The sequence below is a fragment of the Enterococcus raffinosus genome (genome assembly GCF_001886185.1).
Classification (GTDB): Bacteria; Bacillota; Bacilli; order Lactobacillales; family Enterococcaceae; genus Enterococcus_A; species Enterococcus_A raffinosus.
Genome location: NZ_JXLA01000002.1, coordinates 1 through 57,671, shown reverse-complemented (window position 1 = coordinate 57,671; position 57,671 = coordinate 1). Strand labels below are relative to the sequence as shown.

At 39.0% G+C, this 57,671-nt stretch carries 50 protein-coding genes and 3 pseudogenes (1 of these 53 running past the window's edge); 12 read left to right on the top strand and 41 right to left on the bottom strand.

Features of this window, described 5'->3' with window-relative positions; all coding sequences use genetic code 11:
* The 11 genes from RV13_RS01185 to RV13_RS01130 form a co-directional block, all read right to left on the bottom strand.
* On the bottom strand, positions 1–757 hold the 5' end (the start) of the coding sequence (locus RV13_RS01185) for a sensor histidine kinase (protein WP_060789063.1). 1,814 nt of this gene lie to the left of the window's left edge; 757 of the gene's 2,571 nt are visible here — the first part of the coding sequence; its start codon is at positions 755–757; its stop codon lies off the left edge, out of view.
* A gap of 68 nt (positions 758–825) precedes the next feature.
* Complete coding sequence (locus RV13_RS01180) at positions 826–1,356, bottom strand: potassium-transporting ATPase subunit C (RefSeq protein WP_010743419.1); 531 nt, start codon at positions 1,354–1,356, stop codon at positions 826–828.
* A gap of 34 nt (positions 1,357–1,390) precedes the next feature.
* On the bottom strand, positions 1,391–3,421 hold the full coding sequence (kdpB, locus tag RV13_RS01175; protein ID WP_010743418.1) for a potassium-transporting ATPase subunit KdpB: 2,031 nt from the start codon (positions 3,419–3,421) through the stop codon (positions 1,391–1,393).
* Between the two features lie 14 nt (positions 3,422–3,435).
* On the bottom strand, positions 3,436–5,112 hold the full coding sequence (gene kdpA, locus RV13_RS01170) for a potassium-transporting ATPase subunit KdpA (RefSeq protein ID WP_010743417.1): 1,677 nt from the start codon (positions 5,110–5,112) through the stop codon (positions 3,436–3,438).
* 216 nt (positions 5,113–5,328) lie between these two features.
* Positions 5,329–5,733: a pyridoxamine 5'-phosphate oxidase family protein gene (locus tag RV13_RS01165; protein ID WP_010743416.1), complete on the bottom strand. Its 405-nt coding sequence runs from the start codon at positions 5,731–5,733 to the stop codon at positions 5,329–5,331.
* Positions 5,734–5,779: 46 nt separating this feature from the next.
* Positions 5,780–7,024, bottom strand: a complete 1,245-nt coding sequence (locus RV13_RS01160) for an MFS transporter (protein WP_010743415.1) — start codon at positions 7,022–7,024, stop codon at positions 5,780–5,782.
* A gap of 102 nt (positions 7,025–7,126) precedes the next feature.
* Positions 7,127–7,897 carry a Cof-type HAD-IIB family hydrolase gene (locus RV13_RS01155; protein WP_010743414.1) on the bottom strand — a complete coding sequence of 257 codons (771 nt, stop codon included), beginning with the start codon at positions 7,895–7,897 and terminating at the stop codon, positions 7,127–7,129.
* A 288-nt stretch (positions 7,898–8,185) separates the two neighbouring features.
* On the bottom strand, positions 8,186–14,362 hold the full coding sequence (locus RV13_RS01150; protein WP_060789064.1) for a SpaA isopeptide-forming pilin-related protein: 6,177 nt from the start codon (positions 14,360–14,362) through the stop codon (positions 8,186–8,188).
* Positions 14,363–14,473: 111 nt separating this feature from the next.
* Entirely contained in the window at positions 14,474–16,006 is a 1,533-nt protein-coding gene (locus tag RV13_RS01145; protein ID WP_010743412.1) for an AcpB/EbpR/MafR family transcriptional regulator, read from the bottom strand.
* A 148-nt stretch (positions 16,007–16,154) separates the two neighbouring features.
* Positions 16,155–16,556, bottom strand: a complete 402-nt coding sequence (locus RV13_RS01140; RefSeq protein ID WP_010743411.1) for a VOC family protein — start codon at positions 16,554–16,556, stop codon at positions 16,155–16,157.
* 444 nt (positions 16,557–17,000) lie between these two features.
* On the bottom strand, positions 17,001–17,978 hold the full coding sequence (locus RV13_RS01130) for a helix-turn-helix transcriptional regulator (protein WP_010743410.1): 978 nt from the start codon (positions 17,976–17,978) through the stop codon (positions 17,001–17,003).
* A gap of 140 nt (positions 17,979–18,118) precedes the next feature.
* On the opposite strand from RV13_RS01130, the gene RV13_RS01125 reads away from it, so the two are divergent.
* Positions 18,119–20,155, top strand: a complete 2,037-nt coding sequence (locus RV13_RS01125) for an FAD-dependent oxidoreductase (protein WP_010743409.1) — start codon at positions 18,119–18,121, stop codon at positions 20,153–20,155.
* A 41-nt stretch (positions 20,156–20,196) separates the two neighbouring features.
* Here the strand turns inward: RV13_RS01125 and RV13_RS01120 are convergent, their stop codons facing one another.
* The 5 genes from RV13_RS01120 to RV13_RS01100 form a co-directional block, all read right to left on the bottom strand.
* A complete protein-coding gene (locus tag RV13_RS01120; protein ID WP_010743408.1) occupies positions 20,197–21,621 on the bottom strand; it encodes a glycoside hydrolase family 1 protein in 1,425 nt (474 codons plus the stop codon).
* Positions 21,622–21,809: 188 nt separating this feature from the next.
* Entirely contained in the window at positions 21,810–22,559 is a 750-nt protein-coding gene (locus RV13_RS01115) for a MerR family transcriptional regulator (protein WP_010743407.1), read from the bottom strand.
* Between the two features lie 10 nt (positions 22,560–22,569).
* On the bottom strand, positions 22,570–24,546 hold the full coding sequence (locus tag RV13_RS01110; protein WP_010743406.1) for a HelD family protein: 1,977 nt from the start codon (positions 24,544–24,546) through the stop codon (positions 22,570–22,572).
* 228 nt (positions 24,547–24,774) lie between these two features.
* Positions 24,775–25,746, bottom strand: a complete 972-nt coding sequence (locus RV13_RS01105) for a glycoside hydrolase family 43 protein (RefSeq protein ID WP_010743405.1) — start codon at positions 25,744–25,746, stop codon at positions 24,775–24,777.
* A 14-nt stretch (positions 25,747–25,760) separates the two neighbouring features.
* Positions 25,761–27,023 (bottom strand): oligosaccharide MFS transporter, encoded by a 1,263-nt coding sequence (locus RV13_RS01100; RefSeq protein ID WP_010743404.1) that lies wholly within the window; start codon positions 27,021–27,023, stop codon positions 25,761–25,763.
* A 221-nt stretch (positions 27,024–27,244) separates the two neighbouring features.
* Here RV13_RS01100 and RV13_RS01095 point away from each other — a divergent pair, with 221 nt between their 5' ends.
* Both RV13_RS01095 and RV13_RS01090 read left to right on the top strand, forming a co-directional pair.
* A complete protein-coding gene (locus tag RV13_RS01095) occupies positions 27,245–28,138 on the top strand; it encodes an ArsR/SmtB family transcription factor (RefSeq protein ID WP_010743403.1) in 894 nt (297 codons plus the stop codon).
* 314 nt (positions 28,139–28,452) lie between these two features.
* Positions 28,453–30,417 carry a VWA domain-containing protein gene (locus tag RV13_RS01090; RefSeq protein ID WP_010743402.1) on the top strand — a complete coding sequence of 655 codons (1,965 nt, stop codon included), beginning with the start codon at positions 28,453–28,455 and terminating at the stop codon, positions 30,415–30,417.
* A 76-nt stretch (positions 30,418–30,493) separates the two neighbouring features.
* Here RV13_RS01090 and RV13_RS01085 read toward each other — a convergent pair whose 3' ends face one another.
* The 3 genes from RV13_RS01085 to RV13_RS01075 all read right to left on the bottom strand — a co-directional run bounded on the left by RV13_RS01085 (position 30,494) and on the right by RV13_RS01075 (position 32,253).
* Positions 30,494–31,477 (bottom strand): choloylglycine hydrolase family protein, encoded by a 984-nt coding sequence (locus RV13_RS01085; RefSeq protein WP_010743401.1) that lies wholly within the window; start codon positions 31,475–31,477, stop codon positions 30,494–30,496.
* Positions 31,478–31,573: 96 nt separating this feature from the next.
* Positions 31,574–31,762 (bottom strand): hypothetical protein, encoded by a 189-nt coding sequence (locus RV13_RS01080; protein WP_010743400.1) that lies wholly within the window; start codon positions 31,760–31,762, stop codon positions 31,574–31,576.
* 11 nt (positions 31,763–31,773) lie between these two features.
* Complete coding sequence (locus RV13_RS01075; protein WP_174520498.1) at positions 31,774–32,253, bottom strand: Rrf2 family transcriptional regulator; 480 nt, start codon at positions 32,251–32,253, stop codon at positions 31,774–31,776.
* A gap of 474 nt (positions 32,254–32,727) precedes the next feature.
* On the opposite strand from RV13_RS01075, the gene RV13_RS01070 reads away from it, so the two are divergent.
* Positions 32,728–33,336: a histidine phosphatase family protein gene (locus RV13_RS01070; protein WP_010743398.1), complete on the top strand. Its 609-nt coding sequence runs from the start codon at positions 32,728–32,730 to the stop codon at positions 33,334–33,336.
* Between the two features lie 52 nt (positions 33,337–33,388).
* Here the strand turns inward: RV13_RS01070 and RV13_RS01065 are convergent, their stop codons facing one another.
* Together RV13_RS01065 and RV13_RS01060 are read right to left on the bottom strand one after the other, a co-directional pair.
* Complete coding sequence (locus RV13_RS01065; protein ID WP_010743397.1) at positions 33,389–33,859, bottom strand: cyclophilin-like fold protein; 471 nt, start codon at positions 33,857–33,859, stop codon at positions 33,389–33,391.
* A 61-nt stretch (positions 33,860–33,920) separates the two neighbouring features.
* Complete coding sequence (locus RV13_RS01060; protein WP_010743396.1) at positions 33,921–34,487, bottom strand: DapH/DapD/GlmU-related protein; 567 nt, start codon at positions 34,485–34,487, stop codon at positions 33,921–33,923.
* Positions 34,488–34,596: 109 nt separating this feature from the next.
* Here RV13_RS01060 and RV13_RS01055 point away from each other — a divergent pair, with 109 nt between their 5' ends.
* Together RV13_RS01055 and RV13_RS01050 are read left to right on the top strand one after the other, a co-directional pair.
* Complete coding sequence (locus RV13_RS01055) at positions 34,597–35,466, top strand: LysR family transcriptional regulator (RefSeq protein ID WP_010743395.1); 870 nt, start codon at positions 34,597–34,599, stop codon at positions 35,464–35,466.
* Between the two features lie 68 nt (positions 35,467–35,534).
* The gene (locus tag RV13_RS01050) at positions 35,535–36,152 is read left to right on the top strand and encodes a hydrolase (RefSeq protein ID WP_010743394.1); all 618 of its coding nucleotides are present in this window, start codon (positions 35,535–35,537) and stop codon (positions 36,150–36,152) included.
* A 58-nt stretch (positions 36,153–36,210) separates the two neighbouring features.
* Here RV13_RS01050 and RV13_RS01045 read toward each other — a convergent pair whose 3' ends face one another.
* The 8 genes from RV13_RS01045 to RV13_RS21225 all read right to left on the bottom strand — a co-directional run bounded on the left by RV13_RS01045 (position 36,211) and on the right by RV13_RS21225 (position 41,971).
* Positions 36,211–36,456, bottom strand: coding sequence for an LPXTG cell wall anchor domain-containing protein (locus RV13_RS01045; RefSeq protein ID WP_010743393.1), 246 nt, complete (start codon positions 36,454–36,456; stop codon positions 36,211–36,213).
* A 27-nt stretch (positions 36,457–36,483) separates the two neighbouring features.
* Positions 36,484–37,065 carry a PDDEXK family nuclease gene (locus tag RV13_RS01040; protein ID WP_010743392.1) on the bottom strand — a complete coding sequence of 194 codons (582 nt, stop codon included), beginning with the start codon at positions 37,063–37,065 and terminating at the stop codon, positions 36,484–36,486.
* A gap of 19 nt (positions 37,066–37,084) precedes the next feature.
* Entirely contained in the window at positions 37,085–37,618 is a 534-nt protein-coding gene (locus tag RV13_RS01035; protein ID WP_010743391.1) for a hypothetical protein, read from the bottom strand.
* 3 nt (positions 37,619–37,621) lie between these two features.
* Positions 37,622–39,844 carry a hypothetical protein gene (locus RV13_RS01030; protein WP_010743390.1) on the bottom strand — a complete coding sequence of 741 codons (2,223 nt, stop codon included), beginning with the start codon at positions 39,842–39,844 and terminating at the stop codon, positions 37,622–37,624.
* Positions 39,845–40,176: 332 nt separating this feature from the next.
* Positions 40,177–40,533, bottom strand: a complete 357-nt coding sequence (locus RV13_RS01025; protein WP_010743389.1) for a hypothetical protein — start codon at positions 40,531–40,533, stop codon at positions 40,177–40,179.
* 203 nt (positions 40,534–40,736) lie between these two features.
* Positions 40,737–41,252 (bottom strand): PASTA domain-containing protein, encoded by a 516-nt coding sequence (locus tag RV13_RS21235; protein ID WP_010743388.1) that lies wholly within the window; start codon positions 41,250–41,252, stop codon positions 40,737–40,739.
* A gap of 150 nt (positions 41,253–41,402) precedes the next feature.
* Positions 41,403–41,693 carry a hypothetical protein gene (locus tag RV13_RS21230; protein WP_010743386.1) on the bottom strand — a complete coding sequence of 97 codons (291 nt, stop codon included), beginning with the start codon at positions 41,691–41,693 and terminating at the stop codon, positions 41,403–41,405.
* Between the two features lie 50 nt (positions 41,694–41,743).
* The gene (locus RV13_RS21225) at positions 41,744–41,971 is read right to left on the bottom strand and encodes a hypothetical protein (RefSeq protein WP_010743385.1); all 228 of its coding nucleotides are present in this window, start codon (positions 41,969–41,971) and stop codon (positions 41,744–41,746) included.
* Positions 41,972–42,592: 621 nt separating this feature from the next.
* On the opposite strand from RV13_RS21225, the gene RV13_RS01010 reads away from it, so the two are divergent.
* From RV13_RS01010 to RV13_RS01000, 3 genes are all read left to right on the top strand, one after another.
* Positions 42,593–43,111, top strand: a complete 519-nt coding sequence (locus RV13_RS01010) for a hypothetical protein (RefSeq protein ID WP_231371753.1) — start codon at positions 42,593–42,595, stop codon at positions 43,109–43,111.
* A gap of 397 nt (positions 43,112–43,508) precedes the next feature.
* Positions 43,509–44,294 (top strand): glucose-1-dehydrogenase, encoded by a 786-nt coding sequence (locus RV13_RS01005; protein WP_010743383.1) that lies wholly within the window; start codon positions 43,509–43,511, stop codon positions 44,292–44,294.
* Between the two features lie 21 nt (positions 44,295–44,315).
* The gene (locus RV13_RS01000; protein WP_010743382.1) at positions 44,316–45,167 is read left to right on the top strand and encodes a GRP family sugar transporter; all 852 of its coding nucleotides are present in this window, start codon (positions 44,316–44,318) and stop codon (positions 45,165–45,167) included.
* A gap of 324 nt (positions 45,168–45,491) precedes the next feature.
* Here RV13_RS01000 and lacD read toward each other — a convergent pair whose 3' ends face one another.
* The 5 genes from lacD to RV13_RS00975 are packed head-to-tail and all read right to left on the bottom strand — an operon-like array spanning position 45,492 to position 49,223.
* The gene (gene lacD / locus RV13_RS00995) at positions 45,492–46,478 is read right to left on the bottom strand and encodes a tagatose-bisphosphate aldolase (protein ID WP_010743381.1); all 987 of its coding nucleotides are present in this window, start codon (positions 46,476–46,478) and stop codon (positions 45,492–45,494) included.
* Between the two features lie 12 nt (positions 46,479–46,490).
* On the bottom strand, positions 46,491–47,417 hold the full coding sequence (lacC, locus tag RV13_RS00990) for a tagatose-6-phosphate kinase (protein WP_010743380.1): 927 nt from the start codon (positions 47,415–47,417) through the stop codon (positions 46,491–46,493).
* Positions 47,418–47,429: 12 nt separating this feature from the next.
* Positions 47,430–47,945, bottom strand: a complete 516-nt coding sequence (lacB, locus tag RV13_RS00985) for a galactose-6-phosphate isomerase subunit LacB (protein WP_010743379.1) — start codon at positions 47,943–47,945, stop codon at positions 47,430–47,432.
* Between the two features lie 23 nt (positions 47,946–47,968).
* Positions 47,969–48,397, bottom strand: coding sequence for a galactose-6-phosphate isomerase subunit LacA (lacA, locus tag RV13_RS00980; protein ID WP_010743378.1), 429 nt, complete (start codon positions 48,395–48,397; stop codon positions 47,969–47,971).
* Between the two features lie 49 nt (positions 48,398–48,446).
* Entirely contained in the window at positions 48,447–49,223 is a 777-nt protein-coding gene (locus tag RV13_RS00975; RefSeq protein ID WP_010743377.1) for a DeoR/GlpR family DNA-binding transcription regulator, read from the bottom strand.
* Positions 49,224–49,378: 155 nt separating this feature from the next.
* Here RV13_RS00975 and RV13_RS00970 point away from each other — a divergent pair, with 155 nt between their 5' ends.
* From RV13_RS00970 to RV13_RS00960, 3 genes are read left to right on the top strand one after another with little or no spacing between them, the layout of a single operon-like run.
* Positions 49,379–49,870 (top strand): PTS sugar transporter subunit IIA, encoded by a 492-nt coding sequence (locus tag RV13_RS00970; RefSeq protein ID WP_010743376.1) that lies wholly within the window; start codon positions 49,379–49,381, stop codon positions 49,868–49,870.
* 44 nt (positions 49,871–49,914) lie between these two features.
* Positions 49,915–50,217, top strand: a complete 303-nt coding sequence (locus tag RV13_RS00965; RefSeq protein ID WP_010743375.1) for a PTS sugar transporter subunit IIB — start codon at positions 49,915–49,917, stop codon at positions 50,215–50,217.
* A 21-nt stretch (positions 50,218–50,238) separates the two neighbouring features.
* Positions 50,239–51,699 (top strand): PTS galactitol transporter subunit IIC, encoded by a 1,461-nt coding sequence (locus RV13_RS00960; protein ID WP_010743374.1) that lies wholly within the window; start codon positions 50,239–50,241, stop codon positions 51,697–51,699.
* Between the two features lie 50 nt (positions 51,700–51,749).
* Here RV13_RS00960 and RV13_RS00955 read toward each other — a convergent pair whose 3' ends face one another.
* From RV13_RS00955 to RV13_RS00930, 7 genes and pseudogenes are all read right to left on the bottom strand, one after another.
* The gene (locus tag RV13_RS00955; RefSeq protein ID WP_010743373.1) at positions 51,750–52,487 is read right to left on the bottom strand and encodes a DeoR/GlpR family DNA-binding transcription regulator; all 738 of its coding nucleotides are present in this window, start codon (positions 52,485–52,487) and stop codon (positions 51,750–51,752) included.
* A 41-nt stretch (positions 52,488–52,528) separates the two neighbouring features.
* A pseudogene (locus RV13_RS21635) lies at positions 52,529–52,831 on the bottom strand (lactose/cellobiose PTS transporter subunit IIB); the annotation flags it as partial.
* 104 nt (positions 52,832–52,935) lie between these two features.
* Positions 52,936–54,196 (bottom strand): annotated as a pseudogene (locus RV13_RS00950) (PTS transporter subunit EIIC); the annotation flags it as partial.
* A gap of 21 nt (positions 54,197–54,217) precedes the next feature.
* Positions 54,218–54,535 (bottom strand): PTS sugar transporter subunit IIA, encoded by a 318-nt coding sequence (locus RV13_RS00945; RefSeq protein ID WP_028020639.1) that lies wholly within the window; start codon positions 54,533–54,535, stop codon positions 54,218–54,220.
* Between the two features lie 90 nt (positions 54,536–54,625).
* Positions 54,626–56,026, bottom strand: a complete 1,401-nt coding sequence (gene lacG / locus RV13_RS00940; RefSeq protein ID WP_028020638.1) for a 6-phospho-beta-galactosidase — start codon at positions 56,024–56,026, stop codon at positions 54,626–54,628.
* Positions 56,027–56,041: 15 nt separating this feature from the next.
* Entirely contained in the window at positions 56,042–56,878 is an 837-nt protein-coding gene (locus tag RV13_RS00935) for a PRD domain-containing protein (protein ID WP_010743369.1), read from the bottom strand.
* 455 nt (positions 56,879–57,333) lie between these two features.
* Positions 57,334–57,671: pseudogene (locus RV13_RS00930) on the bottom strand (glycosyltransferase family 1 protein); the annotation flags it as partial.

The window sequence follows — 57,671 nt, the reverse complement described above, 5'->3', positions numbered from 1 at the left end:
AGCGTATGCACTTTTCAGTCATTTTAGGAAAGGTGTCATTCACGACTGCCAACAGTTTACTTTGAATCCCGATTGTTTTCCCACTTATTCGATTGATATGGTCCGAAGCTCGTTGAATCGCCAATCCCCGAAGTTGATCAAGCTTTTGTGGGATAAAGAAATTTTGTAACGCTCGTCTTGCATTCTCATTTGCGTATATTTTTCCCTGCTCCAATCGCTCAATCAGTTCATCTGGCTCAACGTCAATGACCTTAATCGTCGCTTGTTGTAAAAAGGTATCGGGAACCGTCTCTTTGACTTCGATACCTGTTACTTCTTCAACAATGTCATTCAAGCTTTCAAGATGTTGAACATTGACAGTGGTAAACACGTTGATTCCAGCCTTCAATAATTCATCTACATCCTGGTACCTTTTTCGATTTCGAGAACCTTCGGCATTAGTGTGGGCCAACTCATCGATCAAAACTATCTCTGGTCTTTGTTTGATGATTTGATCAATATCTGGCTCTGTTAAGATCATTTGTTTGTAGGCGATCTTCTTGGGAGGAATTTGAGGCAAGCCTTCTAACAAGCGATTGGTATCCGGACGATCATGCGGTTCAATGTAACCAATCACTACATTTTTTCCCATTAACTGCAATTCATGAGCTTCTGCCAGCATTCCGTATGTTTTTCCGACCCCCGCTGCAAAACCAAAAAACACTCGGAGTCTGCCACGACGACCATCACCTATTTGCTTCTCTTCTTTGTTTTCCATCACTACACCCCCTTTTTTATACATAATAATTCTCTAGCTGCTAAAAACAGCTAGAGAATTCTCACTGATTATGCTTCTAGTTTATCTAATGCAAGGTTCAACTGCAAAACATTCACATAACTTCGATCAGAAAACCAATCTTTTTGACGATGATCATCAATTAATTCATAAACTTTTTCTTGAGAAAGCCCACGCTCTTCAGAAATTCTAGCGACTTGAAATTTGGCCGCGGCTAAACTTATATCTGGATCAACACCGCTCGCAGAGGCAGTAACGAGGTCATTAGGCACTTCTTTTTCTGATGGATTCTTTGCCAATTCAACCTCAGTTCGCTGTTCAACCAATTGCTTTTGTTCGCTTGAAACAGGTGAAAGCTGGCTAATCTTTTCACTTCGTCCTGAGAAATATTTCTTCTGTTTGAATTCTTGACCAATCAATGATGAGCCGACGACATGGTTTTCTACCTTGACCTGACTCCCATTAGCTTGATTTGAAAAGAATAGCTGCCCTACACCAGTAACAGCTACAGTATAGACACCGCCAAAAATAATTAGACTTAAAATCAAAAAACGCAAACTACCAAATAGGCTTTTTTTCACGTTTATCTCCTCCTCATTTCTATACATTTAGATTCTACAAAATGATTAATGAAAGAACCATGTCGATCAATTTAATGAAAATAAAGGGAGCGATGATTCCTCCCAGACCATAAATCAACAAATTATGACGCAAAATTTGACTAGCAGGTTTTTCTTGATAGTTCACTCCTTTTAATGCTAGCGGAATCAAAGCAACGATAACTACCGCATTGTAAATAACAGCCGATAAGATTGCTGTAAGCGGGCTGCCCAATCCCATGAGATTCAGACGATCTAGTTGTGGATAGATACTATAGAATAAAACAGGTATTACCGCGAAATATTTAGCGATGTCATTGGCGATACTGAAGGTAGTTAATGCTCCTCTAGTCATTAATAACTGTTTACCGATTTGGACAACCTGCAGCAATTTAGTAGGACTCGAATCTAAATCAATCATGTTCCCAGCTTCTTTTGCGGCTTGTGTACCAGTATTCATTGCCATTGCCACATCTGCCTGTGCTAAAGCTGGTGCATCATTTGTACCGTCCCCTGTCATTGCGACGAGGTGCCCTTTTTCTTGATACTCACGAATCAAATCCATTTTGTTTTCAGGTGTAGCTTCCGCTAAAAAATCATCAACCCCCGCTTCAGCTGCGATGGCCGCTGCGGTTAAAGGATTGTCCCCAGTGATCATGATCGTTTTGATACCCATCTTTCGCATATCGGCAAACTTTTCTTTCACTCCGTTTTTCACGATATCCTTCAAATAGACAACCCCTAGAACACGATTGTTTTTTACTACTACTAAGGGTGTCCCACCTGCGCGGGCAATTTTGTCGACAAGGTCATCACATTCAGGAGGATAACTTTCTCCCTTTGATTGTACATATTTCTTCATCGTGTCTGCTGCGCCTTTACGAATTTCATCTCCACGATAATCAATTCCGCTCATTCGTGTCTTCGCACTAAAATCGATGAACTTCACTTCTGATTGTTGAAACGCTCTTTCGCGTAAATTGAAGCGTTCTTTTGCGAGAATGACAATACTTCTGCCTTCTGCCGTCTCATCAGCTAGTGAGGACAATTGAGCTGCATCAGCAAGCTGTTCTTCACTGACCCCATTCACCGGTAAAAATTCACTCGCTCGGCGATTCCCCAAAGTGATGGTTCCTGTTTTATCCAGTAGGAGAACATCGACATCTCCAGCCGCCTCAATCGCACGACCACTCATAGCGATCACATTTTCTTTCGTTAAACGACTCATACCAGCAATTCCGATTGATGAGATCAACGCACCAATCGTTGTTGGCGCCAAACAGATCAACAAAGCTATCACAATAATCATTGAGAGAGCTTCCCCTTTTCCTGAAAGCTGACTACTGAAATCTGTAAATGGAACTAGGGTTATTGAGACCGTTAAAAAGATGATCGTTAAGGTTATCAAGAAAATCTGCAACCCAATCTCGTTCGGTGTTTTTTTTCGTTGTGTTCCTTCAACCATTGCAATCATTTTGTCTAAGAAAGATTGGCCATTTTCCGAAGTTACACGAATCACTAAATAGTCTGATACAACTGTGGTACCGCCAGTGACGGCACTGCGGTCACCGCCAGACTCTCGAATAACCGGTGCAGATTCTCCAGTAATTGCACTCTCGTCAACGGAAGCAGCCCCCTCAATGACATCTCCGTCAGCAGGAATCTGTTCTCCTGATCGGACATAGACCAAGTCTCCGCGTTTCAAATCTGATGAACGCAATTCTATAAAGTTCTCTTCTCTGATATCCTCCAGACTGTTTATTTTATAGGTCATAACTTCTTTTTTTGCTTGCTTCAAGCTATCTGCCTGCGCTTTTCCTCGTCCTTCTGCAACAGCCTCTGCAAAATTCGCAAAGAGTAAGGTCAGCCAAAGAAAAATAGTGACAGCGATACTGAACCATATTGGAACTCCAGTTGGATAAAAACATAAGAGCGTTGTGAGAACTGCCCCCAAGTAAACAACAAACATAACTGGATTTTTGATCTGCTGGCGAGGATTTAATTTTTTAAAAGATTGTCCTGCTGCCCATTGATAGATTTTCTTCATTTTATTCACTCCATCTATTTCATCGTAAAGAATTCCGCGATTGGACCAAGTGCCAATACTGGCAGAAAACTTAGCGCTCCGATCACTAAAACAACAATAATTAGCATAGATACAAAAGTTGGACTAACTGTTGACAACGTTCCTGAACTTAATGCAGCTTTCTTCTTGCTTCCCATATTCTCAGCTAGAAGTAAGATAGCGATAATTGGTAAATATCTTGAAATAGCCATCATTAGACTGCCCAAAATATTTATGAACGAGTGATCTGCCAGTAAACCGGCAAAAGCACTTCCATTATTATTGGCTAAGGATGTTGCCCCATACAATAGTTCACTGAAGGCGTGGGGACCGCGATTAGTTAACCATGCCTCAACCTCTGGATGTAAAACCAAAGCCATTGCGCCAAAAAGAGTTAACATTAGCGGTGTTAGAATGACCAAGCTAGCCATCTTTATATCGAAAGCTTCAATTTTTTTACCTAGGTATTCTGGTGTTCGGCCCACTAAGAGACCGGCAATAAAGACTGCCAATAATAGAAAAGCCAACATGCCATAAAGACCACTGCCGACACCACCAAAAATAATTTCTCCTAATTGCATCAAAAACATCGGGATAGCTCCACCAAGCGGCGTGAAGCTATCTAGCATCGCGTTCACAGAACCGTTTGATGCTGCGGTGGTTGAGACTGACCACAGGCTGGACCACCCAACACCGAAGCGAACTTCTTTTCCCTCTAAATTCGTAGAGCCAACAACGCGTGCTATTTCTGGACCATAGTATTCACTGATAGCAACACCTATGAAGGCAAATAAAAGAAAGAACAAGGAGACTATCATAATTGTTCGGCCTTGCTTCCAATCCTTGACCCAAAATCCAAAAGCAAAAATCAACGCGGCTGGAATCAATAAAATCGCAATATTCTCGATGAAATTTGAAAGGAGCGTTGGGTTTTCAAAAGGATAAGCCGAATTTGCACCAAAGAAACCACCACCGTTTGTTCCTAATTGTTTTATTGCGACTTGACTAGCGACAGGGCCTAAATACAGCCATAGATTTTTCCCTTCTAAACCCTGATAAGCAACCCCTGATTTGAACGATTGGATCGTTCCTTGTGAAATCAAGACAATTGAAAAAAGAAACGCTAACGGAAGCAAAATATACACCAGGCTGCGTGTCAAATCTTGCCAAAAATTTCCAAGTGCTTTTCGTTTTACTTGCGATATTCCTCGAAACAAAGCGATTAATACAGATAAACCAACACCCGCAGAAACAAAGTTTTGAACGGTCAAACCGAACATTTGAGAAGCGTTTGATAAAGTTGTTTCTCCCGCGTATGCCTGCCAGTTCGTATTCGTTACAAAACTAACTGCTGTATTTAAAGCAAGAGGAAAGGATAAATTTTTTACTGCTGATCCTCCAGGCAAGAAATGCTGCGTCATTAAAATAAGAATAAGTAATAGAACCGAGAAAATACTCAGTACGATCACATTTAAAGCATATCGTTTTGCAGTCATTTCTTTTTTACTAATAGGACCAATGACTTTATAAAATAAACGTTCTACAGGCTGCAAAAAGCGCACACCTCTAGGTACTCTTCCTTGCATTATTTCTTTGATATACCACCCTAGCGGCAGAGCTAGGGTTAATAGAAGAAACAAGAAAAATAGCCCTTGATAGATAATACTACTCATAACTCTTCCCCCTTAAATAAAAACCAGAAAAGATAGATCATTAGTAAGAACCCAATCATTCCTAAAATAATTGTCATTTAAATTCTCTCCTTTTCAAAATGGCCTACCATTGTGACCGCTATTTACTACTTTTTAAGCATAAAAAAAAGACCTAAAGATAGTGTGAAACTTTCGCCCGTTTCTTTACACTATCTTTATATGGTCTTTTTTTGTCTCTTAAAACGTAAGAACGTTGAAATTCTGGTAAAACTCTCCTTCAATAATAGTGAATTTCAAAACTGTAAAATCCGGTAATCCGCCGCCTTTTTCATAGTAAATATCGTAACTTTCCTGCCAAAATTCTCTTTTATCCTGTTCTTCACTTAATACTTCCATCTCTCCAATCAAACTAACTCCAGTAAAAGTCTTCCCATCATAAAAGTACAAGCAAGCTTTAGGGTTTTCTAGAAGCTGATGGACTTTATTGGAAGAAGTATTGGTATGAAGATACAGCTGATTATCTTCAATTTTTATCGGCTTCAGCATCGCCCGGATCATTGGGTAGCCATTTTCTGTAATCGATCCTAGAAAACAAAACGGCTGCGTCTCAATCAATTTCGACCATTCTGCTCTAAACTCCATCTTTATTCTCCTTTTTTCTCTTGACGTGTGAAAGAGTGTATCAATTCTAATCTTTTGCCGTATAAATGTCACTCTCTTTAGTCTCTCTGAACATCATAAAGCAAGCTCCTGAAATCAACAAAACCAGCCCGCTGATTAAAAGTAGGGGAACAAAAACACTGTCTGTCGTATTTCTGAAGATTAGTCCCATCAGTAATTGGCCCAAAGGAACCGCACATTGTGCAACTGCGATAATTGTTGCCATCACTTTCCCCAAGTTTTCCTTAGGAGTAATTCGCTGCACAATGGTGATCAGATAAATTGAAATCGCGCTGAGCATCATTCCGATAATGATTTCCATGACGAGCACAACCATAAAACCAACCCCAATACTCGTCATACTCAATAAGAGATTCATGAGTATCAATAGAATTCCTGAGAGCGTAAACACCCGATAAAAATTATTGAATTTTATATTTTTCGTTAACTGCCCCGCAAAAATGGCTCCAATAATACTAGCGAAACTAAAGACTCCCATGCCGATTCCATACATGGTGTCATTTACCTGAAGCGTCATTCGTAAAATAACTGGAAGTCCAACAATAAAGAAAGAAGTTAAAACAAAATTGATCGCCGCTGCGATAGTGATTGATTTGAAAATCACTTGATTGTTCTTAACTTCCTTGAATCCGTCCTTTAAATCGGCTGTTAAAATCTGCATAATGGTACCGGATGACTGCTTGCGTTTTTCAAATGGAATCTTTAAAAAGCTCTCGATAATCGCAGCTATTATGAAAAAGAGAATACTACTGGCAACCAGCAGTTTAGCACCCATGACCCCATAGAAAATACCGCCAATAATCGGTGCGACAACATTCGATAACTGTAAAATACCATTTGATAATCCATTGATTTTTTCCAGTTCCTCCTCTTCTACCAATAAAGGGATACTCGCACCCACTACTGGTGTATCAAAACTGCCAACAATCGTTAAAATAAAGATCAAAACACCAATACCTAAAATTGATTCAGTTGTTCCGACCACTAGAAAAAGTAACCCTGCAATAATCGCATTGGCGACATCCATCAAAACCATTAAGAGCTTTCGATCGAATCGATCCGCAATTGCCCCACCAATCGGCGCAAACAAGACTGGAATACTGGAAATGGCTAATACTGTAGCAAAAATATCGGCCCTTCCTGTTACATCTAAAACAAATAATGACAATGCAAAACGCAAGATTGCTCCACCAAATACAGAGATAAATTGCCCTAACATCAAATAGCTAATATTCTTTTTATTTCCCTTCACACTCTTTCCTACTCTCTTTCGTTGATAGATTTATCTTAACGAATTCTTAATTTATCAACATCCGTCTAAAGTCTCATTCTCTTCTAATCCTATCTCATAATTTTATGAAATTAGACCATAGTATTTTAATCCCTCGATAACACCATTCGTTGATGTTGCGATATAAGAAGACTGCCGCTTCAACTGCTCTGTGCTATGGGACATCGCGACACCAAAATCAACGAGTTGAAACATACTAATATCATTATTTTGATCACCAAAAGCATAGGTTTCAATTTGACTATCTCTCAAGGAAGTCAATAAGCTTTTGATCGCCGTTCCTTTTGAAACATTTTTTGGCAATACATCAATCGCCAAAGGCGCAAAACGGACGAGATCAGCGATAGCACCCAGCTCTTCACGAATTTTTTCTTCCATTTCGGCATTTAGATAGAGATTCATAAAATTGACAGGATTCGACTGATAAAAGTCGGCAACCACCGGAACTTCTGAAATCCCCATATGAGCAACATGTTCCTCAACTACCTCTGAAAACTGAGTTATTGCATAGCCTCGCTGATTAAAGTAACCTGCCGACAGTTGATATTTTTTTGCAATCGCTAAAATAGCTTCGACTTCTCCAATGGTAAACGTCATATTCTGGATGGTTCTTCCTGCAGAATGTACATAGCAGCCATTCGATAAAATGTAATGCTCTACTCGAAGTAAATCTAGCAGCCCTTTTACTTCATAACGACTGCGACCTGTAGCGATAATCGGTAAGACATCATTTTTCTTGAGGTCGTTAAATGCGGTAATTATTTCTTGCCCTACCTGTAAACTTCCACCTGAACATAAGGTGCCATCTAAATCAAAAAATACCATTTTTTTCATACTTCTCTTCCTCCAAAATAATTATTTAAAGGACGCATCGACTTTTCCACGTACAAAAAAAGGGGAAAAGTCAGTGCATCACAAATACACTGAACCTTTCCCCTCGGATCTTTTTTATCAATAGGTGCCTTCTGCATATGGCAAAAGATGAAGCCCTCGGTCACAGTCCTCTTTAAGCGGAACCCTAGCTCCAGTTTTCCAGTTCATCAAACATAATACCATGATTTTTTTACTATTAACAACGAAAAAAAGACCTAGACAGCGAATTTGCTGCCTAGATCAATAGGTTTACTTATTTCTTCTTCTGAAATAAATAGTGCCAGCTATGATGATCACGGCAATTCCTGCAATAAGTAACCACGGATTGCGTGTGTCATTCGTTTTCGGATAACTTCCTGTTGTTGTTTCCGAATCTTTGTTAGAAGGTTTTGATTTGTTCATAGATGTTGGAATATTCGTTTTCTTCGCAACTTCTTCATTCACAAATTTACCTAAATCAAGCGTTTCTGGTCTACCTTGCTTAGAAGAAGTAATCGTGAATTTCCGTTTTTCACTACTAATCTCATAACCATCTGGGGCTTTTTTCTCAGCAAAATAGTAATCGCCTGGTGAAAGCTTATTCACTGCAACCTGCCCCTTTTGATCAGATGTGTAGTCTCCGATATGTTCCCCATCAGAATGATAGAGTCCAAATACTGCACCGGTTAGTTCCTTGTTTAAAGGAGAGACTTTTTGTAATTTCACCGAACCTTGATAATTGATAAAATCAGCTAAGGTGATCGTCTCAGGTTTTCCGGAAGCTTTATCAGAAACAGTAAAGGTAACTTTTTGCTTATTTAATAAATAATTTGTCGGTGCTTTCGTTTCAACAAGTTGATACTTACCGGGGTTCAGTCCATTAGCATAGATTTTCCCATCTTTGTCTGAAATGAGCTTCTTGGTTTCTTTCCCGGCTGAATTTAGGATTGTTTGTACCTTACCTTCAGTGTCTTGAATTTCGAATTCTGCACCACTTAATATTTTTCCATCTTCGTTTTTCTTTGTTGCTAAAACAGCTCCTTTGTAATTTACAAAATCGCCTAAAATTACTTTATCTGGTTTGCCTAATTGTCCGGTAATTTCGAATGGATGAGGTTTGGTGTCTAAGATATAGCCTTCAGGTGCCTTCGTTTCGACGAGCACATATTGACCTTCGTTCAAACCTTGGAAATATATTTCACCCTTTTCATTTGTTATGATAGTGCTGTTTTCGTAATTTTTTCCATCGCGATCTTTAACTACCACAGGGTCGCCCGTCGGCTTGTCACCATCAGCTTTATAGATCTGATATTCTGCACCCTGCAAGGCTTTCTTCTGCTCATTCACTTTTCGACCGATGACACCCGATTCATAATTTTCAAAATCTAGATTGTCTATCGTAGGATCTTGATCGTTGTTCTCCTGAACGACAAAATAAATCGGTTGTTTATTTAGAATATAGCCAGGAGCCGGTTTCGTTTCCTTTAACATATACTCTCCTGCACCTAAACCTGAAATATCCAAAATACCATTTTCAGGAGTCAAAATTGTTCTTACATGCTTTTGCTCGCCATTTTCAATATGGTATAGTTCAAATTCCGCTCCAGCGATAGAATCGCCTTCACCGACTTTCGTAATCTGAGCCTTTCCGCGGAAATTCTGGAAATCTCCCAACTTCTCCAATTCAGGAGCATCTTCAGCTCGATCTGAAATTTCAACCTTAATTAAAGCTGGGTTGATTACATAGTTTGTCCCATCAGTGACAGTCGGCGCTTTCGTCTCTTGATAATAATACGTACCTGGTGCCAAGTTAGTAAATGTGACCTTTCCATCTTTATCACTTTTGACTTTTTGTTCAACGGTCACTTTATCCTCTTGATAAAGAGTAAATTCCGCTCCAGCTAAACCATCCCCATCAGTATTGCGTTTGACGATTTGGAAGGCACCTTTATAATTGATGAAATCAGGTAGTTTAACTACTGATACTTTTCCTTTATGTGAAGCATCGATGGTAAATAAGAGTTTCATTTCATTCAATAAATAACCATCTGGCGCTTTCGTTTCCACAAAAGTATAATTACCCGGTGCTAAATTATCAACATGTACTTTCCCGTTTTTATCAGATGTAATCGGTTCTTGATTGACCTTTTTCCCTTCAGTGTCTAGCAAGTCAAATTCCGCACCCTCTAATACTTTGCCAGATTTGTCCTTCTTCACAAATTCTACTGAACCTTTATGGTTTGCCAACTCCAGTGGTGAACCATCCGCCTGAGTCGTGACCGTTTTAGGTTTATCGTGAGACGTCTCATCAATGGTGAAGGGAATTTCTGAACTGTTAAGGATATAGCCATCTGGTGCTTTCGTTTCTACAAATTTATAATCGCCAGGAGACAATCCCGTAATCGTTACTTTTCCATCATCTTGTGAGACTATAGGTTCAGAATTCACTTTTTTTCCAGTACTGTCTATCACATCGAACATCGCTCCAGCTAAAGGATTTCCTGTGCTGTCCGTTTTCAAAAGCTCTGCAGATCCTTTGTAATTCTTATAATTTAAATGGATCGTTGGTATTTGATGATCGCTATTTCGATATACAACAAAATTAATTGGGGTGTTGTTCAATACATAACCCGTTGGCGCCTCAATCTCAGTAATCCGATACAATCCTAAGGGTAAACTATCGATCTCTAAAACTCCATCGCTGTTTAACCGATCAGGATCTAACGCTACAGGTTCCCAAAGAGCATGATTGGGCATCAAATTGCTAAAGTGTTCTAGCTTAAAGCGTGCTCCTGTTTGGATATCGTCATCAAACTTAATTGGATTTCCTTGTTCATCCGTCTTTTGTAAAATAACCTTATTTCGTTCATTTGGAATGGTTAATGGTGCCGCGTTTTCCGTTGAAGTCTTATCATCAATAGTAATTCGTCGTCCATCTACCAAATCATCTGAAATCGTGAAGCCTTTAGGGGCAGCCGTTTCAAATAAGAGATATTCGCCATAAGGGAGATTTCCAAAGGTAATTTGTCCATTATCATCTACTTTTCCTTCACGCAGCAGTTGGGTCTTTGTCGTGTTCCAAAGTTCAAACTTAGCACCAGCCAAAGGCGTCTTGCCATCTGCTTCTGTTTTCTGGATAACCAATTTCCCTTTTTTTCCAGTTGCAGAACCACCACTATGATTGATTTCTACTGTGACATCTTGTCCATCTCCCCCTGAAATGGTTTGTTCATTATCTCCCGATACAGTTATTTTATTGGAAACTGTATCTTTGCTGCCACTTGCAGAGGAATTAATGTAACTGCGATATTCTAACTGATAGGCCGTTTCAATTTTATTAGTAAGTTTGATTGTTAATGTTTGCTTTCCAGTCTCGTTATCCGTTATTACTTCTACGGTGTAGTCTGTTTTTGGCTTTAAAGGTTTGTCGTAATTAGGGGTAATAGTTCCATCTTCTGCGACAGTAGTCTCGTATAATTTTATCGAGTCTTGATCAATCACTTGATTATCTGAAGGCTCATCCTTGATCACGACATGATCCAACGTTGACTGTGAAGGATTTATAACCGCTTGCCAATTCACATAATCCGGATCTTCACTATCCTGTGCGCCCGTTTTTTGAACATATTTTCCACCATTTTTGATACCAACCTCGCCGATAACATCTCGTTCATCATCATTGTTTACATAATTTGCGACGTTCGTATATTGATTTGAACCTTCAATAATTTTTCCTTCAACTGATGTCTCAAATTCGATTAAATAAGTGTTATCTACATTATTTGGAAAATCAATCTGTAGTGTTTGGTCATTTGAGCTGTTAGGTTCATCAATGCTTTTCATCTCATCATTTACTATTTTTTCCGGTTGCTTCTTCACTACCGTACCATCTTTATTCACTTCAGCCTCATAGATTTTTAGTGAACCATCGATGTAGTCTTGATTTTCTTTTATTTCATCTTTTAACTGTGCATTAACTAAAATATTCCGACTGAGGTTGACTGCTATTGTCCAAGTAATATGTTTTGTTTGCGCGTTATATGTCCCGCTTTTTTGGGCATTTAACTGAAAGGGATCATGTGGCTTAAAATCTTTGTCATCATCTGACTGATGCTTATTACCATGTTCATCTTCCCAATCGGCTTGCATATTATTTTTGAATCGGTCCATAGATGGGTTCGTAGGATCTAGCAGACTGACATCGAAATTAGTGTGGTAAGTAATCTCTAATTCAGATTCTGTTGGGTTATAGTCTCCTTTAAAAACAACCTTAAATCCAACTTCATTTTGTCCAGAACTATCTGTCAACAATTCAAGATCATAGTCCTTTCCAGGAACTAAAACTTTGTTTGTAGTAACATCGCGAATTTCAAAATCCGGTGTCAAATCTTCTTTGATTGCCATCGATAATCCGGGAACAGGGTCATAAGTGTCTGTTAGTACTAGATTTTCCATATGGTAATGATTTTTATTGACCGCAATTTTCCAACCGACTTTCTTGTCCGCATAGTTTACATCTGTAATGTCTTTAATAACATTTTGTTGTTGAGCGGTTCCTTTGTCTCCATCAGTTTGTCCAGTGCCAGTAGAAACATTGTTGCTTACCTGTGTTGGGTCAGTGACAAGTCCATTAACTTTTGTTTTGTATTCGACCCGTATTGCGCCATCCACATCGTCAAGAAATTTTATTACAAAACCTTCGCCATCAGGATTGGGTTCTAACGTATAATCTTTCCCTTCGATTAATGGATCCCCCTTAACTTCTTTTCCTTTCTCATCAAAAGTAATCGGATAAAGCTTTACAGAATCATCAACAAGATCCATGTTTTTACTAATCGTATCTGTTATAACTGCGGAATCCTTCGAAATTTTCTTTTCATTATAGTTGTACTTAATTGCCCAATCGAATTCCTGTTTATTCGGATCGTAGCCGACCATATTCTTTTCAATAGGTTTTCCAAAATTATTTGTTACGGTTGCCTTTGCATCAATTCCATCATCGTTGTTCTTATCTGTTAATTGAGCATTATTAGTGAAACTAACTTTTCCACCATTCTCTGGTTTTGCAGAATCACTGATGTCTGTTTGATAGACTAAGCGATACGCTTTGTTCGTTTCGCCAAGAATTGTGACATTTCCATTTTTGTCGACTTTATACTCATTCGGATTTAGTTCTCGTCCGACTTCTTTAACAGTCCCATCAAGATTCATTTCCAATTCCATTACTTTCACCGATTTGTACTCAATTCCTGTCGGCCAATTTTCAGTGATGCTTGGTTCATCTAAATGATTCATTCCCTGGTTAAAATCAACTGTCCAAACAACTGTGCTTGGATTTGGTGTACGATCGAAATGACCTTTTTTATCAATAGATTGATCCGTGTTGGGACGAATCTCAATATTAACGGGTGGCAGATCGTCCTCTACTGGATAATGAATCGTGATGTCTCCTGGACCATCAATGTGCTCCTTTTTAAATTCTGTATCAAAAAAGAAACTTCCATTAATATCACTTTGATTATTGACCTCATCTGTAAATTCAAAACGAATGTTTCCATCGGTATCTATTGTATACTTTGCATATACTTCCCCGTCGTTATTTTTAAGTTCTCCAGACTGCGTCTGTTTTGGTTTCAGTTCATCAGGTAGCTTGAAATCAAAATAATCTCCTGGTTCAATTTGCTGGCGAACGTCTTCTGGAATACTCCAAGAATAGAAAATGCGTACTGTCGTATCGGCAGTTACTGGCGGCTCAACCACATCTCCATTTTCATCCAAATAAACAAGTTTGGATTCAGTTAAGATCGTTCCATTTCCATTTGGAAAATAGTCACGGATATCTGTTGGTTCATCTGCTTTTGCTGATTTTTCCTTTGTATCTGCAGTTGACGCTTCTGTACTTTGAAGAGTCTCGCTCGCTTCTGAGTTCTCGTTTTCCTGTTTTGAAGAATCAATTTCTGTCGTGCTTTCCTTACTGATTGCCTTTGAATTTTCGGTAGTTTCTTCTGAAGATTCCTCGGTTTGTGACATACTTGTTTGTCCAAATGTGTAAGTCAGCTTCTGATCTTGAACACTGATATCTACAGAAGACAGGTCTTTGGTATCTTTTAGGGTTAAATGTATAACACCACTTCCAGTCGATTGAGTAGGAACAATAATTGACTGTTCATTCTCTACTGTTAATGGTATGCGCTGATCATCTTGCTCTAGGACAGCCTGTTGAATTACAGGTTGTGATACTTGTACTTTTTCATTTTCTTGTCCACTTCTTGTCATAATCTGCAGATCTAATTGGTCATCCGTTTTTCCTTTACTTATTTTTTCAAGTTTCAAAAACGGTTGATCATTCGACTCTGCAAAAACAGTGAGTGAAGTTAATGTGTTAACTAATATTAAGACCGTCATAAAAATATGAAGGAACTTATTGCAGCTTTTTTTTCTTTGCATTTTTTACACCTCGCGCTTATTTTTTTCAGCTAGTTTCAGTTATATCAAATTATTCTTTTCATAAATTTCAAAAAGCGCTCCGCTATGGAACGCTTTTTGAAAGGCATAAAACTAGATTTTCTTTTTATTTTCTGAAATTTCTTCTAGTGCTTGATTGATCCTGGTTATATCTGTCATGGATAATTTTTTGCTCACTACAACTATTTGTGCATCAGGATATGCTGCTTTCATGTCCTTTAGATTTCCGGTCGTCAATAAAACGTCCGCATGCTTGCTTGACGTTTCAAAGATATCTGTAATCGTCACATTATATAAATAGCTGAAGTACCCACGTAGTTGTCTAATGAAATTTTTAGTCATCAGACTCGGCATATCGCTCTCAACTAAAATCGTTAATGGAACCTCAAATTGACAAGGATCAGAAAAAAATAAGCTGTTTTTTAAATAAGGGATTAGTAAAAAATCTTCCTCCAAAAAAATTGGATTTTTAGATGCTTTATATAAAGACTCCACGAAGATACGTGTCTTTTTCACCAAGTGCGGATACCGTTCAGAAAAGATTGCTTTATACGTATTTCCCGTCATATCTGTGTTAAAGCCTTTAAAGTACATCGCAAAAAAGTGACTGCTCAAAATATAATTACGGAAACATAAATACTCTTCCTTTTTAATAGGAAAGAACTCGTCCTGAAATCTCCTCAACATTAATTCTGTTGCGCTATAAATCAAAGTGTTCTGATTTTTTTGTTGCTGATACAACTCGTGAATGATAGGATCCTTAAAAATATCAATGGTTTTAGACATAGACACCCATACTAGAAAAAAGAAAGGAATCTCCGACTGCTTTGTGTTTATTGCCCCTTGCTTCTGGCAAATGATCTCCTTAAATCTAGGATATAGCTGATTTGTCGTTATCTGAGTCTCTAAAGCTTCAGGCATTTTGAGTATATTGCCTTTTCTTGTTCGAATGATGGCCTCCGCAAAAATGTATGATAGTTGTTTTTTGTAAGTGTAGGGAATTTTTGGATACACAGTAAATTTACTATTTAAAACTTCATCTACATAAGAATCAATTAGCTGCTCGTTCACATAGTCAAAGGGCCAGCTGCTTCCTCGAAAAATGCTCCAGAAAAAAATAACCATACACATGCGGATTTGATATTCTTCTCCCTGTAATTGGAAATTTTCTCTTCCAATCTCGATATGATAGCGTTCTAACAATTTTTGTACCTTACTCATATCTCTTCGAACAGTTGATTCACTGATAAAGTGTTCTAATGCGTAGTCACGTACACTAGTGAATTCATCCATAATTAAAGCTTTCAAAAGGACTACAGTGGAACAGTCTTTGACAATTTCTGTCACTAGATTATACACATCTGCATCTAGCCCAACAATTAATCGAACCCCTTTTCCTTTTGATTGTTGGAAGGAAAATTTTTCTGAATGAAGACTCTCTATTTTCTCTGAAAGACTGTTTATTATGTTTAATGTCATTCGTTTACTCAGTCCTAGTTTTTCACTTAGCCACTCGCGAGTGACCCAACGTCCACCTTTTTCATTCAGTAATAAAACCATCCGTCGTTGATTGAATGTTACACGATCAAACAGTTCTTCAAAGTAATCTTTTTCTGCTGTGACCATTTGCCCATCTCTTTTCTAGTGAATCAAAAGCTTCTCTCTTTTCATTAACTACTAAATCATAGTAAAAAAATGAGAAAAAGGATATTTTAACGCTTAGGCAACATTTTTAGTATTCAAAAAAGATCACGGATTGCTCCGTGACCCGCGATTAATTTTCAGCCATCCAAACAGGTTCAAATTGATTGCCATCTAAATCCATTACTTCTAAGCTAAACATTTGATCTTCAGGAATTCCCATATCAACACTGAAATAGTCTCCACCATTCACTTTTGCAGCTTCCGCAATTTTTTTAACCGCCGCTGGACTTTCTACAGAAAAAGCTGTCAGGGTGCCACTTTGACTTTTTGTATCTGCAATTTTTTTATTTTTAAGGAATAAATTATAAAAATCGTATTCTAACAGCATGATCCAAAAATGATCATCCCATACCATTGAACTAGAACGCTCATTAGAAAACTCTTCATTCTTCTTAAAACCAAGTTTTGCATAAAATTCCGTTGAAGCCTGCACATCTTTTACTGGGTAATTTACAAATACCATCGTTGCCATGTTTTCCACTCCTCTAAACTTTCACTTATTATGCAAAAAAACTGAAACGAAAGCAAAGAAAGCGCTTGTAACAAAGTGAACGATTTCCTTTTTAATTAACCATTTCTCTGATTTCCTTAGAAAAATCTCTAATCTCATTAGCTGCATCGTTGTATTCAAAAAAATACATTTTCCCGTTATAAGAAAAGCAATCTAAATGATATTGATACATTTCGTCTCTATAATTGTCTTTCAATGACGTAAGTATAGAAATTCTCTCTAGCGAATTTTAGAGACTATGACAGAAACAAATGTGCCAATTTATCCGCATTTCGGTTTTGAGCTAGTTGAGGTTCACCATAGTTCAAGGGTTCCTTATGATGAATACTGTCTTATTAAGCGACCCAATTAGCTAAAAGTGAAAGCAGAATCCGCTTATGTTTAGGCGGATTCTGCTTTTGTCATTCATTTTTTGTTAAAGTTCATTAATAGTGGGCAGTTTGTTTTTATCATTTCATTCACTTTCATCATTTCTTGCGTTTTTTTGCGATACTGAATTGGAGATAAATGGTACTTTTCTTTGAAGCGTTTACTAAAGTATGCGGAATTATTAAAGCCGCATTCAAAGGCAATTTCCGTAATCAAGCGATTGGTCTGATACAAAGAAATTGCGGCCGAAGTCAATCGTAGATCATTTAAGTAATGACTAAATGACAACTCAGCGGTTTGAAATATTTTTTGCAAAGTACGAATGGAGGTTTGACAATAGTGAGCAGTTTGCTCAATGGTCAATTGAGAATCCTTTAAATTCAGACGCATGAAATCCGTCGCTCGTACCAATAACCTGTTATAGTTTTGACTATCCAAAAATGGAGCTGACTCTGATAGCCACTCACAAAAAAGTTGCAGAAAATGTTTGAGTAACAATCGACTCTCCTCTTCGGAACAAAAGGAAAATTGTTCTGTCATCTGAAAAATCATCTCTAACAAATTACGCCCCATTCCTCTTTCTGCATTAATAATTCTACTGTTCTTAGGACTCTCCAAAAGTTTTTCTGTTTGACAATCCTTCGGAATGAATAAGTTAATCCCTTCTGTTCTTCTTTCACGCTGATAGTTACTAGTCGCTCGTAAATCAAAAATCCCAATCGTGTAGTCTTTTAAAATACTTGTGTGATGTCCATCAAAATGTCGTTCGAAACCATTTTTAACAAAACGAAAACCTAAATATTCTTTTCGGTCTTTGATACTTCGGGTAAAAACTCCCTGCGAACAATCAACAATACTGTGGGTGATAATGAAAGGATCCAATTGGTAGATTTTTGAAGCAGACAATGTTTCTCTGGGGCTGTTAATCGTGTATTGATAGTTTAACTGAGACAAACCATTTGAATAATCCTGCGATTTAGAAAACTGAGAACAATGGATTTTTCCTTTTACCATCCGTTTTTCCGCTCCCCTCGCGCAATAGTTATACTCCACGTGCGTTAAAATCATAGCTTGCGATATCAGAGGTTCTATACTTAAATTATACTATTTGATCAAATTTTCACAACACTATTTAACAAAGGAGGAAGTATTGTATGACAGCAAAATTTGAGCAGTTGTTTTCCCCTTTACAAATTGGTTCCGTTGAAATCCCCAATCGTATTGCCATGATGCCAATGGGTGTCTTTTCCGCCCGTTTGCTAAGCACTGAGACTGTTGCCTATACAAAAGAAGGCGCCGATTATTATATTGAGAGAGCAAAAGGCGGTACGGGGTTAATTATCACTGGCTTGATGCCCGTTGTGGCCAACATGGGCTTTTGTATCCTGAATAATCCTGAAGGCTATGTCAAAGAAATGAAGTATTTGATGGATGGGGTTCATGAAGCTGGCAGCAAAGTTTTTGTTCAATTAACCGCTTTAACTGGTCGAGCGAATCACGGATTAGTTGGCATCTGCCCTGCCCCTGCTCCGATTCAAAACGTTTGGGACCCGACCAAAACAGATCGCGGAATGTCGAGAGAAGAAATCAAAGAATATATCCAAAACTTTGCCAAAGGAGCGAAGCTTGTTCAAGAAGCTGGCGGCGACGGTGTGGAAATTCATGCTGTGCATGAAGGCTATCTACTGGATCAATTCGCTATCTCCTTCTTCAATCGTCGAACGGACGAATACGGCGGCTCATTAGAAAATCGTCTGCGAATCATTAAGGAAATCGTGGAAGCGATCAAAGATGCCTGTGGCCAAAACTTCCCAGTATCTATGCGCTATAGTGTTAAAAGCTATGTGAAAGATTTTAATCGTGGCGCCATTCCAGGAGAAACGTTTGAAGAAAAAGGACGCGATTATGAAGAATCCTTTATTGTTGCTAAAAAACTGGAGGAATTCGGCTATGATATGTTGAATTGTGATAATGGAAGCTACGACTCATGGTTCTGGGCACACCCGCCAATGTACATGCCGAAAGCCTGCAATCTGGAAGACGTCATGAAAGTGAAAGAAGTTGTTTCTATCCCTGTCGCTTGTGCCGGAAGATTCGATGATCCAGCCCTAGCCAATCAAGTGATTGCGGAAGGAAAACTAGATATTATGGGAATGGGACGTCCACTGTTAGCTGATCCTTATGCACCGCAGAAATTTTCTCAAGGCCGTTTAGATGATGTTCGTCCATGTATCTATTGCCATCAGGGCTGTTTAGGTCGAATTTTCCAATTCAAGGACATTTCTTGTGCAGTGAATCCTGCCTGCGGTCGCGAAAAGAGCTATGCGTTGACTCCTTCTGATACGAAGAAAAAAGTGATGGTGGTCGGTGGCGGTATCGGTGGCATGGAGGCTGCTCGAGTGGCAGCGATTCGTGGACATGAGGTTGATTTGTTTGAGAAGACAGATCAGCTGGGAGGTGTATTTGTAGTTGCGTCTACTCCCGACTTTAAAGAGGATGATCGTCAACTTTTGGCTTGGTACAAAAAACAAATGAAGGACTTACACGTGACGATTCATATGAATAGCGAAGTTACTGAAGCACAAACGAAAGGTTATGATGAAATCTTTGTTGCTACAGGAGCAAATGAACGCCGTTTAGACACTCCTGGCTTTGATAGTGATCATGTGACTTATGCGATTGATGCGTTACGCTATAAAGAAATTGAAGGCGAAAACGTGGTCGTTGTCGGAGGTGGACTAACAGGCTGTGAAATCGCTTATGATCTAGCGAAGAAAGGGAAAAAAGTAACGATTGTTGAAGCAAGTGAGACGATTTTAAATGCCTTTGGTTTGTCAGCGGCTAATTACAACATGATGATGGAACTTTTAGATTATTATCAAGTGACGGTCTTGAAGAATTCGGTGGTTGATAATTTTGCGGATGGGACTGCTTTTGTAACGGAGACAGTTAAAAATTATCCAAACGTTGCCAATCGTGCACAACATATGTTTGCTCTAGGTGTACAAGGAATGCCTAAACTACATGAAATCCCAGCAGATGATATTATCGTTTCTGTTGGTTACATTCCAGATGACGCGTTGTATCATGCGATTAAAGCAGATCATGTGCACCTTATTGGAGATGCCAAAAAACCAACAAATGTCATGGATGCCATTTGGGCAGCTTATGAAGCAGCAATGAACGTTTAAATAGCAAGGGAAGTCACATTCGCTGACTTCCCTTGTTCATACTATTCTGAAGCTAAGTCTTTACCATTAGAAGCAATGACTTTTTTATACCAGTAGAAACTGTCCTTGCGGCTGCGATCAAAGGTCCCTTTTCCTTCATCATCCTTATCGACATAAATAAAGCCGTAGCGTTTCGACATTTCTCCTGTGCCGCCAGAAACCAAATCAATACAGCCCCAAGGTGTATAGCCAATTAGATCTACCCCATCATCAATTGCTTTTGCCATTTCCTCAATATGGCGACGGACGTAATCAATTCGATACTCATCATGGATTGAGCCATCTGCTTCTACTTTATCAACGGCTCCTAAGCCATTTTCCACGATCATTAATGGAATTTCATATCGATCATATAGCTCGTTCAGCGTGAAGCGAAGACCGATCGGATCGATTTGCCACCCCCATTCGCTCGTTTCTAAATAGTCATTTTTCACACCACCAAATAGGTTTCCGCCAACACGATCACCGCTCTCGTCAATATTTGCGGTGGCACAGCTGGTCATATAATAAGAGAAGGTATAGTAATCCACCGTTCCTTCCTTTAAAATCTCTTCATCGCCCTCTTCAAATGCTAGCTGAATATTATGCTTCGCAAAATAATTGTTCATATAATACGGATACTTTCCTTTGACTTGGACATCGCCGCAAAACCAATTCAATTTCTTCACCAGTTCTTGATTTGCTAACACATCCTCCGGTTTACAGGTCAGCGGATACATAGTCATATAGGCTAGCATACAACCAATTTTGAAATCGGGATTGATTTCATGACCGATTTTTACTGCTTTGGCACTAGCGATGAACATGTGGTGTAAAGCTTGGTAGCGTCGTTCCTCGTTGTCTTCTTCAGCTAAAATACCCAAAAGATTTCTTCCGCCCAACGGCAGTGTACCAAAATTAATTTCATTAAATGTTAACCAATAGGTTACCTTTTCTTTATAGCGATTAAATACTGTCTTGGCATAATTCACGAAAAAATCGATGGTTTTACGATTAGCAAATCCGCCATAATTCTCAGCAAGTGCATACGGTAATTCAAAATGACTGATGGTTACTAACGGCTCGATGCCATATTTTTTACATTCATCAAATACTTTGTCATAAAAAGCCAATCCTGCTTCATTCGGTTTGGTCTCATCACCTTTAGGAAAAATTCGTGACCACGCAATACTCAACCGAAAAACTTTAAATCCCATCTCCGCAAACAGTGAGATATCTTCTTTGTAGCGATGATAGAAATCAATTCCATCATGATTTGGATAATAGCCATCTGGTTCGATTGTTGGTGTCAGTAGTCTATGTTTGTGAAGCCCCCCTGCGCGCATATGATCCGGGATACTTTCCCCTTTACCATCTATATTCCAAGCCCCTTCACATTGGTTAGCTGCTGTGGCGCCGCCCCACAAAAAATCTTTAGGAAATGTCATTCACTTCATCCTCGCTTCTGATTATTTTTTGAATAGTTCCATTAAAACAATAAAAACCCATCAACAAATAAAGCGCTCATCACGCTTAATTTATCAATAGGTTTAGCTTGCTTTTGGCAATCACTATCCATTTGTATTTATTTCTATAAAAGTATAGCACTACAAATCCAATTGATGCAAACGCTTTTTTAGTTATTTTTAAAAAAGCGCTGCTGTAATTTCTTAACTAGTTCTTTCAATTCACAGGCATTAGACTTCGCCTTTTCCAGTGAATCGATTAAATTGTCACAAGCAGTAAGAATACTCTCATCGGGATCGACCGGGTTGAGTAAAGATTTGATATCCTGCTTTTCTTGGTCAATTGCGTTCAACATGCGCAAAATAGCTGCCAGAGAATACTTGGCTGATCGTAACGTACGAATAATTTTTAGTCGCTTGATATCCTCTGTATCGTAGGTGCGATAATTATTCTTCCTTCTTTTGATTGCCAGCAGTCCATTTCGTTCCCAATTTCTCAGAGATTCGGAGGTAACCTCCAAATACTCTGCTGCCTCGCTCCTAGTAAGAAAAAGAGCCGGCTCCTCTGTTTTCCCAGCAAGAAGCTCCTCCACCACTACAATCACTTCGTTTGCTCGAGTAATTTCTTGATCCACCGAAGCCAGATAATCCTCCAACAGTGACTGCGCTTTTTCAAAATCATACCGCGCCACCGCCTTAACCATCTCCACCATAGTCATTCGTAAACCTGACTGCAATACTTCGATTTGAAAAGCGATCTGGGCAATTTTTATTGTCTCAATGTGATAGTCCGTAAAAACGCGATACCCATTTTCGGCTCTTGGAGGAATGGGTATGAGTTCCCACTCCTCATAGCGTCGAATCGTATTCGGGTGCAGGCCGACTATCTTAGCAACTTCAGACGTTTTATATGTTTTCATTTTGCTTTCCTCACTCTTTAATGAAAAGGGTCAATTCATGCAACGCACGAGAACAGCTAGTGTATAACTTATTACTTTTTTTTCCTAGCTGGTCGGAACGAATATCTGGTAAGATCACCTGATCAAACTCTAACCCCTTGGCGAATTGAGGTGTTGTCAGAATAATTCCTTCAGAGATTTTCTTCGTGTCTTTCTCAAAACGAACCATGTTTTCCTCCGGGAAATCCGCTTCGATCGTTGCAGCTTCCTGCCAATTCTGACAAATTATACCACAAGAGCTATGGTCGCTTTCATTAAATTCTACAATTTTTTTAGCCATTTTTTCTTTGGTATAGGGCTGAACCTCTACTTCTTTTCCATATCGTTCTATGGGTTGAATCAATTCCTTCTCAGTGATAAATTGTTTAGCAAACGTCATAATTTCGAAACTAGAACGATAACTGGTCAAAAACTTTACCAGTCGTGCATTTGGAAGGACCGCTTGGATCGTTGAAAGAAAATCGGCTTCATAGGAAACAAGGGATTGATGAACATCTCCGCAAATAGTTTTTTGACAAGGAAACAATTGCTCAATCAAGGATAGTTGCAGCAACGAATAATCCTGCATTTCATCGATCACTAAATGCTTAATCTGATTGTTTGGTCTGATTCCCTCGATCATGTTCTTAAAATATAAATAAGGGTACAAATCAGAGTAAGCAATCAAATTTTTTTCTTCTATATAATAAGGTATGTTCATCGCTGATAAAAAGCGATAATAGTCTGACAAACTGCCTATGGCGTTGATTCTTTTTTTGAACTGCTTCATTATCTCCTTTAAAAAAGCTTCACGTCGGTGTTCTGAGACACGTTTGCTAAGCAAATAAGAAATTTCTTGAATGATTTCAAATAAGCTTTTTCGGGTCTGCTGTGTGACATACTTTTTAATGTCCTTTGTGGAAATCAGTTGACCTTCAATAGCGATGTCTGCTGAATAAAGCTTGGCTTTCATTTGTTCATAGTGATTCAAAAACACCTCCCAAAATTCTTTGGACTGCTTGTAGCGATATACCTGTGCTTGATCTGAGTGCGGATTCTCCATGACTTCTTTCAATTCGTCTTGGCGATCAGTAACTTGATACTTTTCTTCGATGAACATTGACCCGAGACTGACTATGTCAACTTGAGGCAGTTCATCTTCACCTAACTCCGGCAACACTGTGGAAATGTAATCCGCAAATACTTGGTTTGGTGAAAGGATCAAAATATCTGAAGCGGATAATTCTTCTTTCTTTTGATACAGCAAATAAGCCATGCGGTGAAGCGCGATCGAGGTCTTTCCTGAACCAGCGGCACCTTGAATAATCAGATTTTTTGTCTTTGTATCTCTAATTGCCTCATTCTGTTCTTTTTGTATCGTATGAATGATGGTTTTCATTTCATTTGATGTGCTTTTCCCAAGTTCTCGCAGGAGGAGTTCATCGTTAATCGCATCGTTAGTGTCTACGATAAAATTAATCGTTCCGTTTTTGATTTCAAATTGACGCTTTAACTGCAACTTCCCATAAAATTTTCGATTGTGAGATTCATAAAAAGCCTCGCCAAGAGAAAAATCGTAATACAGAGAAGAAATTGGTGCTCGCCAATCATAGATCAGCTGCTCCCCATAACGATCCGCAAAGCCATAACGTCCAATATAAAAGTCCTCCGATTCCTCCTCTTCATCGAATTGAAAGGAAATCTTACTAAAATAAGGCGTTTGCTTCTGATAGTTTAATTTTTTAAGGATGTTGGCTTCCAAAACACTTCGACTATCGATAAAATTCAAATTTTGGTGATGATTGTACACTTCGTACTTATCCAATTCATTTTTATAGTCAATTGTATAATGCTTCAGCTCTTTATAATTCGCTTCATTCTTATCCAAGGTTACTTCAACTTCAGAAATTTTGCTTTTTAGCTTCAAAGTTACCTCTGTTAGGTAGCGTTCCTCTGTCGTTGTATCCATCCAATCTCCCCTTTCTTCCTAATCTTAGCAAAGCTTTAAAGGGTGGTGTTATGGTGGAGGGTTAGAAATCGTGATACATAAAGATATGAGGAAGTGTCTTTAGTAATAAGCATTAGTTAACTATCGATTGATATACGGAGTTATGTTACAAAAGAAAAACCATTGTTCTCTTTTTTATCAAAAAAGACCTGGCGAATGGCCAAGTCTAATTCGAACTTATATCTTTAACTATCGGACTGTTTCTTTTTCTCTATAAGCAGCCGGCTCTCCAAATTGCGGGAAGCCAGCTTCGTCCCAAGAAAAAGCTTGGGCGTTCGCGTGACGATTAGGGTTATCTAATGGATCCCCTTTTTTATTTTTCTCAGGTCGAGCGTGGAAGATCAGCACATCCTCTGAATCATCCTCACTCTTAGTAAAGGAGTTATGTCCCGGACCATATTGATGATTCTTTTCAGAAGAAACAAAAACTGGCTGCAGGCTCTTATGCCAAGAATAGCCGTCCAATAGATCACTCGTTTCATCTGCCCAAAGCAATCCCATCGCATAGTTTTCATCTGTTGCACTACCAGAATAGGTAATAAAGATTTTACCGTTACGTTGAATAACCGCAGGACCCTCATTGACCCAAAAACCAATTTTTTCCCAATCATATTCAGGAATCGTCAACAACGTTTGTTTTCCTTTTAGCGTCCATGGATTTTCCATTTCAGAAATGTATAGATTCGAGTTTCCAGGAATTCGAGGATCTAGCTGTGCCCATACATAATAAAGCTTCCCTTGATGTTCAAAAGTAGTCGCATCTAAACTGAAACTCTCAAATTGTGTCACAACTTGCCCTTTTTCCACCCATTCTCCCTCGAACGGATCCGCGTATTCATTTTCTAATACGAACATCCGATGGTGATGGTGCTGATCACGAATTTCAGCATGATCGCTAGCAGCAAAGTAGATGTACCATTTCCCTTGAATGAAATGAATTTCTGGCGCCCAAATTAATTGGCTCATATTTCCTGTTTTATGTGCATGCCAAATTGTTACTGCTTCTGCCTCTCCTAATTCATTCAGTGATTTTGCTCTTCGTAATTCCAGTGTTTGGTAACCAGGTACAGAGCCCATAAAGTAATACCAGCCATCCTGGTGTTTGTATACCCAAGGATCTGCTCGTTCTAAGACAATTGGGTTATTGTAGTGTTTTTGCATATGAATTTCCTCCATTACCTCACTTCAACTGCATCTTCGGCAGAAGTAAGTGTGTGTTCATTTTTTTGGTCGTTTTCTAAGGTAAAGATACTAATAATCGTAATAATCAGGACTAACCCTGCTAACAACAAATAGGTTTTATGAAATCCGATACCATCATACAAGCTACCAGAAATCGTAGAAAAAATAAAAACAGAAACCTGCTTGGCGAAGTTTGAGCCCAGCATATAGATTGTCGCGTATAATTTCCGATCAAACGTATGTGAGATATACTTCATGATGGATACAAGCAGCAATGGCATTTCTAATCCGGCCAGCACCCGGAAAAAGATCAAGAATGGATAGCTTGGAGAGAGAGCGCTGCCAAATATACGTATAAAGGTAATAAAGCCGAAAATGATTAATCCTCGCTTCGCGCCAATCTTATTAATGATATAAGGCATCGGAATCATCAACAATAATTCCAAACCTACTTGCGCTGAAGCCATGTAGCTGTAGATAATGGTGCCATCATTTCCATTCTCAAAAAAGCTCTTGAAGTAAACAATGAACTGCTGATCAAATACATCATAGATAGCGGCAGCACCAATATAAAAAAGTGCCAGTGCCCAGAAATTTTTCAGTTTAAAAATCGAGAAAATTGTTTTTCGATCTAACTTTGACTCTTCTTCGTCAGTTGAAAGTTCAAGATCCCCTTCATCAACATCTACCTTATCAAAGAAGAGAACTAAAATAGTCAAAATTGTTCCCGCGATGGAGCAGGCCCAGAAAATCGCTGTAGGATTCCAAACGAATAATCTCCCTGCAACTAAAGTAGCGACGATTCCTGCTAGCGAACCACCCATACGTGAATGACCATACTCAAAATTGTTGACCCAGCTCGCACGCTCGATGTACTGTTCAATGACTCCGACACCGCCATTTAAAACAAAACTTAAATATAGTCCCGCAACTAAAACCGCCAAATATAAATTAATTCCCAATAACGGCAGCATAAGCCACTGAAAGAAAGGTCCTATAAATATAGCACTAGCAGAGATAGCTGCTAACAATGTCTTCTTGAACTTCAATCGATCGGAAGCGATTCCAAAAATTGGTTGAAAAATCAACGAAATACCTGCCATTACCGAAAACAGTAAGCCTGCTGCTGTCCCGCCTAATCCGGCAACCTGCTCCAACCATAAGGTTAAGTAGCCATAGACAACTGCCCAAGAGAAGAAATACGCAAAGTGACTTCCAGCAAAACTCCAAAAATGCTTTTTTTGATTGTTTACCATAATAATCTCCCTTAACATTTACATTAATCCAAAAAATAAATAGAAAGCGCTTTTCTTTTACTTTTTCATCATAAATCAATATTATCGCTATGTCAAACATAAATTTATTAATCTTTAACCACAAAAACACAATAGATTAACATTTTAATTAACATTAAACCGTTGATTTTTCTCTTATCCATAGTATAATTAAGGTAATCATTAATCCAAAGGAGATTTTTATGCAGCTAGATATTTCTCAAGACTCTCTCCCAGTATACGAAGCATTGGCCAGCTCTGTACGGCTAACAATCATTCAATTACTTTCCAAAAAGAAAATGAGCGTGAAAGAACTCGCCTCAGAACTAGGACTCAGTAGTGCAATTGTTACCATGCATGTAAAAAAATTAGAAACAGCTGGGCTAATTACCACAGATCGACTTGGTCGTTCAAAAGTTTCCAGCTTAAAGGTTGACTCGATTACCGTGAATTTTCCTAAAAAAATTTATACTGCCTACAATACCTTGGATACTTCTATTCCGATTGGTCAATACACCAACTTCTCCATTGTTCCGCCTTGCGGATTAGCGACGTCTGACGATTTCATCGGAATTAATGATCATCCAAAATATTTTATGGATCCTTTGCGAATGAACGCACAGATACTTTGGTTCACCCAAGGCTACATCGAATATCAAATTCCGAACCTATTAGAGAAAGAGCAAAAACTTGAAATGCTGGAGATTTCTATGGAAATTGCTTCAGAGTTTCCTTTTTCAAATAATAATTGGCCTTCTGACATTTCTTTTTCATTGAATGGAAAAAACTTAGGAACCTGGACTTCTCCTGGTGATTTCTCAGATATTCGTGGAAAAAATAATCCGGCATGGTATCCTGACAACTTGAACCAATATGGACTATTAAAAACTATTCGAATCATGGATCATGGAACCTATATGGAGGGCGAACCTCTATCGCCTACAAGAATTACTGATTTCAACTCAAACGAAACACAGCTATGGACATTAAGGATCGAGGTCAAATCCGATGCAAAAAATGTCGGTGGTTGTACGATCTACGGAAAAAAATTTGGAAATCACGAACAGGATATTGATTTTAAACTGTTTTATAGTTGATAAATATAAACCGCCCAGCAAAATTTTTGCTGGGCGGTTTTTCCAAAAAAAATTTTTAGAATTTTTCTTTTGTTAAGTATAAGGAATTCGTATGAGAAAATTCGAGGCAGAGTACTTGGTAAAAATCAAATTTTTTAGAAAATGAAGAATTAAAGTACTTCACCATATATAAAATAAATAATTTTTCAAATTTAAATAATATTATTTTTACCTCTGTTTTATTATTATAAATTCTTGTCTGCAGAGTATAATACATGATTTATAACTTTAACGATGCTATACTTTAGCTATTATAAATATCATTGGAGGATATTATGAAAAATAAATATTTTATTGTTTTCGGGGGATTACTCTCAGTACTATTCATTTTTTTCATCGCCAATTCCGAGAAAGTAAGGGCCGTTGAAAACAAATTTCAATACGAATCGACACAAATAGGAGATTATATAACTAACGGAGTTGCAAATGGCGATACCTACAATTATGGATATCAAGGAACGCAAGAGATTCCTATTGATAATGAAGGCTTTGTCAACTATGATGACCAAGCTTATGTGAAGAAAACCGTTAAGGCTAATCCGCAAAAACAAGGGCTTTTTGATGTAACATTAGACATCAAGGGAAATCAAATCTCTCATTCACCAATAGATATTGTTCTGGTTATCGACTACTCTTCTTCGATGAAAGGAGAAAAGTTGACCAATGCCTTAAAAGGGCTTCAAGAATTCGGCAACGAGTTAGGCAGCTCCTTTTCCAATGGCGTAGTAAAAATCGGTATTGTCGCCTATAATCGAAACGTCTATAGCACGAATGGATTCACAAATGATATGTCCCAGCTAGAAAATTTTTTGACTAATACGGCGGAAAGCCATACTGGAACCTTCATTCAAAAAGGGTTATACGCTGCCCAAGACCTTTTTGTAAATCATAGTCGAGCAGAAGCTGAAAAAATGTTGATCCACATTGGAGACGGAAGTGCAAACCGCAGCTATCTACCAACTGAAAATGCAACTCTTCATACAAACAATGGTGAGATCACAGCTTTCAAAGATTGGCATACAGATTCTTATTATACAGATTTCCAAACCAGCTCTGATAAGTTCAATACAAGTGATAACATTTCAGATACCAATGGCACGCTTGTTGATAAAGCAGTCGTTACTGACGCAACGTTGGGAACAATCGTAGCATTAAAAAGAAGTAACATCATCTCTTACTCAATTGGCACAGCACCCACAGCAAGAGGAGAATACATCGCAAGAAATATTGCAGATAAGGACAGTCATTACCGCTCTATTGATGAAAATCTTGTTGATTTAGGCGAAGCTTTGAAGGATATTCTTTCCGTGACAAAAACAATCCCTAACGGAACTGTCATAGACCCTATGGGGAAAGATATCTTATTGCAAGGAAGCGGTAACTTCTTACCAGAAAACTATACTCTAACTACATGGAGAAGAGATGCCAGCGGAACTTGGATTGCATTGGAACAACAAACAAATCTTCCAAGTGTGACTGAACAAAATCAAGTCATCACCCTTTCCAATTTATCTCTTGGAGAAAATGATCGCGTTACATTGACTTATCAGATCCGTTTAAACACTGAAGCCAACGACTTTAAAGGCGACTTTTGGTATTTGTGTAATCAACGGACTACTTTAGATCCAAATAGCGATGGGACCCTTTTAGATTTTCCAATTCCATCTATTAAAGCACCAAAAGTATCACTGGAATTAGAAAAGAAATGGAAAAACACACCAGAATCCTTGATTCCAGAAAAAATCGATTATCAAGTGAGTCGTACACCTTTAGTGACCTCTACTGCTTGGACTACTTCAGATACCATGGCTCTGAAAAAGGAAAAGAACTTTAAAACAACAATTACAACTGTCTCTGCACTCGGAGTGAATAATGACCTTCCCTTGTACAATAATGCCGGTGACACAATCAGCTATAGTATCAATGAGGTGAATATCCCAGCTGACTTCGAGTTGTCTACCAGCCAAGAAAATAATCACTTTATCTTAACCAATACGTACAAAAAGACTACACCTAGCAGTACCGAACCTAGCAACTCACAACCTGCGTCTTCTGAGTCGACTAGCTCTAGTGTACCAGCAATTACAACAACAGAGTCCACAAAGAAACAAGTAATCGCAAAAGCAGAAACAAAGAAACGTTACCCGCAAACAAATGATAAAAAGAGTAGTGCTATCTGGATTGTATTAGGTACTTCACTCATTGGTTTTTCTAGTTACTTCTTAAAGAAAATTAGTTAGCAAATAAATTTTAAACTAAAGCTTGAGATCAAAAAAACAATCTATTTGGAAGAGGGATTTCCAAATAGATTGTTTTTTAGTTTAGATTAGTTGTTTTAAATGCTTCGCTATACTCAAATTCTACTGGTTCTTTTTTGCTTAACAGTTCCTCATTCAGAGTAAGCTTAAAAACTTCTTGATTTTCGTAAGGATTAAAGTAATAGGTTCCCTCAGTAACATCGAAAATGGAGCGATATTGTGTGTAATCCACTGAACCATCATTTTTAATGTTTACACCTTTAGGAATGGTTACGTTATCTAAAATCTTGGTGATTGCATTTAGCGCCTCGTCTAAGGTACTTCCTGAATCTGTCAACGAACGGAGATAAGCTGTTCGAACAAATCGTTCAGGTGAAGTATAACCACCAGGCAACCCATATGTTCCAGAACCTTGCCCAAAGGGGGCCACTTCGAAGGCATCAATTTTTTTTGTTGGAAAATTGTTTGGCTGAAGACTCAGATAATTGTTTAAATTTTTTAAGTGCCATCCGAATTCTGGACTGTTGGTCATGACACCAACTGGATTTTCTTTTATTACCAATTCACCGCTATCTGATTCGATGACCACCGTTTCACCCGTCTTATCTGTAACGATAAAATGAAGGGGTGGAACAAAGCCTAGTACAGGAACCGCTTCATCTACTAAATTTATCGAAGCAATTTTTTCTCTTAGTTCAGAAATATCCGTGATACTTCCTAGCAACCACATAATAAATTCGTGAGGAGCCAAATTTATTTTGTTCTTTTTTATTTCAGAAGAATACTTCGCCTCGTTCAAAAAATAGAGTTCAGCAACTGCGAGGCCTTGTTCATTCACGCCATCCGCTAAAAAATATTCTCCTAAATTTCTTCCAGTACCTACAAAACCAAAAATCGTTTTTTGTTCTGCGTCTGCTTGCTGCTTCCAAGTATAATTTCTCGGAATGTATACAGGCCTTCCCTCAAGCTGAAAACCAAAATCCATGGTTCTTGCTAAAAAATGTTCCTTTGATTTGGTGGTTAATGTCAAACTAGTACACATAAACAATCCTCTCAATCTGCAAATAAATTTTTTTGGCGGTAGTCATCCCCTATGTTTCCCACCTAAAAAAGTTCTACTTCTTCTGTTTAAAAACTCTTATTTAAATCGATCTTTGATCGAAGAGGAAAGATCTTTAAATTGTTTGCCTACAGCTTTCCCTTTCTCTGCATACTCCTCGCCGACTTTTTTTCCTTCTTCGCTATATTTCTCTCCTAATTTAGCTCCTTGTTCCTTTGTTTGTTGAAAGGTTTCTTTCAAGTTATTGATTTCATCTTTAAATGACATGTTAATCTCTCCTATTCTTCATTTACTATTTTTTTCCAATCAATCATCAAAAAATCATCATCAGCTGTTTTTGGCAAAATTTCCGTTAACCGATGCGAACGTAATTGTTCAAAATATATCTCCTGTGCATTCGAATGTATTTTCTTAACTACATCTGATTTTTCTTTAATGAGTTCTTTATCCATAAACATCGCATGGATTGGCTCTAGATTTACCTGTGATAAGAACTGATTCTCACCCTCCACCGCTAAAAAAATATCGAGAAAATTAATTTCCTCCTTTGGTTTGTTTAGCTTATAGCCACCTTGCTTGGATGCATAGGACTCGATTAAATCCGCATGCTTGAGTTTTGATGCAATCTTTTGAAGATACGTGTGGGAGACATTCATTCGCTTGCTGATTTCACTGGCCTTTAATGATTCATTTTCCGGCAATTCTGCCAACATGACTAAAATTCCTATTGCTTGGACATAAGACGATGATAATTTCAAACAATCTCCTCCTTTTGTCGATATTATATATCCATAGACTTGTTTTGTCCACAAAAATGGTTAGTACTATTTTTTTATCAAACAAACGATAACTGAAAAGAATTTTTAATGAATTTCGAATTTGTCTATTTTGCCGTTCCTCTATAAAATGACTTATATAAAGTAGAATAAAAGGAGTGTATCCTATGATTGGAGGGACTTTTGATGAATCTTAACGAAAATACATATCCGCAGTTCTATTACCATCGTTTCCCATCCATAAATTTCTTTCCTACGATAAAATGATTCCAGATACAGGCTTCATTTATGTTCGATTGATTTCAATCATTTTTGCGTTGGCTGGTTGGGAAAATAGAAAAATTAACGCCGACTATTTATTCGAAGGATAAGAAGGGAAAGTCGAAAGAAAAAATAATGATGCGCTTATACTCTCCTTTTGATACTATTAAATTAGTGAATGAATGGGAGGCAGCTATGAAAAAGAAGCTATTTTTAATGCGTCACGGAGAAACGCTTTTTAACCGATTAAAAAAAATCCAAGGGGCCTGTGATTCCCCTTTAACTGAAAAAGGCATTCAACAAGCTAAGCAAGCCCGAGACTATTTTTATGAACAAGCGATTCATTTTGATCATCTTTACTCTTCTACTCAGGAACGGGCCAGTGATACGCTAGAAATAGTTACTGACGGGAGGCCTTATCGACGCTTGAAGGAACTAAAGGAAATGGGTTTTGGTTCTTATGAAGGTGAACAGCAGTTTTTACAGCCTGTGGGGCAGGAATATTTCGATTCTTTTTATCTTCAATTTGGTGGCGAATCCATGTCAAAGGTTCAAGAACGAATGACAACTGGCTTGCATCGAATCATGGCGCAGGAAGATCATCAGAATGTCTTGGCAGTCTCACATAACGGCGCCTGTGTCAGTTTTCTTCAGACGATTTGGGAGGGCGATGAAAATGAATTGGTTCGGACATTTCCTAACTGCGCAATCTTTGACTTAAGCTATGAAAACCAGCGATTCAAACTAGAAGATATTATTGATCCAGCAATCAAGCAAAGTATTCTGAAAAAACACGCGCAATGATCGGAAAATGATCGTTGCGCGTGTTTCTTCATACTCATGGTTTTCTTTCTGCTTACTGAATTCTTTCGACAACTACATCCCCACTTCCCAATTGCTCCGCTAGAAGTTCCGGTTTTCTTATGCGACCGATTCTTGTGTAGGAATAACTTGTTACAAAATTTTGATAAAAGATCACCAATGTTTGGTCCCCATAGAGCAAGACATCTCCTATTTCAATCTTTCCCACCTTTTCTGCCTGAACGGGAAGTGCTTGTGGAAGGTCAAAATATTTTTCATTTTGATGCAGATCCTTCATCGCAAATTCTTCTGGTAGAATTTCATGTAACTCATCAGCCGTTGTATTTCTCTCTAAATCGATCTGGTAGTCGTTTCCATTCATTTTTAGTTGGATCGTTTCACTCCCCTTACTATTCTTACTGGGTGCATTTATTTCCTGAGAAGAATCAGCAGTTCCACAGCCGGAAAGAAATACAAAATAGCTGCAGAATACCCCTATAAAAAGAAGTTTTCGCAAAAGCTTCATCCCTATCTACTCCTTTTCTAATGAAAAGCTTCTATATAAACCTTAAAAAAAACTTGTATTCCTATTCCTTGATTTCTTTGACTATCTTAGCCGGAGTTCCTGCTACTATAACATTCTCTGGGACATCCTTTGTCACCGTAGAATCCGCTGCTACGATTGAATTTTTACCAACGGTGACACCCGGAAGTACCGTTACATTTGCACCTAACCAAGCGTTTTCTTCAATTTTGACTGAAGAAACGGAAATCCCTCTTCTTCTTTTCGGTTCAACTAAATGATTGACCGTGATAATTCGACACATCGGTCCGATCAATACATGGTCCTCAATCACAATTCCACCTAAGTCAACGAACATGACGTTTTGATTGATAAAAATGTCTCTGCCAAATGAAATGTGCCTGCCATAATCGGTGTAAAATGGAAGCGAAATTGCGACGGAATCTGCTATCTCTTTTCCAGTGATCCTTTCTAAATATCCGCGAACTTCATTCGGCGTGTGGTACTTTTCGTTCATCTCCATTACAAGTTGCTCATTGTTAGCCTTTAGCTCATGAATCTCATCATAAATAGCGGTGCCAGGTACTATTTCTATTCCTTGGATTTTAGCTAACAGCTCATGTTTGTTCATTCTTTTTGTCCTCCCTTACTTGCTGACTTAAGTATACTTCGCTATACTTGCAATGAATATTACTTATACTGAATAGCTAGTTATCGTTTTATGTTATAGGAGGAACATCATGGAATTACGTGTATTGAATTATTTTTTAACCGTTGCCAGAGAAAGAACAATCAGTAAAGCCGCTGAGGTGTTACATCTCTCTCAGCCTACTTTATCTAAACAGTTGAAGGATTTAGAAGAAGAACTAGGGGTACAATTATTTATTCGCGGAAATCGAGAAATCTCACTGACAGAAGATGGTGTTTATCTGCAAAATCGCGGCAAAGAAATCTTGTCCTTAGTCGATACCACTACAACAAATCTGCAAAAAAACGAGATTATTGGTGGTGAAATCAGGATTGGCGGCGGAGAAACACAATCCTTCCAAGTCCTCTCCAAAATTTTGAACAAACTAATAACTGATTACCCAGACGTAAATGTTCATATGTATAGTGGCAATGCAGATGATGTAAAAGATAAAATCGATAAAGGCCTACTTGATTTCGGTTTGGTTATTGACCCAGTAGAAAAGCAAAAATATGAGTATCTTTCCCTGCCTGTTTCTGATAACTGGGGGATTTTAGTAAACGAACAGCACGAGTTAGCCCAAAGCAATGCTGTTTCGCCAAAGGATTTAAAGGATCAGGCATTGCTCATTTCTAGCCAATCGTTAGTAAATAATCAACTATCAGAATGGCTGGGTGGAAATTTAAGTAATTACAAGATTGTTGGCAGCTATAACCTGCTTTATAATGCCTCACTTTTGGTTAAGGAAGGTTCAGCAGTTGCGTTTTGTATTGATGGGATCATCAATACAAAAGACAGCGATTTAGTCTTTGTTCCATTAGAACCTGCTCTTCACTCAACCATCAGTGTGATTTGGAAAAAGAAGCAGATCTTTTCTAATGCGTCTTCCCTTTTTCTCAAAATGCTGAAGGAATCCAGATAAAACGAAATCTTCGTGATTTTTTCTATTCCGCGTTACAATGAACGTATTAAAATTAGGGAGTGGATAAAATGACTAGCTATGATAAACGAACCGAAGACGAATTGCTTTCGCCAGATAATACTGTTTTGACTGTGATTGATTACCAGCCAACACAAATCAATTCTATCAATTCTATGAACCGTTCTGAATTGATTCGTAATACAGAGATCGTCATTGAACTGGCGAAGCTTTACAATATTCCCATCGTTCTTTCTACTGTAAATGTAGAAAAAGGCTGGAATACCGATACGATTCCTGTCTTGAAAAAAGCTGTTGGTGAAGATGTCCCATCTTATGACCGCAGCTCAATCAATGCTTGGGAAGACAAAGAATACAATGAAGCCATTAAAGCGACCGGACGGAAAAAAATCTTGATCCTTGCTTTATGGACAGAAGCCTGCTTAACCTTCCCGACTCTAGATGCGTTAAAAGAAGGCTACGAGGTCTATCCAATCGTTGACGCTGTTGGTGGAACATCGCCTATCGCTCACGAAACTGCTTTACGCCGTGTCGAACAAGCCGGTGCGCAATTAACTTCAATTGCTCAACTCGCTTGTGAATTACAACGAGACTGGAATCGCGAAGAAACTGTTCCAGGATTCGATGAATTAATGACGAAGTTTGGGGCTTTTTCAAATTTACGATAAAAAGAAAAAGGAGTCAGCACGAGCTGGCTCCTTTAGTCTATGATTGAAATGTGTGCCTTTATTTTTGACTAAGTTTTTTCCTCTGCTGATCAGAAAAAAGAATACTCGCGATCAGAAGGAGTAGTATTCCTATAAACAGGAAACCTGTGTCTAAATGTTCACCTGTTTGCGGATACATCTGTTGTCTCGTCGACACTTGAATCGTCTCTTTGGGTATTGAAATTGAGGGACCATTACTCGTCTCAGGCACAGATGATTCAATCGGAACATTCAGCACGCCAGTTACTGGAATCGTTGAATTCATCTATCATGCCTCCAATTATGATGTTGACTACCAATTAACTGATTCAAATTCTAAGGTCATGTCAAAGTTGTGTTTGACAGTTGTTGCCAAAGCTTCGTTTACAGTTCCCGTATATCCATAAGTTACTTTGTTAGGATGATCATTTTCTCCGTCATCAGATGCTATTCTACCTTTATTATTTGCTAAAGTATCAAGCAAAACGGGGGAAGTTGACGGATTTCCAGCATCAATAATCTTCGGTTCAACAGTAAATCCTCTTAGACTTACGTCATAGTCCACTGAATCAGCACCCCCATCAGTTCTATTTAATTGATTAAATATGATTTTTACAGGTCGCCCTGAGTTGTTTTTAATAGTATAATCTGGCGAAGTGATTGGTGCGTTTAGTTCCGTGTTTGTGCTGTAAAAAATCGTATCAGTCGGCAAAGTAACGTTAATCCATGCATCGTCTCCTTCAACGATTGGAGCATCTTCATCTGTATTATCCAATCCTAACGTTCCGTTAACCGGGATCTCTCCTGTATTTTGTCCAACAATTTCCTGTGCATTCGCTGGTACTGTTAAAAACATCATACTTGATAAAGCTAATAATCCAATTATTTTTTTCATTTATAAATCTTCCTCTCTTTTATTCCACTTTAAAAGTGACTGTGGCCGCAACTTGTCCGCGTTTTTCATTGGTGCTGCCATCGTAAATACTAAAAAGTGCTGTTGCCGGATGATCGTCCTCCTCTAATTCTTTTTCTAGGGTTGCACCCTTTACTTCATAACCCGGTTTAATTGCTCCCGAGGTATAAACCAATTCATTTGAATCTTTTAAACGTATTTCAACATTGATTGGATTCGCGTTGTGCTTCGGATTTTGGATGTATAAATCACTGCTCATATCTTTTTTATTGACCTTAGCATTAGGCGCAATCACCATATTGAATTGGTTGGCATCTACTTTTTTCTGTGCCATATTCGCAAGTTCTTTTTCAGAAATTTCTTTTGCATCCTTGCCATCTGGCAAAAATTCGCCGCTGACAACAGTAACCGGTGTATCTGGTTGGTTAAAATGCTGATATATCAGATAACCGCCAACACTTAGCAACAAAAGTAACAGCAAAAGAAGAAGGAGTTTCTTTCGTTTGTTTTCTGGTTGTTTTTCTATTTCATTCATGCTTTATGTCCCCGCTTTTTTAAAGTCTAATGTCATTTTATAATTGACATCGATTGCTTTTCCTGCTGGACCGAAGTATTCTCCGGTAAGGCGAATGGATGATTCGTCATCCACAGGTACCTCGCCCATTGGCAAGTTTGATATATCTGTTTTTAATGTTGTGACAACTTGATTGTTCTTATTTAATTGCAAGAATAATCCCTTATTATTATTAGAATCTGGACTGTCTAACAATTCAATGCCAGAATCTCCCTCTTCACTAAAGCTATTCATAGCCACTTCTATTGGATAGGCACTACTGTTTGTCACCATATAACTCGGAGAATGGATAGTTAGTTTCCCGCTATCATCCATGTCCGTATTGAAAAACATACTAGTTGGTATAGTAACGGATAATATATCTGATTTTGTTGTGAAGGGTACTTCAAACCATTCACTGTCTCCGGTATCATATTTAGCAACAATCTGTACATATACCCAGTAATCTTTTTCTGGAGACAAAGTATTAAATTTGACTGAATCTGTAATTGAACTTGTTAGTTCTTGTGTAGAGATTTCAGTTCCAAAATTTTCTGGATCCTGTTGACTGTCATACAACTTGTAAACTATTTTAGAGATCTCATTTCCATTTGTAAGATAGTCCGTCAAATTAAAGGAAGCATTGTCATCAGCAACTTCCTTATGCACATTAGAGATTACAGTTGGATTTGGTAATCGTTGAAAAACAAGGCGTTTCGCTCCTCGAATGGTTGTTTTTTCATCCACTGTAAAATCATTTCGACTTGTAGCATTGGACAAGGTAAAATTCGTTCCGTTAGAAGTAATCGTATCTTTCGTTGCAACCGTCGTATTGATTGGCGAGTTATTTGCCGTCAATCCGTAACCTGTTATACCGCCTCTGAATTCATTGAATGTAAATCCTGAGTTGACAGGCTCTTTACTTCCTGAACTCGAAACATTGAAAGATAAACGATACGCATTATCTATTATGAAATTTGAAGCAGGAATTAATGTATTAAAAATTTGGTTAGCGCTGGTAACAGACATGTCCAACGTTGAATCATTTGCTAAGTGAAAAGTTGAATCGTTTTTGAAATCTAATTTATTGGCGAATGCCACATCTAAACTACCATTTTCCATCACATCAAAATCAACAGATTCAGATACACTGGAAAATGACCCATTTCCATTAAGTTTTAGTTCTGCATTATTACCAACAACCACATTTCCTCTTCCAGTAAAGTTGTCAACAAATCTACTTGAGGTTGTCGAGTAATCCACTATGGCTCCATCCTTCAGTTCAAAATTAAAGTCACTTCCAGACGTAGCAATTGAGTTCGCTTGCCCAGTATTATGGCCGATAATCGTGTGACTGTTTTTTTCAAAGACAAAATTGTTACATTCGGCAAACTCCTGTGAGTAGGACCCTTTTTGAACAGTAAAATAATTTTCGCCCGAAAAAACAATTTTACTATCGGTTCCGCGATTATGAAATGGTTGTGCTGCTGCGGTAGAATAGTAATTAATATTTTCTACCTCAATTGTTGTGTTAGCATGACCATTTCCTCGACAGAATCCATAATAATCATAAGCGGGTATCGTAAAATCTGATGACCCAAAAGAGATATTTTTTATTTTCACGTGAAGGTTTGCAGCTGCAATTTCAAAAGCAAAATTCCTGGTATTATCTTTATATGATGCCGTACGTCCATTTCCATCAATCGTTACATTATTGGAGATTGCTATACGTGAACCAGCTTGATCAAATTGAAAAACAGAATCCGAAGCTTCTAGCTGAACAAATGCGACCTTGTCTACTTCGATCGCTGCCCTTAATTCACTACTATTAGAAACTACCCTTGGATCTGTCTCAGACGTCCCACTTCCAGATGCTTGCATTTGAACGCTTTGTTCGGAAATTTCTCTTGTTGTTTCTTCAGTAGAAGTTTCTTCTATTTTTTCATCAGAAGCTTTCACATTCTGCTTCTTGATGGGGGCTTCACTATTTGAAGTAGATGACGTCTCCATATTGGATCGTCCTTCCTCTACGCTAATTCCTTCAGAAGGTGTTGTTTCTTCAGAATCTGATGTTTCTGTATTTAGATCTTTTGTATAGAGAGATTCTTGCGAAGTATCATTCACACTCTCTGCAACAAAAGTACCTCCCGCACCTAAAAGTAGTTGAAAAATAATTAATATTCCACTTGCTTTTTTTAGCCACAACATTATTTTAAACACCTCCTTATTAAAAATTAATAATACGTTGAAAATAAATTACTTTTAATGATAATTAAATGGTAAAGCACTCATCTATATAACGCAAATATTTTGTTCATAAGTATATTATTAAGGTTAAAATTGGTTTTTCAGAGCAAAATAGATGGTTTTAAGCAAAAATATTCCATATTATATCTTCATTTGATATTATTAAATAATTATGGATTTTTTTACTTTGATAAGATTTTTTCAAAAAAAATCATTCACTGAAAATTCAGTGAATGATTTTAATATTATTTATAGCGAGTAGCTATCTAAAGTCACCTTCTCTTAAAAGTGAATTATGGTAATGGCTCAATTTGGTTACTTAATCTAAAAATTGAAGGAGAAGTAGCCTTTAAGTTTTCCTCATTCAAGAGAAATGGATTTTCATTATACAGATCTTGATTTAGCTCCAAAGGATCATAAATAGTTGAATTCATGTCACTTTTCCTCATACGCTCATCTGTCTTTTTTTTAGTCTCCATGTTGCCTACTGTATTCGGCAACACTCTTTTGCTAGTCACAGTCACTTGAAGCCTTGTTTGATACGACTGTTGATAAAGGAAATAGCTTACTCCACTTATTAACAATAACATGACCGAAATTAACAATGTCATGCGACGAATCTTGTCTTGTTCTCTTGTTGTACCGTCCATTCTCAATCCCTCCATTTAAAAATAGAATAAATGACTTTTTCTCCTATTATTTATTAATTCATTTATATTATATCACAATTAATTATATTTTTGCCCAAAAAAACAAACTTATCCATAGTGATAACGGAAAAATTTGCCTTTTTGTTTATTTAATCTACAGAATAGAGCGTATTTTAGTTTTAAACAGACATCTTTTTACAGCTTTATTCACTTGGTTTTTCCTGATTCTCACCATTATCTGCCCCACCAGCATTGTTAGGGAAGCTCGTCGGCGCCGAACCTAAGTTACCTAAGCTAATATCAATTGAAACAGTCAAGTTCAATGGGATATATTCACTGAAGTGGCTCATCCCAACGACCGTTCCCTTTGGCTGATCTGAATCGACCTGTCGGATGACATAATGAACATTCACCCCTTTTGATTGAAACTCATCGTGAAAGTATTTTTGTAGTCCACCTTCCACCATGGTTCCGCGTAAATCCTTCATATAAGGGCGACCTAATGAATAGAGTACCTTAATGGTTAAATCATCTTTAGCACTTAAAACCTTCCCTGCCTCTATACTTTGTGAAACGAGTTGACCATAGGGGAAATTTTCTGTATAGATCCCTTTAGCTTGAATCTGTAGGCCTTCTAAGGCTGTACTTGCATCTTCCAGGCTATAGTCTGAAAAATTAGGTACTATAAAACCTTTCCCTAGTGAGACTGTCACAGTCATTTTTTATTCTTTTTCGCAATTTTTTCGTCCTTAGCGATACTTTGCGCGACTATACTATCCGCTTGAATCTCATTAGAAGTCGTTTCTTCATAGTTCATATCAATCTCATTGTTTTTTTGCCCATGTTTCCACTTCAGTGCGTGGCTTTCGTTAAAAATCTGGTACCTTGATATCTTTTTGATAGGTTTGTTTGCCTTTTGAAAAATAGACCTTTGCTGGATCTTTTCGTTGATAGGTTTCAGGTGTCACTTCGGCGTTTGTGATTTCACTACGAATAGGTTTTCCTTTTTCAATTGTATCACTGTACTCTTCTATCAATGAAGGGTTTTCAGCTTGGTTTTCTTTGATCCATCTTTCAGCCTGCTGCTTATTCATTTTCATAAAATCCGTCAATGGAAGCCTTTCTTTTGGATCAGCATCTAAACTGTTCGTGGCAGTCAATGTCTTGTCCTTTTTTATCCGAGAGCCGGTTTTTTGCTTTCGAGAACGTGTTAGAGATTTCCTCTGATGAAACGATGGCTGGATAGCGCTGCGCGATACAGAGTAAAATATCGAACTCCTTCGGTTTTAACAAGATTTCTTTTTGTTGGTAATCCACTCTTCGGCACATGATCTACAGTCAGCGTTCCTACTTTAACTTGCGGCAACGAACGTCCATGATGCCGTAGAACGACTGCACTTAGCCTCACATTTAATTCTAATAATTCTAAGGGCTTCACTAAATAATCATCCGCACAAAAATCTAGTATTTTCGCCCGTTCTTCGATCTCGTCATGGACCGTGATAATGATGATCGGGCTCTCTACTGCAGATGCTCGTAAGCTCTATAAAAAACAGCCAAACCGTCATTTAAGTCCAATAAAATCCCGTCATAATCATTCACAAAGGCCTTCTCTCCCCTGCTTCTCCGTCACAGGCCAGATCCACTGAAATATTTTCCTGCTCTAAGCCTTCTTTTATCAATAAGGACAATTCACGATTGTCTTCAACCACTAATACACGTATTTTAACTTCACTCCTTGGCTTTCTTATTCCTTTTAGAATAGTACAGTCTGTTCACCAAATCTATTTTCTTATTATGAAGTTTTTTCGATTTTTATCAATAACCAAAAATACTGCTTGAGAAAATATTATTTACTATGCATCACTGGATCAAAATAAACTTTTTTAGTTATATTGATTCTATTCATAAAAAATAGTGTGATATACTTATATAAAGTATTTTCGTTGGTAGTTGAACAAATTCGGTGAGATGGGAAATTGCAATTAGTTGAACTGTCGTTTATTTAAAGAAATGGCTGGAGGAGTTATAAATGAAGAAAAAGAATCGCTCGCTACTTATGATGATACTGTTGGTTGGGGTCTGTTTGTTAGGAGTTGGCGGCTTCGGTTCAAAAGCATCTGCTGAGACTTCTGTTGAAGCATCGCCACGACACGCCATCTACCGACTCTATAATCCGAATTCCGGCGAACATCTTTTTACCCCTAGTAATTATGAAAGAGCAACATTAGTGAATTTTGGTTGGAACGATGAAGGGATCGGTTTTTATGGTCAGGGTTATACCACAACGATTAAAGTAGCCTATGTCTACCGCGTATATAATCCGAACGCAGGCGATCATCATTACACTGCTTTTCAGGACGAGAAAGAGCAATTGATTAAAGTGGGTTGGCATGATGATAATATCAGTCTTGTTATGCCCGCAACGCTCGGAGAACCTGTTTATCGTCTGTATAATCCGAATGCCAAAGCTGGCGCACATCATTTCACGTTATTAAAAAGCGAACGAGATCATTTAATCAAAGTTGGCTGGAAAGATGAAGGGATCGGCTTTAACGCCTATTCTACAGTACAATAAAAAATTGATAGAAAAATGTAAAAAATGCTGGGACTGTCTATTCTTTTCAGTATTTTTTTATATCAGTCTTTTAGTAAGAAAATTTGTATTCCTTGTTCTTTTTCATTTAAATCGCCGCATCCATAATACTGACAAGATTTCCTCTTTCATGTAGGCAAATACACATATCTCCTTTTCTTATCAAAATCCATTTCTACGTTTCCGCTTTTTAATCAAACTTTTTTATGACTGTCTACCTATTCTCATTTCTTTAATTATTTTTACTATCCATTGAAGGGGGCGCTTTAATGAGTCGCTTTTCTCTCAAGGAGATGCCGCTTGAGCAGATTTTTGGCGACATCTAGAAAAAGTCGGTAAAGTAAAAGGAACAAAAATATTTTTTAAGAGGGAGTCTATTATGTATACAGATTTAAAAAACAAGACTGCTGTGATCACCGGTGGATCAAAAGGAATCGGAACAGCGATCGCTGAGCGACTTGGAAAAGAACAAATGAATGTGGTGGTTAATTACCATTCGGATGAAGAAGGCGCGAAGGAAGTTGTCGAAGAAATCAAAGCACAAGGCAGTAAAGCGCTGGCTGTTCAGGCGGATGTCGGAACGGAAGAAGGCGTGGAAGAACTATTGAATGCGGCGCTAGAGGAATTTGGCGGACTGGATCTGTGGATCAACAATGCCGGCATGGAGAATCGCCACGAGACTCATGAACTGCCCTTGGAAGACTGGCAAAAGGTGCTTGATGTTAACCTGACCGGCGTCTTTCTAGGAAGCAAAGCGGCGATTAATTATTTTCTAAAAGAAGACAAGCCTGGCAATATCATCAATATGTCCTCCGTTCACGAAAAGGTTCCGTGGCCAACTTTTGCTCACTATGCGGCTTCAAAAGGCGGTGTGAAATTATTCTCTGAATCGATTGCGATGGAGTATGCTCAGCAAGGCATTCGCGTGAATTGCATTGGACCAGGCGCGATCAATACACCCATCAATGCCAAGAAATTTGAAGACAAAGAACAGTTGGAAACCACTACTAGCATGGTGCCAATGCAACGTATCGGGGACCCTAGCGAAGTAGCCGCTGCCGCTGCGTGGCTGGCATCGAAGGAATCAAGCTATGTGACCGGCATCACCTTATTCGTCGATGGTGGTATGACCTTGTACCCTGCCTTTCAAGGCGGACGAGGCTAAAAATAGAACGGAGTGAAATTCATGAATATTTTGATTGCATTGATCCCCGCGATTGGCTGGGGGATTCAGCCGCTGATTTTGAAAAAAATCGGCGGACGTCCCACCAATGAGATTTTGGGAACAGGGATCGGCACCCTGATCGTCGGATTGTTTGTTTACTTTTTCTTTTCCGATCAATCGCTATCTATTAGCACTTTTTTGATCGCCTTGATGTCAGGGGCTTTTTGGGTGATTGGCCAAACCGGACAATACACCGCCTTTAACCTGTTGGGCGTCTCACGAACAATGCCGATCTCGACAGGCTTGCAACTGATTGGAACCTCGCTGATCGGAGTTTTCTTATTTGGTGAATGGCCAGGAACGACCGCACGGATCATCGGATTTGTGGCTATTGGTATCTTGATTGTCGGTGCCGCTCTGACTGCCGTCACCGATGGCCCGGATCAGGGAAACGGCAAAACCAAGGGCTTGTTGATTTTAGTAGCTACAAGTGTCGGGTATTGGGTCTACAGCGCGTTGCCAAATCTAGTGGACGCGTCGGGAGAAGCGATTTTCTTCCCGCAAATGCTGGGAGTCTTTTTAGCGGCGACTGTCTATGTGATTCTGAAACAGCCAAAAGCTTTTGGAAATGACAAGAGCTGGAAAGCGATAATCGTCGGGGTAATCTTCAGTATCTCCGCCTTTGCGTATATTTTCTCTGCTAAAGGAAACGGTGTGGCAACTGCTTATGTCATCACGCAGTTGAATGTTGTCATCTCGACTTTAGGCGGCATGTACATCTTGAAAGAAAAGAAATCCCCAAAAGAAACACGCTATACGCTGATTGGCTTGACGCTGATCGTTATTGGAAGTATCATCACGACCTTCCTATAGACTAAAGAAGATAAAATGTTTATCGTTTGTTTTTTAAGTATTACGACAAACTTTTTTTGAAGAATCGCTTCAAATCAAATAGAACGCCTCATACAGCTTGAGACGTTCTATTTTTTAATGCAAAATATTAGAGCCAGCAATTCGTTCATGACACAGGACCTTTCAGCTCTCCCATTCTAAAGCGAACAGAAGCTGAAGGCAGATCATTCGCGTCCATCAAATAAAAAAAATCCCAGACAAAACACCAGTATGTAGTGACCACCAAAAGTTCGCTTTTTGGTCAAACCATTGGTGATCGATCTAGTGTTCAATCCAGGAGTTTTTTTATGCTAATGTTCCAGCCAATTGCTTCACAGGAGTTGCTGTTTCCTTCAATACCACATTTAATTCTTCGATATTTTTACGTCCTTGAGTGTTCATCCATTCGACGGCGGCCTCTTTACCATTGGTAATGTAGCTTTCCACGCCATCAGCCCATGTCGCACGTCCGCAAAGTACCCCATTGAAGGTTGAGCCAGCCTGCTTCGCAAAGCGCAGTGTCTCTTGGAACAGCGCTGCTTTTACACCAGCACTTAAGAAGATAAATGGTAAGCTCGTCGCTTCGGCTTGTTCTTTGAAGAAGTTCGCAGCTTCTGCTTTCGTATGAACGACCTCTCCAGCAGCATATCCTTCCACATAATTCATATTAATGGGAACTTCTACCTTCAATACATCGACGCCATAGCGAGGAGCAGAGAACTCCTTCATCATTTCGATGACCTTATGAGGTTTCTTCACTGCATACTCTCTTGAAGCAGCATCAGAAATAGTTGCATCATAGGAAACTAATTCTAAGAAGAAAGGCAAATTTTCCGCCTGACATTCTGAGCCGATCCGTTCGATGAAGGCATGTTTTTGATTGTTAATCTCTTCAGATTCATCGACATCATAATATAATAAGAACTTGCAAGCATCCGCGCCAGCCTCTTTCAATCGCTTCACTGACCAAATGGATAATAAATCTGGTAAACGACCCGGTGTGGAAGCATCATAGCCTGTCTTTTCATAAGCAAGTAATAAGCCAGCATTTTCAGCTCGTACCTCTGCGGCTGGCAACCCATATTCCGGATCCAACAGGATGGATGACGCGTATTTCGTTAATTGAGCAGAAACAATTTCTTTGAATTCGATGATTTCTGATTCTTCAGCATCGCTACCCTTGAATTTCGTGATCATCTTCTTCAAGGCTCCCCGTTGGTCGATGGCTAAAGCCCCGATCACACCCTCTTCATTGCATAACTGTTTGATAAATTGACGTTTTTCTTCGTTCATCTGTATATCCTCCTATATTTCCGTGACTAGAATCTGATCGAATAATGCTTGATAGTTGGCTAACTCAACATGTCCCGTTGTTGCTTCTTGTGCGTTTAACATCCCTAAGGCGTTTCCTTGTTTCAGGACATCCTCATCTGAAGAACCTTTTTCAATCGCGGCAGTCAAGCCGGCAACCGTCGCATCGCCAGAACCAACAGGATTGACGACAGCGATTTTTGGAATCGTTACGAGATAAAACTTCTTGTGGTGTTTAGCAAACGCCCCGTCTCCACCCATAGAAACGACGATCCACTCGATCCCTGTAAATATTGGGTCTGTCAAAGCTGCTTTTAGTTCTTCAATGTCTGTTGAAATCCTGCGACCTAATAATTCAGCCAATTCCTCGGTGTTTGGTTTAATCAGACGCGGTTTAACTTCCCCTTTAAGTACCTCTGTTAGAGCTTCCCCAGAGCAATCCAAAACAACTGGTTTTTCTTGACAAATCTGCAGCATCTGACTGTAAAAATCGACTGGCAAGCCTTCGGGTAAACTGCCGGAAAAGGATAGAATATCTGCTCTGGCCGCTAATTGTTCGAAATGCTTCAAGAATGCCTGTGCTTCTTCTTTTGAAATGACAGGACCGCTTTCTAAGATTTCCGTTTGCTGCCCCTTGTGTAAAACAGCGATACAGTTTCGTGTTTCCCCGCTGATCGGTAAAAAATCATGAGCAATGTAATTACTCGTCAAATCTTTTTTTATCTCTTCGCCTAAAAATCCACCGATTAAGCCGCTAGCTACTACCTCCGCATCCAGTTGTTTCAAGATGCGAGTAACATTCAATCCCTTGCCGCCAGCCGTTTTACGAACGTTCTTCACCCGGTTGACAGTATCTAGCTTGAAATCATCCAAGGGATAAGAAATATCAATCGAAGGATTCATTGTAATTGTAAGAATCATTGCGCCACCTTCTTAATCGTGGTATTCGCCGCGATCCCATTTTTCGATGAATTCATCAAAAAAATGCGGATCTGACTGGTCAGCGCTGGCTTTTTCAACATGATCGATTTTCGCGATCAGCTTCTTATTTTCTTCCGTTTCTTGATATTCCGCCTGAATGAAAGCCTCTAAAATATCGCAAATCAAGAATTCTCCTGTGATTCGTGCACCAAAGCCGATGACATTTGCGTTCAGTTGTTCCTTCGCGTAAATCGCGGTGGTCATATCCCGCACCAACGCGCTGCGGATACCTGGAACTTTATTGACCGCATTATTTATCCCGACGCCAGTTCCGCATAAGCAAACCCCTAGATCCGCTTCACCGGTCGTTACCGCTTCGCCTACTTTTTTTCCATAAATCGGATAATGAGTACGAGTAAAATCATAGGTCCCCATATCCAACACTTCATGTCCTTTTGATTTTAAGAAATCTGATACAGCCATTTTTGTATCTGTGACGATGTGGTCACAGCCGATTGCGATTTTCATTTTATTCATCCCTTCTTATTTTTCTACGCCATTTTATTTAACATATCGACACGCACTTGATGACGTCCGCCGTCGTAGTTCGCTTGTAAAAATTCTCTAACGATGTTTAGTGCCAATTCATCGCCGACGATCTTTGCTCCTAACGTAATCATGCGGGAATTGTTGTGTTCTCTTGTCATATAGGCACTGCGTTCGTCAGAAACTTCCGCGGCAACCATGCCTTTTACCTTCACTGCGGTTATAAAACTGCCAGCACCATAGCCATCAATCGCCACGCCTAAGCTGCCTTCGTTTTCATTCAAATCATTGGCGATTGCCAACGTTGATTCGACAAAATCCTCCGAAGCGGTTTCACTTTTGTCCACTACTGTAAATCCTCTATCGATCAGGTCTTTCTTGATTACTTCCTTAAGTCTCATGCCATCACTGTCTGAACCAATTACTACACGCATTTTTATTTCCTCCTCGTTAGATATCATTGTTCTTTGCGGCTCACTCGTGCTATTGAATGATCCTAGTGTATTGCTGATAATAACTCTTCAGTTCTGGTGAAAGAGTAGAATCCGTAAATAGCGCATCAATCTTGCGCAGATCGTAGAAATTATAAAAATCGCTATGATCAAACTTATTTGCGTCTGAGACCAAACATTTTTCAGCGGCGTTGTCTAACACGATTTTCTGCAGCGTTCCTTCTTCAATGCTGAAATTGGAAACCTCTGGTCCTTTTAACCCATTGACTCCCACAAACGCTTTTTTGATTCCAATTTTCTGAACAGCCTCATTAGCGATCGAACCGACAAAAGCACCGGTCTTCTCACGATAAAGCCCGCCAATCAAATAGAGCTCAAAGCTTTTCGTTTCACTTAACAGGTTAAACACCGGCAGACTGTTGGTAACGATCCGCAGTGAGGGAGAATCGATATATTGTGTCATCAGCTCAATCGTTGTTCCTGAGCCAAGAAAGATCGTGTCATCCTCCTGGTTGATATAAGCCGCTGCATTTTTTGCAATGTATTCTTTTTCTTTAGTGTGCAGCTTCTTTTTTTCCTTATGGGAAAGTTCGTTTGCTTCTATAGAAGATACTATTTCTTTAGTTTCGTTGATTTTCTGTGCGCCACCGTGAACCCGTAAAAGCTTCTGGCTTTGTGCCAGCTCCTCCAGATCTCGTCGGATGGTCATGTCAGAAACATCTAAAACTTCTTGTATAAACTTCACGGTGATCGTCCCATAGCGATCACACATGGCCAAGATTGATTGTTGGCGCTCTGTTTTCAGCATATGTTGTCCCTCCACACTCTTATAATAAAACATTATTAAACATTTATCAACACAATATGTTTATTTATTTTTGTTTTGTGTTGACAAAAGGAATGTAAGCGATTATACTCAACATGTAAACAAACATAAACGAACTAAGAAAGGAGCTGTTCTGTTTGAAAAAGCTTTTTTTCAAGGAGACAACCTACGTTTCCAGCAAGGACACCCAAGCAGAGGTTTTTGAGGAAGTTTATTTGGATCTGTTAAACAAACAGTTAGTTACTGAAGATTTTTTGGAGAATCTATTAGAACGTGAACGGAATTATCCAACAGGTCTGGATCTTTCACCTGTTTCGGAAATCCTGCCCGATATTGCGATTCCTCATACGGAAAGCGAATATGTCCGGACGACCCGAATTATTCCGATCAAATTAACTCATGAGATTACATTCCATAATATGATCTCACCTAGCGACCAGCTTTCTGTGCGTTTCCTATTTATGATTTTGAATGAAAACGGCGAAGCACAAGCCGGCATGTTAGCAGACATTATGGATTTTATTAATTCAGTTGATAAGAAAGAGCTTTGTGCGTTTTTCAAACTTGAGGATACAGAAGCGATCTACCAGTTTTTAGAGGAACATTTTACTATGGAAGTTTCTGCTTAATCAGCAGATTTAAAATAATAAACCTATTAAAGGAGAGACTAATCATGATCAAAATTTTAGCAGCGTGTGGTGCAGGAGTGAATTCGAGCCATCAAATCAAAAGTGCCTTAGAAACAGAATTAAACAACCGCGGGTATCAAGTGACCTGTGATGCTGTCATGATCAAGGATATCAATGAAGAAATGCTGTCTCATTACGATATTTTCGCTCAAATCGCCAATACAGACCTAGGCTTCAATGTAAATATCCCTGTTGTTGACGCAGGCGCAATCCTTTATCGTATTCCCGCAATGGCTGAACCTGTTTACCAAAGTATGGAAAGCGCTATCCAATCATTAAATAAATAGGCATCAAGAAAGGACAAGCTAATGAGTACAATTATTGATATCGCCAATCAAATTTTTACGCCTCTAATCAATTTAGGGGCGGCCCCATTAATGACTATCGTACTAACTGTTATTGCCTTATTTTTTAAAGTAAAACCGTCACGTGCCCTAGAAGGCGGGATCAAACTTGGGATCGCTTTGACGGGTATCGGAGCTATTATTGGCATTTTAACCACTGCTTTTTCAGACGCTATGACCGCTTTTGTTGAACGAACAGGGATTTCTTTGAATATCACTGATGTTGGTTGGGCACCATTAGCTACTATTACTTGGGGATCTCCATATACCTTATACTTCCTATTAGTCATGGTGATCGTTAACATCGTCATGTTAGCGATGAAAAAGACCAATACCTTAGATGTTGATATCTTTGATATTTGGCATTTGGCGATTGTTGGGTTATTCGCGATTTTCTGCGGTGCCAATCTATTTATCGCTACCGCCTTGGTTATTTTTATCGGTGTATTGAAAATTTGGAACTCTGATTTGATGAAACCAACCTTTAATGATTTATTGAACGCACCCGACAGCAACCCGATGACGACCACTCATATGAACTATATGATGAATCCGATCATTATGGTTTTTGACAAGATTTTCGACAAGGTCTTCCCTTGGTTGGATAAATATGATTTTGATGCGGCTAAACTAAACAGCAAAATCGGTTTTTGGGGATCAAAATTTGCCATCGGGATCTATTTAGGGATTTTTGTTGGGCTATTAGCTGGACAAACACCTACACAAATCTTCTCATTAGCCTTTACCGCAGCCGTCTGTTTGGAATTGTTTTCTTTAATCGGTGCATGGTTCATCGCCGCCGTAGAACCTCTATCACAAGGGATCACCGACTTTGCCAACAAACGTTTGAAGGGACGGACGATCAATATTGGTTTAGATTGGCCCTTCTTAGCAGGCCGGGCAGAAATCTGGGCTGCCGCTAACGTATTGGCACCGATCATGCTGCTGGAAGCCATTATTTTACCTGGCAACAAATTATTGCCTTTAGGCGGAATCATCGCTATGGGTGTTACCCCAGCATTGCTTGTTGTTACTCGCGGAAAATTGATTCGCATGATCGTCATTGGTGCAATTGAATTGCCATTGTTCTTATGGTCAGGTACATTAATCGCACCTTTTGTTACACAAACCGCTAAAGCTGTGGGCGCCTTCCCTTCCGGTCTAAGTGAATCAGCGATGATCTCTCATACCACAATGGAAGGCCCGATCGAAAAATTCTTAGGCTACTTAGTGGGAAATGCCTCACAAGGCCAAATCGAATTTGTGATCTATGCCGCCTTAGCGCTAGCTGCTTATCTTCTTATTTTTATCTGGTATGCGCGTCAAATGAAGAAACGCAACGCGACTTACGCAGCTGAGAAAGAAGAAAAAACTGCACCAACAGCAGCAAAAGGCAATGTTGCCTATGCCGCTCAAGCGAAATAAAACAAATAAATCCCGGAGATCAGAGATCTCCGGGATTATTTTTGTAGGATCTATTCTTCTATTTTATCGTTCTTCGCATCATATGTTTGTTTCTCAGTAATAACCGCTGTCATATCCTGCAGCTGATAGTACACAGAAAAATCTTTTTTTCCGATTTTAGAATGATCTATCAGCAAGTATCGTTCAACCGAATGATTTAACGCTAGACGCTGTAATTGCCCCTCTTCAAAGGTCGAAGTCATCAGTTTTTGTTCGCTTAGAGCGTTACAACTGACAAACGTTTTTTGAAAAGTCATGTCCAGCAGCGACTTTTGGGGAATCTCTCCAACAAAGCTTTGTGTTGTTTCCCGAAACTCACCGCCTAACAAATAAATTTTCCAATTCTTTTTGTATTTGTTTAAATGATCAAATACCGGCTGGCAGTTCGTTACAATTCGCAAAAAATCCGCTTTAAGATATTGGGGAAGCAATGCCATTGTTGTTCCTGGGCCTAGAAAAATCGTATCACCATCTTCAACTAAGTCGACTGCACGTTTAACTATTTTTAACTTTTCCTCATGGTGGATGATTTCTTTCTCCCTATGGCTGCGTTCCTGAGAACGATAAACGTCTTGCATCCTTGCTCCACCATGAAAGCGTTCGATAACTCCTTGTCGTTCTAACTCTGCAAAATCACGTCGAACTGTCATATCACACACAGCCAACTTTCTTTTGACTTCGTTGCTATAGACCTGACCATCCAGCTCAAGCATCAACATGATTTCCTGCAGCCGCTCAGTTTTCAGCATTTTTCTCTCACCCACTTTCACAAAGAAGATTGCAGAAAGCGCTAGATTGCTCCTAAGACAAAATCAACCGCACCTTTGGGATCTCGCGTTAATTTGATATACTCTGCCCCTTTTGTCGCAACTACCTTAACACCCACTTTTTCTGCATCTTTCGTGATATCAGATAAATAGGAGTTTACTTGCGGAGCCAAAACGATCAAATCGAAATTTTTCATAATATCATAATGTGACCCATAGGCGCCTGCTTGCGCTTGCAGGTTAGCTCCTGTTTCTTTTGCGCCCTCCTCCAAGGCATTGGCTAACATGGCGCTAGTTCCTGCTCCAGCACATAGCACCAGCACCCGCTTACCGTCACCCAGCTTATCTATTGCTTCAACAACAGCCGCACTGTCCTCTTCTATTGTCGTAACTTCCACGCCTTCCGTTTCTTCTAATTGTGCATTCTTACTTTCTTCTTCGATTAAGACGGCGTCATACGCTTTAATAAATGGCAGATAAATAATCGAGTCAACAACAATTAATAGCAGAGCAAGTACAACTGCTAGCACACCAACTCCCGTTCCTAGTACTAGACCAATCGGTGCCGGTGTCGCCCATGGCAAAACATACATAAAACTATTCATATTTAATACATCGACAAAAAATTTGAAGATCCAAACATTCACGATTGGTGCTAATAAGAATGGAATGAAGAAATAAGGATTTAAGATCATCGGTGCCGCAAACAATAGCGGTTCATTTACCGCGAAAATTACTGGCACAAAGGACGCTTTTCCGACTGCCTTCAACTGCTTCGAACGGGCAAAGAGCATGAACAAGAAGGGAACTACTAAGGTCGCACCGGTTCCACCCATGGTTCCGACAAAATTTCCCATACCAACTGTCAACACTTTAGAAGCCTGTTCTCCATTTTGGAACAGCATTAGATTGGTTTCAACATTCGCGTAAATAATCGCAGCAATTGCCGGTTCCACGATCGATGGACCATGGACACCTACGAACCAGAATAACGCCATTGCTCCCCAAATAATCGCGATCCCTAAATACCCATCGGCTGCAGTAAAGAGTGGCTGCAAAGCAGTAATCGCTGTATTTGCAAAAGAACCCTGAAAGACATTTCTAAACAATAAATCAATTAAGACGGCACCAAAAACCGCGAAAGAAAAAGGAATAACATCGCGAAACATTTGCGAAATGGTTCCTGGCACCTCTTTAGGCATGCGAATCGTAATATCACGCTTCACGCAGAATTTATAGACATTTACTGTAAGAAATGCCGCAACAAATGAGGCAAGCAGCCCTTTCGTTCCCATAAAATCACTGGCAAAACCGCCATCTATCTGCTCGACACTCAGCATAAAGAATCCGGCGATTGATGCTAACATAACAGACACTTCGTTGATGCTTTTTCCATCTTCTAATCGCCGATTCATCGAACCCGCTAAGCAGCGAGCTGTTGTCGCAGCCACCAGCAACCCCACAATTCCCATCGAGTACCCATATACCTTCCAAAGCCAGGTTGAGACGGCTTCAGGTAAAGTAACACCGAAAACTTCTGGAATTGCGGCGATCATGATGAAAATACTAGAAAATAGAATGGCCGGCATTGCCGTTAAGAAGCCATCCCGAATAGCTCCTAGATAAATATTTCGCGAGATTTTTTCGAAAAAGGGTTTTCCCTTTTTAATTTGTTTAATAATGACATTCATCTTACTCCAACTCCTTTTTCCTTATTGATATTTCTCTTTATAAAGCTCAATAAAATCTTGTACTAAATCTCTTAATAATAGCGTGGTCATCAAGTGATCTTGTCCATGAATGAAAATAAAGCCAATATCTAAGTTGCTTCCCGCCGCTTCATCCGCTAATATTTTTGTTTGAGAATTGTGGGCTAATTTTAGGTTTTCATCCGCATCCTTCAAGGCCTCTTCCACATGCTCGAAGTTTCCTTGGCGCACTTCACTTAATAGAGTCATTAAGGTACTTCTTGCATCACCTGAATAGGCCACGATTTCAAAGCCCAGCATTTGCAATTCCTCTTTATTCATCATTTTTCCCTCCTAACGAAATATGTCCTTTTGCATGTTGTTGATTGGGGAAGGAAGAAATCTCCAGACGATTTCCTCCACCTTCAACATTTAAATAATCGTTTTCGTCCCACTCACGAATTTATACCAATAGGCCGATTCTTTCGGATAGCGCTTTTGTGTTTCAAAATCGACGTAGAACAAGCCGTAACGCTTATTGTAGCCATTGGTCCAGGAGAACATATCCATTAATGACCACAAGAAGTAGCCTTTAACATTTACCCCATCTTGAATAGCATCACTCAATGCCCCTAAATATTGGCGTAAATAATCGATTCGCGGCGTATCCATGATGACACCGTCCACAAAATCATCCTTGTACCCCATTCCGTTTTCAGTAATATAGATTTTTTTATAGTGAGGATAATCCTGTTTAATTCGCAACAATAAGTCATACAATCCTTGCGGGTAAATCAACCAATCCCAATCTGTTCTGGGGATACCCTCTTTATAGACCCGCTCGGCGATGCCATTTACTCGATAAACCGAGGTCCCTTTGTCACCTGTTCCATTATGATAAATTTCATTTGGACCTTGGTAAGCCTTGCAGAAATGACATTGATAATGGTTGATGCCTAGGAAATCATTGCGAAAGGAAGCTTTTTCCATTTCAAGATAATCCTCTTCCAAGAATTCATAAGAAGCATCTTGCGCCGCGCAAATTTCATCCAATGCCTCTAGCAGCTCTTCGCTGTAACGGCCCAAATAAGTGGCTTCCAATAAGAACCGAATCGATAAGGCATCTTCTAAAAAGGCGGCGTGCTTATCCTCTTCAGAATCTGAGTTCGCATACTTTGTTTCTAGTGAATGCACTACGCCAATCTCCCCAGGATACCCATTGTCTTTAAAAATGTTGACTGCCTTCGCGTGAGCTAACATCATATGATGAAGACACATGATGATTTTCGTGAAATCAAATTTGATCCCTGGAGGAAAGACCCCTAGTAGGTATTGGTTTGTTGCGACTGGATAAATTTCATTAAAGGTACTCCAGTATTCAACTTCCGTAAATTCTTCAAAACAGAACTTTGCATAAGCTACAAACGCCTCAATGTTCTCGCGGTTTAAAAAATCATTTTGATCGAATAGAGCTTTGGGCGTATCAAAGTGATGCAAGGTGACAAAGGGGATCACCCCACGCTTTTTACATTCATTAAAAATATTATGGTAATAGTCAATGCCTTCTTGGTTAGGCTCCCCTATTCCTGCTGGAAAAATCCGACTCCAGGCAATAGATAAGCGCAATCCGTTCACACCAAATTTTTCACACAGCTCAATGTCTATTGGATATTGATGATAGAAATCACTGGCTGGATCTGGGCTAAATCGTCCCTGCTCTTTTAAAAATGCATCCCAAGCGACAGCTCCTTTTCCGCCCTCCTTCGTTGCCCCTTCACACTGATAAGCAGCCGTTGCTCCGCCAAAAATAAAATCCTCTGGTAATTTTTTCATGATTTTTTCCTCCATTTAAAGTAATCGCTGAATATGAATTGTAAAATAAACCTTTTCACTCGCATTCAATTTTAATCCTGTATTCTCATTGATGATTCGATACATTTCTTCTGCCACACTATAGGCTTCCGGGTACTCCTTTTTTAAATCCGCTTCCATTTTCTCGGCAAAGGCATCCACTTCAGCTTCTTCCGTGCGCTCTAACATATAGCGCAAATGAATCATTAGACGATCGTAAAAATTTTGCGTTTTTTCTGTTCGAACGATGTTTCTCTTCCGCAGAGAATCTTCGATGATCTCCAGCACACGCTGCTGCTCGTTATAAGCATCTGCAGGTGGTGTGACAGGTTCTGGTGTTTTCCCCTGAGCGTTAATAAAATGAATGCTAATATTTTTCAACTCATCTTCTGGAAAAGTAATATCCAAGCGTTCTTTAATAATCTGAAGGCCATCTCTAGCAATTTGATACTCGGTCGGATATTGCTCACTGATGTCAGGTAATAAACTATTCTGGTATTCTCCCTTCATCAAACGCTTATAATTCCAATAAATGTGATCGGTCAAAGTGACGTAAATATATTCTTGAACAGAATACTGATAATTCTTAATCGCGTTTTCTATAATTTCATAAGCAGTAGTAATAAAATCCAGCGGCACATCCTTCAATAAGAAAGAAAAATTCTGTTTTGATTCTTCACTTTTTAGTACAAAAAGATTTTGAATCGACTCCTCCTTCAGCAAGTCGCCTTTTTTCTTTTGAAACACCAATCCTTTTCCCATCGCGATAGCCTGTTCGTGCCCCTTTTTGACAATTGCAATATTGTTGTTTAACACTTGTACTACCCTATACATTTTTTTCACCTCATTTCCGCAAAAAAAACCGCAAACAATCGATTGATACCTCAATCAATTACTTGCGGTTTTTGCCTAATTCAATAGTAACAATCCACTGATATTCTAATTTCACTTATAGAATAGCACCTTAAAATACATTTGTAAACACTTTCAGACAAAAAATGTTTAATTTTTTGTCTATCCTGCGACAAACCACAGCTTTACTGTTATTGAAAAAGAAAAAAGACCACAGCAAATAAACCTCTGCTCCACCCAAAAATGAAATTAACTCGATAAAACAAGTCTGCCTTTTCTCCAAAATGTAAACAAACAAAAATAAACAGCACTAACAAAGACACAAGCCCCAAACGAAAACTAGGGTCGCTGGATTAAATACGTTAAATTCAAACAAACTTTTTAATGCATTCCTCCTACAATCTTCAGAACACACTATGCTCATTTATTTATGCTTATTATTTCCGCTTCTTTCGTTTCCTCGAATTCCTTTTCCCATCTTTCGTCCGCTTCATCAATTCATCATCTTTTTCTCGTTTCTTTTGCTTCGCGCTTTTTGGCTTCTTATAGCTCATAGAGGGGGATTTCTCGACTGAGAGTGCCATCGGTCTTGGCAGCGAGGATTTTTTCTTGGCTGGGAGTTCTTTCACCGCCGCTTGGCTTGCTTTGTTGGTTGGTTCGTTGGTCGAGACTGCGGAATTTTCCGTATCTGGTTTGCTATTCTCTACTTTCTCCTGCTTCAGCTCAGTCATTCGTGTATCTGTTAGGACGATGCCTTCTGGTAAAAGCTGCTTCA

Bases quoted from the DNA above. Each gene is read 5' to 3' on its own strand.
- kdpB (WP_010743418.1), bottom strand. From the start codon at position 3,421: ATGAAGAAAATCTATCAATGGGCAGCAGGACAATCTTTTAAAAAATTA.
- kdpA (WP_010743417.1), bottom strand. From the start codon at position 5,112: ATGAGTAGTATTATCTATCAAGGGCTATTTTTCTTGTTTCTTCTATTA.
- RV13_RS01165 (WP_010743416.1), bottom strand. From the start codon at position 5,733: ATGGAGTTTAGAGCAGAATGGTCGAAATTGATTGAGACGCAGCCGTTT.
- RV13_RS01155 (WP_010743414.1), bottom strand. From the start codon at position 7,897: ATGAAAAAAATGGTATTTTTTGATTTAGATGGCACCTTATGTTCAGGT.
- RV13_RS01150 (WP_060789064.1), bottom strand. From the start codon at position 14,362: ATGCAAAGAAAAAAAAGCTGCAATAAGTTCCTTCATATTTTTATGACG.
- RV13_RS01145 (WP_010743412.1), bottom strand. From the start codon at position 16,006: ATGGTCACAGCAGAAAAAGATTACTTTGAAGAACTGTTTGATCGTGTA.
- RV13_RS01140 (WP_010743411.1), bottom strand. From the start codon at position 16,556: ATGGCAACGATGGTATTTGTAAATTACCCAGTAAAAGATGTGCAGGCT.
- RV13_RS01130 (WP_010743410.1), bottom strand. From the start codon at position 17,978: ATGGTAAAAGGAAAAATCCATTGTTCTCAGTTTTCTAAATCGCAGGAT.
- RV13_RS01125 (WP_010743409.1), top strand. From the start codon at position 18,119: ATGACAGCAAAATTTGAGCAGTTGTTTTCCCCTTTACAAATTGGTTCC.
- RV13_RS01120 (WP_010743408.1), bottom strand. From the start codon at position 21,621: ATGACATTTCCTAAAGATTTTTTGTGGGGCGGCGCCACAGCAGCTAAC.
- RV13_RS01115 (WP_010743407.1), bottom strand. From the start codon at position 22,559: ATGAAAACATATAAAACGTCTGAAGTTGCTAAGATAGTCGGCCTGCAC.
- RV13_RS01110 (WP_010743406.1), bottom strand. From the start codon at position 24,546: ATGGATACAACGACAGAGGAACGCTACCTAACAGAGGTAACTTTGAAG.
- RV13_RS01105 (WP_010743405.1), bottom strand. From the start codon at position 25,746: ATGCAAAAACACTACAATAACCCAATTGTCTTAGAACGAGCAGATCCT.
- RV13_RS01100 (WP_010743404.1), bottom strand. From the start codon at position 27,023: ATGGTAAACAATCAAAAAAAGCATTTTTGGAGTTTTGCTGGAAGTCAC.
- RV13_RS01095 (WP_010743403.1), top strand. From the start codon at position 27,245: ATGCAGCTAGATATTTCTCAAGACTCTCTCCCAGTATACGAAGCATTG.
- RV13_RS01090 (WP_010743402.1), top strand. From the start codon at position 28,453: ATGAAAAATAAATATTTTATTGTTTTCGGGGGATTACTCTCAGTACTA.
- RV13_RS01085 (WP_010743401.1), bottom strand. From the start codon at position 31,477: ATGTGTACTAGTTTGACATTAACCACCAAATCAAAGGAACATTTTTTA.
- RV13_RS01080 (WP_010743400.1), bottom strand. From the start codon at position 31,762: ATGTCATTTAAAGATGAAATCAATAACTTGAAAGAAACCTTTCAACAA.
- RV13_RS01070 (WP_010743398.1), top strand. From the start codon at position 32,728: ATGAAAAAGAAGCTATTTTTAATGCGTCACGGAGAAACGCTTTTTAAC.
- RV13_RS01065 (WP_010743397.1), bottom strand. From the start codon at position 33,859: ATGAAGCTTTTGCGAAAACTTCTTTTTATAGGGGTATTCTGCAGCTAT.
- RV13_RS01060 (WP_010743396.1), bottom strand. From the start codon at position 34,487: ATGAACAAACATGAGCTGTTAGCTAAAATCCAAGGAATAGAAATAGTA.
- RV13_RS01055 (WP_010743395.1), top strand. From the start codon at position 34,597: ATGGAATTACGTGTATTGAATTATTTTTTAACCGTTGCCAGAGAAAGA.
- RV13_RS01050 (WP_010743394.1), top strand. From the start codon at position 35,535: ATGACTAGCTATGATAAACGAACCGAAGACGAATTGCTTTCGCCAGAT.
- RV13_RS01045 (WP_010743393.1), bottom strand. From the start codon at position 36,456: ATGAATTCAACGATTCCAGTAACTGGCGTGCTGAATGTTCCGATTGAA.
- RV13_RS01040 (WP_010743392.1), bottom strand. From the start codon at position 37,065: ATGAAAAAAATAATTGGATTATTAGCTTTATCAAGTATGATGTTTTTA.
- RV13_RS01035 (WP_010743391.1), bottom strand. From the start codon at position 37,618: ATGAATGAAATAGAAAAACAACCAGAAAACAAACGAAAGAAACTCCTT.
- RV13_RS01030 (WP_010743390.1), bottom strand. From the start codon at position 39,844: ATGTTGTGGCTAAAAAAAGCAAGTGGAATATTAATTATTTTTCAACTA.
- RV13_RS01025 (WP_010743389.1), bottom strand. From the start codon at position 40,533: ATGGACGGTACAACAAGAGAACAAGACAAGATTCGTCGCATGACATTG.
- RV13_RS21235 (WP_010743388.1), bottom strand. From the start codon at position 41,252: ATGACTGTGACAGTCTCACTAGGGAAAGGTTTTATAGTACCTAATTTT.
- RV13_RS01010 (WP_231371753.1), top strand. From the start codon at position 42,593: ATGATGATACTGTTGGTTGGGGTCTGTTTGTTAGGAGTTGGCGGCTTC.
- RV13_RS01005 (WP_010743383.1), top strand. From the start codon at position 43,509: ATGTATACAGATTTAAAAAACAAGACTGCTGTGATCACCGGTGGATCA.
- RV13_RS01000 (WP_010743382.1), top strand. From the start codon at position 44,316: ATGAATATTTTGATTGCATTGATCCCCGCGATTGGCTGGGGGATTCAG.
- lacD (WP_010743381.1), bottom strand. From the start codon at position 46,478: ATGAACGAAGAAAAACGTCAATTTATCAAACAGTTATGCAATGAAGAG.
- lacC (WP_010743380.1), bottom strand. From the start codon at position 47,417: ATGATTCTTACAATTACAATGAATCCTTCGATTGATATTTCTTATCCC.
- lacB (WP_010743379.1), bottom strand. From the start codon at position 47,945: ATGAAAATCGCAATCGGCTGTGACCACATCGTCACAGATACAAAAATG.
- lacA (WP_010743378.1), bottom strand. From the start codon at position 48,397: ATGCGTGTAGTAATTGGTTCAGACAGTGATGGCATGAGACTTAAGGAA.
- RV13_RS00975 (WP_010743377.1), bottom strand. From the start codon at position 49,223: ATGCTGAAAACAGAGCGCCAACAATCAATCTTGGCCATGTGTGATCGC.
- RV13_RS00965 (WP_010743375.1), top strand. From the start codon at position 49,915: ATGATCAAAATTTTAGCAGCGTGTGGTGCAGGAGTGAATTCGAGCCAT.
- RV13_RS00960 (WP_010743374.1), top strand. From the start codon at position 50,239: ATGAGTACAATTATTGATATCGCCAATCAAATTTTTACGCCTCTAATC.
- RV13_RS00955 (WP_010743373.1), bottom strand. From the start codon at position 52,487: ATGCTGAAAACTGAGCGGCTGCAGGAAATCATGTTGATGCTTGAGCTG.
- RV13_RS00945 (WP_028020639.1), bottom strand. From the start codon at position 54,535: ATGAATAAAGAGGAATTGCAAATGCTGGGCTTTGAAATCGTGGCCTAT.
- lacG (WP_028020638.1), bottom strand. From the start codon at position 56,026: ATGAAAAAATTACCAGAGGATTTTATTTTTGGCGGAGCAACGGCTGCT.
- RV13_RS00935 (WP_010743369.1), bottom strand. From the start codon at position 56,878: ATGTATAGGGTAGTACAAGTGTTAAACAACAATATTGCAATTGTCAAA.